Here is a 55134-nt window from a genome sequence, read left to right as displayed (position 1 = left end):
GAGTCGGCGCCGGCGAACATCGGGTCGGTGTCCGGGAAGTGCTTGCCGATGTCGCCCAGGCCGGCGGCACCCAGCAGCGAATCGATGACCGCGTGCAGCAGCACGTCGGCGTCGGAGTGGCCGAGCAGGCCCAGGCGGTGCGGAATGGTGACGCCGCCGACGATCAGCTTGCGCCCCTCGACCAGCGCATGGCAGTCATAGCCGGTACCGATGCGGAACGGCGGGGTCGGGTTGTAGGATGCGAGTGCCATGGTGTTATACGAATTCCGGTTGGGACACGGCCAGGTACATCTCGGCGATGCGGATGTCCTCGGGCAGCGTGACTTTCAGGTTGCGGGGATGTCCTTCGACTAATTTCGGGCTCAATCCGAGCGCTTCAACCGCACTGGCGTCGTCGGTAATCGCGTTCGGATCGGTGGTGGCGGCCAGCGCCTGGCTCAGCAGGCGGTAGCGGAACATCTGCGGCGTCTGCGCCAGCCACAAGCCCTTGCGCGGCACCGTGCCGGCCGCTTCGCCGTCGATGCAGCGCTTCACCGTGTCCACGATCGGCAGCGCCAGCAGGCCGCCGGCCGGGTGGTCGCCGATGGCGCTGACGAGTTTCTCGATCAGGTCGGCGGTCAGGCCCGGCCGGGCGGCGTCGTGCACCAGCACCCAGTCGTCCGGCCCCAGCGTGCTGGCCAGCACCGCCAGGCCGTTGCGCACCGATTCCATGCGGCTGTCGCCGCCGCAGCGCAGGATGGTCACGCCGTGGCTGGGCGCGACGGCGTCGATGTAGGGGTCGTCGGGACTGACCACGACGAAGGTGTGGGCGACCAAATCGCTCGACAAGAAGGCGTCGAGCGTGTGGCGCAGCATCGGCCGGCCGCCGATCTTCATGTATTGCTTGGGACTGGCCGCGCCCATGCGGGCGCCGACGCCGGCGGCGGGGATCAGGGCGAAATAACGTGGTGCTTGGGTCATGTACTTATGGTGCTGGTTGAGGCGATGATCTGGTGCGTCTTGTCGATCCAATAAGAGACTGTACCTCACCTGCGCAAACTTTGCTGAGACGCGCATATTCCTGCGGGCTGTCGATCCCTTCCTGCAGCTTCTCGATCTTCAGCATCTCGTTGTTGATGTAGGGGAGCCAGTTGCCGTTGATCTCTTGCTGCAGCAAGCCGCGCGCCTGGCCGGCACGCGCGTACAGCGGCTTGCCGTCGAAGCGGCGTCCCAGCCGTTCGCGCACCTGCTCTTCCACTTTCGGCAGCGCGTCGGTATACGACTTGAGATGGCGCATCTCATGCGCAAGTATCTCCCGGTACGCGCAGGTGCCGGCGGCGAACTCGCGCCCGACATACACCACGATCGGCGGATACGACAGCGTGACGGTGATGCGCGGCGCCGCGCATTCGATGCCGCTGGCCGGGTCCTGCAGCGTGGGGCCGTCGATCTGCAGGTCGACGCGCGATTCGGCGCGCGTCAGGCCCAGCACCAGGCCGGCCTGCTGCGGCGGGCGTTTCATCTGCGTCAGCGCCACGTACGAGATGCCGTTGTCGATGCGGTAGCCGTTGGCGCGCGAGGCGAAGCGCGCGGCGCTGCCGCTGCTCGCCGCCATCTGTTCGCAGCGTTGCTGGAACGCGGTGGCGGCGTGGGCATGGATGACGGCGCCCGATGTCAGCATGAGAGCGACCAGCGCTTGCTGCCAATACGACGGCGACATTCGTCGTTCCCGCGCAGGCGGGAACCCACGCATCGGTGCCAACGTTGGTCCTAGTTGCATTCTACGGTCGGTTCCCTACCCGGAATCCAGTTACTCGGCATGGGCCCCCGCCTGCGCGGGGGCGACGGTGACTACTTGCCGGTCTATCCTTCTTGATCGACGCACGTCGCACAAACGACGGCACCTCGTACCTCAATCCGGCTTCCACGCGCCGCTCGCGAACTTCTCCAGCCAGAACGTGCCGATCACCGTCTTCACATCGGTGATTTCGCCTCGCTTGACCATCTCCAGCAGCTCCGGCACCGTCGCCGTGAAGGTTTCCAGAAACTCGCCCTGGTCCAGCCTGGCCTCGCCCGCCACCAGCCCGCGCGCCAGAAACAGGTCCAGGTGCTCGTCCGAATAGGCGATCGCATTGTGGATCGTGCAGACGAAATGCCAGTCGGATGCCGTGTAGCCGGTTTCCTCCTCCAGTTCGCGTTTGGCGCTGGCCAGGGATGCCTCGCCGGCATCGATCTTCCCGGCCGGGAATTCGATGAACACGCGGTCGTTCGGATAGCGGTACTGGCGTTCGAGCAGCACGCGGCCGTCGTCCAGCAGCGGCAGGATCACCACGGCCCCAGGATGGCGGATGAACTCGCGCCCGGTCTCCTTGCCGTCCGGCAGGCGTACACGGTCGCGCGAGACTTTCAGGAAGTGGCCGTCGTAGGCCAGTGCGCCGTCGATGCGGGTTTCGCGCAGGTGCGCGTCGGATGGCTGGTCAGGTTGTTGGGCTGGGTACTGGTCGGTCATGAAGGCTCCGGCAAGGATATGTCGATCGATATCCCGCAGCTTACATGAGACCGCGACTGGCAGCGCACACCGGGAAGCACGGACAAAAAAAAGCCGCCGGAAAACGGCGGCGGGACGCGCTGTCGATGAGGAACTGGCTTCAGCGCTTCAGGTAGCGCAGGACGAAGCCCGGAAACGCGAGGACCAGGAACAGGCACCCGGTGATCGCATAAAACTCCCAGGTCTGCGGAAACACGTTGCCGATGCGCGACTCCAGCCACCAGCCCAGCAGGCCGACCACGAAGTACAGGCCGAGCAGTTCCAGCAGGCGCAGTGCGAACGGTTTGGCGCGCACGGCGCCGGGGGACTCGCCCCTGCCCGCGGCGGGCAGGGGGATGAAGCCGAACAGCTTTTCGTTGAGGAACGGCAGGTTGGCGAGCGCGATCGCGACCGCGATCACCAACCAGGTGGCCAGGGACAGGTCCACCAGCCCTTACGCGCCCATGCCCAGCGTCGCCTTCATGGCGCTCAGGCAAGCCGCCAGCAGCGGGCCCGGCAGCACGCCCAGGCCGACCACCAGCACGCCGTTCAGCGACAGCACGGCGCGCATGTCCATCGGGGTCGCGATCGGCGAGGCGTCGGCCACGTCGTCGAACCAGATGGTCTTCACCACGCGCAGGTAGTAGAAGGCGCCGATCAGCGAGAACAGCACGGCCACGATCGCCAGCCACAGCTGGCCGGTGGCGACCACCGCCTGCAGCACCGCCCACTTGGCCATGAAGCCCATCATCGGCGGCACGCCGGCCAGCGAGAACATCAACACCGTCATGACGATCGCGTACCACGGGCTGCGCTTGGCCAGGCCCTTGAAGTCGGCGATTTCCTCGGCCTCGAAACCGGCGCGCGCCAGCATCATGATCAGGCCGAAGCTGCCCAGCGTGGTCAGCACGTAGGTGATGGTGTAGTACATCGCGGCGCTGTAGGCGACCGGGGCGTTGGCGATGCTGCCGCCGACCACGCCGGCCATCATGCCGAGCAGCACGAAGCCGAGCTGGGCGATGGTCGAATAGGCCAGCATGCGCTTCAGGTTGCTCTGGGCGATCGCGGTCAGGTTGCCCACGGCCAGCGACAGCACGGCCAGCGCCAGCAGCATCTGCTGCCAGTCGAAGGCCAGCGGCAGCAAGCCTTCCACCAGGATGCGGATCAGCATGGCGAACGAGGCCAGCTTGGGCGCCGCGCCCAGCAGCAGGGTCACCGCGGTCGGCGCGCCCTGGTAGACGTCCGGCACCCACATGTGGAACGGCACCGCGCCCAGCTTGAAGGCCAGGCCGGCCACCAGGAACACCAGGCCGAACACCAGGATGGTGTGGTTGGCGCTGTTGGAGCCGGCGGCGCGGGCGATGCTGGCGATGTCCAGCGAACCGGTGGCGCCGTACACCATCGAAATGCCGTACAGCATGAAGCCGGAGGCCAGCGAACCCAGGATGAAGTACTTCATCGAGGCTTCGGTCGAGATCGCATGGTCGCGGCGGATCGCCACCAGCGCGTACAGCGACAGCGACATCAGTTCCAGGCCAAGGTAGATCGACAGCATGCTGCTGCCAGAGATCATGATCATCTGGCCCAGCGTGGCGAACAGCGCCAGCACGTAGAACTCGCCGCCCATGTTACCGGACATCATGCCGCGCTCGTCGGCGTACTGGCGCGAATACACCAGGGTCACGGCCACGGCCAGGTAAGTAAACAACTTCAGCAGGTTGGCCATCGGGTCGGACACGTACATGCCGTAGAACGTGTGCACGGTGGCGCCCGACTGGAAGTCGAGGAAGCTGAACACGGCGCAGCCGCCCAGCGTCAGCAGCGACAGGATGTAGGTGAGATTGCGCTTGCCTTCCTTCTGGAACATGTCGATCAGCAAGATCGCCGACGCCGCGACCAGCAGGAAGATTTCGGCATGGACGGGCGCCAGGTTGGTGGCGGCCGTCTCGACTGCGGGGTGATTGATTATCGGATTCATAGTGTCTTATCGGTTCCTTGATGCGCCACGCTCAGTGCGGCAGCTTGCTGACCGACACGTGCTGCAGCAGGTCGGCCACCGACACTTGCAGCGGATCGGTGAACGGCGCCGGATACAGGCCCATGTAGATGGTCAGGATGGCGAGCACGCCCAGCATGAAGAACTCGCGGCCGTTCAGGTCGGTCAGTTCGGCGACGTGCTTGTTACCGATCTTGCCGAACACCACGCGCTTGACCATCCACAGCGAGTACGCAGCACCCAGGATCAGGGCGGTGGCGGACAGCAGGCCGGTCCAGAAGTTGAACTGGACGCTGCCCAGGATCACCATGAACTCGCCCACGAAGCCGGACGTCGCCGGCAGGCCGCAGTTGGCCATCGCGAACAGCACCGAGAACGCGGCGAACTTCGGCATGCGGTTCACCACGCCGCCGTAGTCGGCGATCTGGCGCGAGTGCATGCGGTCGTACAGCACGCCGATGCACAGGAACATGGCGCCCGAGACGAAGCCGTGCGAGATCATCTGCACGATGCCGCCCTGCACGCCGATTTCGTTGAAGATGAAGAAGCCCAGGGTGACGAAGCCCATGTGCGCGATCGACGAATAGGCCACCAGTTTCTTCATGTCCGACTGCACCATCGCCACCAGGCCGATGTAGATCACGGCGATCAGCGACAGCACGATGATCAAGGGAGCCAGGTAGTGCGAGGCGTCCGGCGCGATCGGCAACGAGAACCGCAGGAAGCCGTAGCCGCCCAGCTTCAGCATGATCGCGGCCAGCACCACGGAACCGCCGGTCGGCGCTTCCACGTGGGCGTCCGGCAGCCAGGTGTGCACCGGCCACATCGGCACCTTGACGGCGAAGGCCATCAGGAAGGCGACGAAGATCAGGACCTGTTCCTTCATCGTCAGTTCCAGGCGGTGCCATGCCAGCACGTCGAAGCTGCCGCCCGACTTGTTGTACAGGTAGATGATCGCGACCAGGGTCAGCAGCGAACCCATGAACGTGTACAGGAAGAATTTGAAGGCCGCGTACACGCGGTTCGGGCCGCCGAACACGCCGATGATGATGAACATCGGGATCAGCGTGGCTTCGAAGAAGAAGTAGAACAGCAGGCCGTCGAGCGACACGAACACGCCGATCATCAGGCCCGACAGCAGCAGGAAGGAACCCATGTACTGGGCCACGCGTTCCTGGATCACTTCCCAGGCCGAGATGATCACGATGATCGTGATGAACGCGGTCAGCGGCACGAACCACAACGACAGGCCGTCGATGCCCAGGTAGTACTGGATGTTGAAGCGCTCGATCCAGGATGCCTTTTCCACGAACTGCGGTCCGTGGGCGGCATTGCTGAAATTGGTGAACAGCGGGATGGTCGGCAGGAAGCTGACCACCGCGCCTGCCAGCGCCAGCATGCGGGTGAAACCGGCGCGGCTGTCGCGGCCCATCGCCAGCACGATCACGCCGCACAGGATCGGCAGCCAGACCGACAGGCTCAGGTAGGGAGGGAAATGGGAAATCGTAGACTGCATTTGTTGTTCTCTCTTTTAAGCGCGCCAGAACGGGAAGAAGTACACGAGGGTACCCAGCACGCCCAGGATCATCACGAACGCATAGTGATAGATGTAGCCGGTCTGGAAGGTGCGCGTGATGGTCGAGAACCAGCCGACCAGCTTGGCGCTGCCGTTGACGAGCAGACCGTCGATCAGCGCGCGGTCGCCCACCTGCCACAGGCCCTTGCCCAGCGCACGGGCGCCGCCGGCGAACACGACTTCATTGAACTTGTCCATGTAGTACTTGTTGTCGAGCAGGGTGTGGATCGGACGCAGCTTGGCGTAGAACCAGGCCGGCACGCGCGGATTGATCATGTAGCAGTAGTAGGCGGCGACCACGCCGGCCAGGGCCAGCCAGAACGGTACGCTGGTGAGCGCATGCACGCCCATCGCGGCGGCGCCGTGGAACTCTTCCGCCAGCTCGCGCATCGCTTCGTGGTTCTCGCCGATGTAGATGACGTTCTTGAAGAAGTCGCCGAACAGCATCGGGCCGATCGCGAAGAAACCGATGACGACCGACGGGATCGCCAGCAGGATCAGCGGCAGCGTCACCACCAGCGGCGACTCGTGCGGCTTCTGGCCCGGGGCCAGGCCGTGGTGGCCGTGGTCGTCTTCCTCGGATTCTTCGTGGTGCGCAGCCGAATCGTGCAGCGCGTGCGGATCGTGCACGGCAGTGCCGTGGGTATCGTGCGGCTGGTCGGCGTGATGGGCAACCGCGTGGCCGGCGCCGTGGGCATCGTGCGCATGATCATGGCCGTGGCCGTGGCCTAGACCGAAGCGCTCCTTGCCGTGGAAGACCAGGAAGTACATGCGGAACGAGTAGAACGCCGTGATGAACACGCCGGCGGTCACCGAGAACGCCGCGAAGCCCGAACCCCACAGGTGGGACGCGTGCACCGCCTCGATGATCGAATCCTTCGAATAGAAACCCGAGAAGAACGGCGTACCGATCAGGGCCAGCGAACCGAGCAGCGAAGTGATCCAGGTGATCGGCATGTACTTGCGCAGGCCGCCCATGTTGCGCATGTCCTGGTCGTGGTGCATGCCGATGATGACCGAACCGGCGCCCAGGAACAGCAGTGCCTTGAAGAACGCGTGGGTCATCAGGTGGAACACGGCCACGTTGTAGGCCGAGACGCCCAGCGCCACGGTCATGTAGCCCAGCTGCGACAGGGTCGAGTAGGCGACCACGCGCTTGATGTCGTTCTGGATGATGCCCAGGAAACCCATGAACAGCGCGGTGATCGAGCCGATCACGATGATGAACGACAGCGCGGTGTCCGACAGCTCGAACAGCGGCGACATGCGCGTCACCATGAAGATGCCGGCGGTGACCATGGTCGCCGCGTGGATCAGCGCCGAGATCGGGGTCGGGCCTTCCATCGAGTCCGGCAGCCACACGTGCAGCGGGAACTGCGCCGACTTGCCCATCGCGCCGATGAACAGGCAGATGCAGGCCGCGGTCAGCAGCGGCCAGGTGGTGCCCGGCACGAACATGCTGGAGAGCGCCTGCGCCTTGGCGAAGGTCTCGCCGTAGTTCATGGTGCCGGTGGCGGCCAGCAGCAGGCCGATGCCGAGGATGAAGCCGAAGTCGCCGACGCGGTTGACCAGGAAGGCCTTCATGTTGGCGAAGATCGCGGTCGGACGGGTGTACCAGAAGCCGATCAGCAGGTAGGAGACCAGGCCCACCGCTTCCCAGCCGAAGAACAGCTGCAGGAAGTTGTTGGACATGACCAGCATCAGCATCGAGAACGTGAACAGCGAGATGTACGAGAAGAAGCGGTTGTAGCCGTCGTCCTCGGCCATGTAGCCGATCGTGTAGATGTGCACCATCAGCGAGACCGACGTGACCACGCACATCATCATCGCCGACAGCGAGTCGATCTGGAAGCCGACCGTCATCTTCATGCTGCCAATGGTCATCCAGGTGTAGACGTCGCCGTTGAAGCCGGCGCCGTGCAGCACGTCATTGAGCGTCATCAGCGAGATGATCAGCGCCACCAGCACGCCGAGGATGGTCGCGCTGTGCGACACGGTGCGGCCGACCAGGTTGCCGAAGAACTTGGTGCCGAACAAGCCGGCAATCGCCGAGCCCGCCAGCGGCGCCAAGGGCACCGCCAGCAGGAGGGTTGGGTTGAGTTGCCCCGCCATATTGAACCTTATGTCTTATTTATCAGGAGGTTGACAGACAAACCGCTCAGCCCTTCAGGCTGTCGAGGTCTTCCACGTTGATCGTGTCCAGGTTGCGGAACAGGACCACCAGGATCGCCAGGCCGATCGCCGATTCGGCGGCCGCGACAGTCAGGATGAAGAACACGAAGATCTGCCCCGCCGCGTCTCCCAGATAGTGCGAGAACGCCACAAAGTTCAGGTTCACCGCCAGCAGCATCAGTTCGATGGCCATCAGCAGGATGATGATGTTCTTCCGGTTCAGGAAAATACCGACCACCGAGATCGCGAACAGGATCGCGCCCAGGATCAGGTAGTGAGCGAGCGATACGGTCATGGCGTCTCCTTGGTGTTGGTGCCGGCGGGTGCTGCCGCGGCAGCCGCGGCGGCTACGGCGGCGGCGTCGATCGCCTTCTGGTCCACCGCCGCCATCTTGACGATGCGCAGGCGGTCGTTGCGCTTGACACGGACCGCCAGGCCCGGGTCGATCGCCTTGCTGTCCTTGCGCTTGCGCAGGGTCAGGGCGACGGCGGCGATGATCGCCACCAGCAGGATCGCGGCGGCGATCTCGAAGCCGTAGATGTACTTGGTGTAGATCAGCAGGCCGAGTTGCTTGGTGCCGCCGATGTGGCCGACGGCGGCATCGGCCGGGGCGTCCGGCGTGCCCAGGAAGCCGCGCCACAGCACGGCCGCCATTTCCAGCACGATCAGGGCGCCGATGCCGGAAGCGATCGGCAGGTAGCCCCAGAAGCCTTCGCGCATGCGGTCGACGTTAATGTCGAGCATCATGACGACGAACAGGAACAGCACCATCACGGCGCCGACGTAGACCAGCACCAGCACGATGGCCAGGAACTCGGCCTTGAGCAGCATCCAGATGCCGGCCGCGTTGAAGAACGCCAGCACCAGGAACAGCGCGGCATGTACCGGGTTCTTCGAGGTGATGACGCTCAGTCCGGCCAGCACCATCACGGCCGCGAAGACGTAAAACAGAACAGTTGTGAAATCCATGGCTTGTAAGCAGGAGCCCTCTTGTTATTAACGGTACTTCGCGTCCGCGGCGCGCGCGGCAGCGATGTCGTTTTCGTAGCGATCGCCCACGGCCAGCAGCATTTCCTTGGTGTAGTACAGGTCGCCCCGCTTTTCACCGTGGTATTCGAGCACTTGCGTTTCGACGATCGAGTCGACCGGGCACGATTCTTCGCAAAAGCCGCAAAAGATGCACTTGGTCAGGTCGATGTCGTAGCGCGTGGTGCGGCGGGTGCCGTCGTCGCGCTGGGCCGATTCGATCGTGATGGCCATGGCCGGGCACACCGCTTCGCACAGCTTGCAGGCGATGCAGCGCTCTTCCCCGTTGGGGTAGCGGCGCAGCGCGTGCAGGCCACGGAAACGCGGCGAGATCGGGGTCTTTTCTTCCGGGTACTGGACGGTGATCTTGCGCGAGAACGCATACTTGCCGGTCAGCGCCAGTCCCTTGATCAGTTCGGTCAGCATCAGGCTGCCGACGAAGTCTTTAAAGCGTGTCATTTCGTGTGCGTCCTTACTTCCAGATGTTCCACGGGGTCTGCATGACGCCGGCGACCAGCACCAGCCAGACCAGGGTCAGCGGGATGAAGACTTTCCAGCCCAAACGCATGATCTGGTCGTAGCGGTAGCGCGGGAAGGTGCCGCGCACCCAGATGAACAGCGACACCACCAGGAAGGCTTTCAGGAACAGCCAGAAGAAGCCGCCGAAGGCGCCGCCGATGTCCAGGAAGCCGAACGGCGCCGACCAGCCGCCCAGGAACATGATCGCGGCCAGCGTCGCCACCAGGATCATGTTGGCGTACTCGGCCAGCATGAACATCGCGTACGACATGCCCGAGTACTCGACCATGTGGCCGGCCACGATTTCCGATTCGCCTTCCACCACGTCGAACGGGTGGCGGTTGCACTCGGCCAGGCCGGAAGTGATGTAGATGACGAACAGCGGCAGCAGCGGCAGCCAGTTCCACGACAGGAAGTTCAAGCCGTGGCCGGCGAACATGCCACGCTGTTGCGAAGCGACGATGTCGGAGAAGTTCAGGCTGCCCGAGACCATCAGCACCACGACCATCACGAAGCCCATCGGGATTTCATAGGAAATCATCTGGGCCGAGGCGCGCATCGCGCCCATGAACGAGTACTTCGAGTTCGAGGCCCAGCCGGCGATGATGATGCCGTAGACTTCCATCGAGGTGATCGCCAGCAGCAGCAGCAGGCCGGCGTTGACGTCGGCCAGCGCGACTTCCGGGCCGAACGGGATCACCGACCAGGCGGCCAGCGCCGGCATGATCGTCATGAGCGGGCCGATCACGAACAGGCTCGGGGTGGCTTTCGCCGGCACCACGATTTCCTTGAGCAGCAGTTTCAATGCATCGGAAATCGGCTGCAACAGGCCCAGCGGGCCGACCCGGTTTGGGCCCACGCGGATGTGGATCCAGCCGATCAGCTTGCGCTCCCACAGCACCAGGTAGGCCACCAGGCCCATCAGCGGCAGCAGCACCACCACGATCTTCAGCAGCGTCCACGCCACCGGCCACACGGCCGGTCCCAGCAGGTTGGCGCCGCCGGCATTCAGGTTGTTGATTACGTCAGGCACCGACATTATTGGCCCTCCCCTGCCCCTGCGGGCGCTTTAGTGATGCTGATCGGACCGAACATATCGCCCAGTACCGACGTCAATTGGTGGGCGGCGGCCACGCGCACGACGTGGGCCGGCAGGCGCGTGTCGATGGCGGCGGCCAGGTTGACGCTTCCCGTACCTTGCGAGACCGTGACCACGTCGCCGGCCTTGACGCCGATCCGTTCGGCCAGCTTGGCCGAGATCGTCGCCAGCGGCGCCTGGGCGTCGGCGGTACGCAGCAGCGGTTCCGAACGGCGCGCGATGGCGTCGGCGAAGTAGATCGGCACGTCGGCCAGGCGCTCCAGGCCGTCGCCGCTGCCGTAGGCGGCAGCGCTCGGCGCCAGGCGGGCGGTGTTGTTCAGCTTGTCGCCGTGCTCCATCACGCCCTTGCCCAGCGCCTCGTCGCGGATCGACTCGGAATTCTCGTAGTCGAAGCCTTGCAGGCCCAGCAGGTTACCCAGCACGCGCAGCACTTTCCAGGCCGGACGGGTCTCGCCCAGCGGTTTCACGGTGCCGTTGAAGCTTTGCGCGCGGCCTTCGCAATTGACGAAGGTGCCGGCGGTTTCGGAAAACGGCGAGATCGGCAGCAGCACGTCGGCATAGTCCATGCCGTGCTTGAAGGCCGACATGACGACGACCATTTCCGCGCCCTGCAGCGCCTTGACGGCTTGCTGCGGGTTGGCGGCGTCCAGTTCCGGCTCGGCGTTGAGCAGCACGTAGGCCTTCTTCGGCTCGGCGAACAGCTTGGCGGCGTTCGGCGAGGTGGCGTTCACCAGGTAGCCGCCGACGGTGTTCGCCGCTTCGACGAAGTAGCCGAACTTGGCGCCGGTCTGCTCGGCGATCCACTGCGCCACGGCGTGCAGCTTGGAGGCTTGCGGGTGGTGCGAAACGGCGTTGCCCAGCAGGACCGCGCCCGGCAGGTCCGCGGCGTTATCCACCACCAGGGTGGCGGCGATGCCCTTGGCGGCGTCGCCGGCTTCCACGTTGTCGAATCCTGCCGGTGCGGCGATGCCCTTGGCGGACGCCACGGCCACGGCGATTTCCGACAGCGCGGCCAGCCAGTCGCTCGGGGCGGCGATCAGGCGGTTGGCGGTCGGGATCAGGTTGTCGTCGTGCGAACCGTGCACGATCGACAGCTTGGCGCCGGATTTCACGGCGGCGCGCAGGCGGGTCGCGGCCAGCGGGTGGTCCTTGCGCAGGAACGAGCCGACCACCAGCACGCGCTGCAGGTTCGACAGTTCGGCGATCGGCATGCCCAGCGACGGCACGACGGTGCCATCGAGCGCGAAGTCGCTCTGGCGCAGGCGGAAATCGACGTTTTCGACGCCGAAGCCGCGCATGGCCTTTTGCAGCAGGAACAGTTCTTCCACGGTCGAGTGGGCGGTGCCGACGGCGGCGATGCTGCCGGCGCCGTGCTCGTGGCGGATGTTGCGCAGGCCGTGCGCGACGTATTCGAGGGCGGTCTGCCAATCGATGTCGATCCACTTGCCGTCCTGCTTGATCATCGGGTTGACCAGGCGCGCCGCATTGTCCAGCGCTTCGTACGAGAAGCGGTCCTTGTCCGAGATCCAGCACTCGTTGATGGTCTCGTTTTCCAGCGGCAGCACACGCATGACCTTGCCGCCCTTGACCTGCACGATCAGGTTCGAGCCGAGCGAATCGTGCGGCGACACCGAGCGGCGGCGCTGCAGTTCCCACGGACGCGCCGAGTAGCGGAACGGCTTGCTGGTCAGCGCGCCGACCGGGCACAGATCGATCATGTTGCCCGACACTTCCGAGTCGACCGACTTGCCCACGAAGGTGGTGATTTCCGAGTGCTCGCCGCGGCCGACCATGCCGAATTCCATCACGCCGGCCACTTCCTGGCCGAAGCGCACGCAGCGGGTGCACTGGATGCAGCGGCTCATCTCTTCCATCGAGATCAGCGGGCCGGCCTCTTTCGGGGCCACCACGCGCTTTTCCTCGGCGTAGCGCGAGTTGCTCTTGCCGTAGCCGACGGCCAGGTCCTGCAGCTGGCATTCGCCGCCCTGGTCGCAGATCGGGCAATCCAGCGGGTGATTAATCAGCAGGAATTCCATCACGGATTTCTGCGCCTGCACCGCCTTGTCGCTGTGGCTGCGCACGATCATGCCCGGGGTGACCGGGGTGGCGCAGGCCGGCAGCGGCTTCGGTGCTTTCTCCACTTCCACCAGGCACATGCGGCAGTTGGCCGCGATCGACAATTTCTTGTGATAGCAGAAGTGCGGGATGTAGGTTCCCAGTTTGTTTGCGGCGTCCATCACCATGGAACCTGGCGGGACTTCGACTTTCTTGCCGTCTAATTCGATTTCAACCATTTGATCGTTACCTGACCTGGCTTAGAGGTAAGTCGGCACCAAGCAGTGCTTGTGCTCGATGTGATATTCAAATTCTTCGCGGAAGTTCTTGATCATCGCTTCCACCGGCATCGCCGCCGCATCGCCGAGCGCGCAGATGGTGCGGCCCTTGATGTTGAAAGCGATGTTGTTCAGCAGATCCATGTCTTCCGGGCGACCCTGACCGTTCTCGATACGGTGCACCATGCGGTACATCCAGCCGGTGCCTTCGCGGCACGGCGTGCACTGGCCGCACGATTCCTCGTAGTAGAAGTAGGACAGGCGCAGCAGCGACTTGACCATGCAGCGCGTCTCGTCCATCACGATGACCGCGCCCGAACCCAGCATCGAGCCGGCCTTGGCGATCGAATCGTAGTCGAGGTCGGTCTGCATCATGACCTCGCCGCGCACCACCGGCGCCGACGAACCGCCCGGGATCACGGCCTTGATCTTCTTGCCGCCGCGCATGCCGCCGGCCAGTTCCATCAGGGTCGCGAACGGCGTGCCGAGCGGGACTTCGTAGTTGCCCGGACGCTCGATGTCGCCCGAGATCGAGAAGATCTTGGTGCCGCCGTTGTTCGGCTTGCCCAGCGCCATGTATTCGCTGGCGCCGATGTTCAGGATGAACGGCACCGCCGCGAAGGTCTCGGTGTTGTTGATCGTGGTCGGCTTGCCGTACAGGCCGAACGAGGCCGGGAACGGCGGCTTGAAGCGCGGCTGGCCCTTCTTGCCTTCCAGCGATTCGAGCAGCGCGGTCTCTTCGCCGCAGATATAGGCGCCGTAGCCGTGGTGCGCGTGCAGCTGGAACGAGAAGGTCGACCCCATGATGTTGTCGCCCAGGAAACCGGCGGCGCGCGCCTCTTCCAGCGCCTCTTCGAAGCGCAGGTATTCCTGGAAGATCTCGCCGTGGATGTAGTTGTAGCCCACGGTGATGCCCATCGCGAAGGCGCCGATGGCCATGCCCTCGATCAGCGCGTGCGGGTTGTAGCGGATGATGTCGCGGTCCTTGAACGTGCCCGGCTCGCCTTCGTCGGTGTTGCAGACGAGGTATTTCTGGCCCGGGTACTGGCGCGGCATGAAGCTCCATTTGAGGCCGGTCGGGAAACCGGCGCCGCCGCGGCCGCGCAGGCCGGACGCCTTGAGATCGGCGATGATCTGTTCCGGCGTCAGGCCCTCTTCCAGGATGCGGCGCAGCGCGCTGTAGCCGCCGCGCTTGACGTAGTCGGCCAGGTGCCAGTTGTCGCCGTTCAGGTCCTTCAGGATCAGCGGCTTGATGTGACGGTCGTGCAGGCTCGTCATTTGTTGAGTTCCTCCAGCAGGGCGTCGATCTTCTCGTCGCTCATGAACGAGCACATGCGATGGTTATTCACCAGCATGACGGGCGCATCGCCGCAGGCGCCCATGCACTCGCCTTCCAGCAGCGTGAACCGGCCGTCGGCGGTGGTGTCGCGGTAGTCGATGCCGAGCGCATCCTTGATGCGCTGGCCGGCGCGCTCGCCGCCCGACAGGGCGCACGGCAGGTTGGTGCAGACGGTGATCTTGTTCTTGCCCACCGGCTTGATGTTGTACATGTTGTAGAAGGTGGCCACTTCCTGCACGGCGATGGCGGGCATGCCGATGTAGTCGGCCACTTCCTGCATCGTTTCCGGCGCCAGCCAGCCCTTTTCGACCTGCGCGTGGGCCAGCGCGGCCATCACGGCCGACTGGCGCTGGTCGGCCGGGTACTTGGCCAGTTCGCGGTCGATTTTTTGCAGACACTGCTCTGATAACATAATCTCTCTTGCCTCTTATTCTCGGGCCGATAAATCAGCGGTCGATCGACCCGAACACGATGTCCTGGGTACCGATGATGGTGACCGCGTCGGCGATCATGTGGCCGCGCGCCATCTCGTCCAGGCTCTGCAGGTGCGCATAGTCCGGGGTGCGGATCTTCAGGCGGTACGGCTTGTTGGCGCCGTCGGACACGATGTAGATGCCGAACTCGCCCTTCGGGTGCTCGACCGCGGCGTAGGCCTCGCCCGGCGGGACGTGGAAGCCTTCGGTGAACAGCTTGAAGTGGTGGATCAGCGATTCCATGTTGGTCTTCATGTCCACGCGCGACGGCGGGGCGACCTTGTGGTTGCTGGTCATGACCGGGCCCGGATTCGCGCGCAGCCAGGCGATGCACTGCTTGATGATGCGGTTCGACTGGCGCAGCTCTTCCACGCGCACCAGGTAGCGGTCGTAGGAGTCGCCGTTGGTGCCGACCGGGATGTCGAATTCCATCTTGTCGTACACCGCGTACGGCTGCTTCTTGCGCAGGTCCCAGGCCACGCCCGAGCCGCGCAGCATGGCGCCGGTGAAGCCCATGGCCATCGCCGCTTCCGGCGACACCACGCCGATGCCGACGGTGCGCTGCTTCCAGATGCGGTTGTCGGTCAACAGGGTCTCGTACTCGTCGACGTAGCCGTCGAAGCGCTTGGTGAACGATTCGATGAAGTCCAGCACCGAGCCCTGGCGGGTCTCGTTCAGCTCGTCGATGGTGCGCTGGTTGCGCAGCAGCGAGGGCTTGTGCTGCGGCATCACTTCCGGCAGGTCGCGGTACACGCCGCCCGGGCGGTAGTAGGCCGCGTGCATGCGTGCGCCGGACACCGCCTCGTACACGTCGAACAGGTCTTCGCGGTCGCGGAAGGCGTACAGGAACGGGCCCATGGCGCCGATGTCGAGCGCGTGCGCGCCGAGCCACATCAGGTGGTTCAGGATGCGGGTGATCTCGTCGAACATCACGCGGATGTACTGGGCGCGCACCGGCACCTCGATGCCGAGCAGCTTCTCGATGGCCAGCACGTAGCCGTGCTCGTTGCACATCATCGAGACGTAGTCGAGGCGGTCCATGTACGGCACCGACTGCAGGTAGGTGCGGGTTTCCGCCAGCTTCTCGGTGCCGCGGTGCAGCAGGCCGATGTGCGGGTCGGCACGCTGGATCACTTCGCCGTCCAGTTCCAGCACCAGGCGCAGCACGCCGTGCGCGGCCGGGTGCTGCGGACCGAAGTTCAGGGTGTAGTTCTTAAGCTCAGCCATTATTTCATCCCGTAGGTTTCTTCGCGGATCACGCGCGGGATGTTTTCACGCGGCTCGATCGTCACGGGTTGGTAGATCACGCGCTTCTGTTCGGGGTCGTAGCGCATTTCGACGTAGCCCGAGACCGGGAAGTCCTTGCGGAACGGGTGGCCGATGAAGCCGTAGTCGGTCAGGATCCGGCGCAGGTCGCCGTGGCCTTCGAACAGGATGCCGTACATGTCGAAGGCTTCGCGCTCGTACCAGTTGGCGCCGCGCCAGATGCCGGTGACGGAATCAATGATCGGCATCTCGTCGTCCGGGCAGAACACGCGCACGCGCACGCGCCAGTTGTGCTCGATCGACAGCAGGTGCGAGACCGCCGCGAAGCGCAGGCCGTCCCAGGTGCCTTCGCCGTGGTCGAGATAGTCGACGCCGCACAGGTCGATCAGTTCTTCAAAGCGCAGGCCCGGGTGGTCGCGCAGGGTCGTCATGGAGGCCAGGTAATCGGCCGCCTTGACGACGACCGTTACTTCGCCCAGCGCCACGCTGATGGCGGCGCCCTCGCCCAGGGCATTCCTCAGGGCGAGTTCAAGGGCTTCGATTTTTGTCGTCATGGTGTGTTGGGACCAGCTTGTGTCTTAGCGCGCGATGGTGCTGGTGCGCTTGATCTTGTTTTGCAGTTGGATGATGCCGTACAACAGCGCCTCGGCCGTCGGCGGGCAGCCCGGGACATACACGTCGACCGGGACGATGCGGTCGCAGCCGCGCACGACCGAATACGAGTAGTGGTAGTAGCCGCCGCCGTTGGCGCAGGAACCCATCGAGATGACCCAGCGCGGCTCGGCCATCTGGTCGTACACCTTGCGCAGCGCCGGCGCCATCTTGTTGCACAGGGTGCCGGCGACGATCATCACGTCGGACTGGCGCGGCGATGGACGGAACACGACGCCGAAGCGGTCGAGGTCGTAGCGCGCGGCGCCCGCGTGCATCATCTCGACGGCGCAGCAGGCCAGACCGAACGTCATCGGCCACATCGAGCCGGTGCGGGCCCAATTGATCAGCTTGTCGGCTGTGGTGGTAACAAAACCTTCGTTTAAAACGCCTTCAATAGCCATGGCTTATTCCCAATCAAGGGCACCTTTCTTCCAGATGTACCAGAAACCGACGATGAACTCGGCGATGAAGACCATCATCGTGACGAACGCTTGCCAGCCGAGTTCGCGCATCGAGACGCCCCAGGGGAAGAAGAATGCCGTTTCCAAGTCAAACAAAATAAACAGGATCGCGACCAGGTAGTACCGGACGTCGAACTTCATGCGCGCGTCTTCGAAGGCTTCGAAGCCGCATTCATACGGGGAGAGTTTGGCGGCATCGGGGCGATGCGGACCGACCACGCGGCCGAGCAGCTGCGAGGCGACACCGACGACGGTGCCGATTATCAGGAATAATAGGACGGGGAAATAGTTCTCGAGGTTCACGGTGAAGCCTTAGTTGAACGATCGGTTGAAAAAACACTGCAGGGGCTGCAGTACTACCGTTTCGTACAAACCTGGCTCGGTGCCTTCCACCAGGATCGCACGACTGGAAACCTCGTTTCAGCTGCCACGCGTTGGTGTTTCTACCCCGGGCCGCGCAGGCTTCAAGACCTTCGGAGCGCCGAAAAACCTGCGCGCGGCGATTTTTCGACCCCCCTGACGCGTCTCGTTCGTCTGGGCGTCTCGGGCCAGAATCGCCGCTGCCTGCAACGGTTCTTCAAGGCCTCCGACAGATCCTCGTAAAAAAGCCAGCTTGAGGCAAGGAGCGTAGCTCTGCGCCCTAGCTGGCTTTTCGTATATATCTTGGTGCCGACGGCGAGACTCGAACTCGCACAGCTTGCGCCACTACCCCCTCAAGATAGCGTGTCTACCAATTTCACCACGTCGGCTGGAGACCAGTATTCTACCCTGCCTTAGCACCTTTTTTCAATGCAAAATCTGCGCTAGTTCAAAGGAAGTTACTGTTTTTCTCAACTTTTATTGTCTTGTGTGTACAAGCCGGCAGGTTGAAAAGCCGCCAGTCAAAAACCGTGGCGCACCGTAGCGCGCCGATACTACACCCGATCCGCATGCGGGCGCGCCGCGCTCGATCCGCGCGCCGGCAAACGGGTTGCCGGGCGCCGGCCGGGCACGCTGCGGAGATTACTTGGCGGGGGCTGCCGGCGCCGGCGCAGTAGCGGCCGGTGCAGTGGCGGCCGGCGCCTGCGGCACGTCCTGGGCGGCGGCCGGTGCGGCGGTCGCGCCCGGCACGCTGGCGGCCGGATCGGCAGCCGGGACACCGGTGGCCGGGACGGTGGTCGCCGGCACCTTCGACACCGGCGCCACGGCGCGGTCCATCACGCCGCCGCCGACACCGGCGTGCGGACGGTTGGTGCCGAAATAGGCCAGCGCCAGGGTCGACGCGAAGAACACGCCCGCCGCGACGGCGGTCGACTTGGACAGGAAGTTGGACGAGCCGCTGGCTCCGAACAGGCTGCCGGAGGCGCCGGAACCGAAGGCGGCGCCCATGTCGGCGCCCTTCCCGTGCTGGACGAGCACCAGGCCGATGATGGCCAGCGCGGAGACGACCTGTACCACGACGATCAGATTGAACAACACGTTCATTATTTATTCCATTCCAAGGTTTAACTACGTTGCAAATTCTTCGCGCCCGGCCGGGCCGGGGTACGCGCGTCCGGCGCCGCCGGCGATCGATGCGGCGCCGGGATACCGCTCAAGCCGCCTGCGCCGCCCGCTCGCTGCCGGCCGGCCCGCCGGCAGCGCCGCCGGTCACGCGGTCGGCCGCCGCGATGATGGCCAGGAAGTCCGGCGCCTTCAATGCCGCGCCGCCGATCAGGCCGCCGTCGATGTCCGGCTGGGCCAGCAGGTCGAAGGCGTTGTCCGGCTTCATGCTGCCGCCGTACAGGACCGGCACCACGGCCGCGGCCGCCGGATTGCGCGCCGCCAGGCGCGCGCGCAGCTGCGCGTGCACCTGCTGCGCCATGTCCGGCGTGGCGTTGCGGCCGGTGCCGATCGCCCATACCGGCTCGTAGGCCAGCACCAGGCCCGGCAGCACCTGCGGATCGAGCGCGTCCAGCACCGCGTCGAGCTGGGCGCCGACCACCTGCACGGTCTGCCCGGCCTCGCGCTGCTCCAGGGTCTCGCCGACGCAGACGATCGGCACCATGCGCTGCTCCAGCACCGCCAGCACCTTGTTGGCGACCAGCTCGCTGCTTTCGCCATGGTAGGCGCGCCGCTCGGAATGGCCGACGATCACGTAGCGGCCGCCGAAATCGGCCACCATGCGCGCGCACACTTCGCCGGTATAGGCGCCGCAATCGTGCATCGACACGTCTTGCGCGCCCCAGGCGATCCGGCTGCCGGCCAGGGTTTCCTCGCACTGCTGCAGGTAGGGTGCCGGCACGCACACCGCGCATGCGGCCGCGTGCGCGCCCAGCCCGGCCGCGATGCCGGCCAACAAAGCGGCATTGTCGGCGCGGTTGCCGTTCATTTTCCAGTTGCCGATGACGAGTTTGGGACGCATCGTTACCCCACGGTCAAATAACCCGCTATTTTAGCGGTCGTTGAAAGGACGGTCAAACAAAGGCTGACCGCTGGCGTTGCTGGCTTGTCAAGCGTGCCCACGGTCTCACGCCTCCGCGACCGACAGCATGATCTTGCCCACGTGCGCGCTGCTTTCCATCAGCGCGTGCGCCGCGGCCGCCTGCTCCAGGGGGAACACGCGGTGGATCACCGGCTTGATCTTGCCGGCGGCGAACAGCGGCCACACCTGCGCGCGCAGCTCGGCCGCCACCCTGGCCTTGAACGCCACCGGGCGTGGGCGCAGCGTCGAGCCGGTGAGGGTCAGGCGCCGGCGCAACACCTGGCCCAGGTCGACCTCGGCCTTGGCGCCGCCCAGCAGCGCGATCACCACGATGCGGCCATCGTCGGCCAGGCAGGCGATCTCGCGTGCCACGTAGTCGCCGCCGACCATGTCCAGCACCACGTCGACACCCTTGCCGCCGGTGAGTTCCTTGACCACGGCGGTAAAATCCTCGTCCTTGTAGTTGATGGCGCGCTCGGCGCCCAGCGCCTCGCAGGCCTCGCATTTTTCGCGCGAGCCGGCGGTGGCGAACACGCGGTGGCCGAGCGCCCTGGCCAGCTGGATCGCGGTGACGCCGATGCCGGAGCTGCCGCCCTGCACCAGCAGCGTCTCGTCGTCCTTCAGGCCGGCGCGCTGGAACACGTTGCTCCACACGGTGAAGAAGGTTTCCGGCAGCGAGGCCGCCTCCAGCGGACTCAAACCCTCGGGCACCGGCAGGCATTGCGCCAGCGGCGCGGCGCAGTATTCGGCGTAGCCGCCGCCCTGCACCAGCGCGCACACCAGGTCGCCCCTGGCGAAGCCGCTGTCGCCGAGCTCGCCGTCCACGATCTCGCCGGCCACTTCCAGGCCCGGCAGGTCGGAGGCGCCCGGCGGCACCGGATACTGGCCGAGACGCTGGAACACGTCCGGGCGGTTGACGCCGGCGGCGATCACGCGGATCAGGACTTCGCCGGGTTTCAGGACGGGCAGCGGACGCTCGCAGGCTTGCAGGACGTCGGCCGGGCCGGGATGGGTGATTTCGATGGCGCGCATGGTAATGCCTTTTGTTAAATAAAGAGCAATTGTACGCCAGTGGTGCGCGATCCGTCCGGCGGCCTCCCGCTCGCACGGTAGTGTGCTAAAACAATTGTTTTGCTTGTTTTTGCTGATAGATGCTGGATTGCACGCCCAATACGGCACAGCTTGGCGCAAGATCAAGGATGCGGCGCGCCCGGCCCTTGCCGCCCGGGTCGCGGCCGCTAAGATTGACTCAACGAGGCCATGCACACCGCATCGCGCTTTCCGCGCGGCGCCATGGCCTCGTTTCCAAAGGAGCGAGACATGAAGCTGAGCCTGCCTGCCCTGCTTGACGCCGGGCGCCGCTATGTCAGCGGTCACTTTTTCCCTGCAAGCTTCCCATCCCTCGGCCACCGCGCCGCGCCGGCGCGCCCCGTGCGCCGCGCCGTCGTGCTGGCCGGCCTGGGCCTCGGCCTGGCCACGGTGCTGGCCTTCCCGGCGACGCCCTCGTATGCCCAGGACTGGGGCGGCGAGCGCTGGGTCGGCACCTGGGGCGCGGGGCCGGGCGGTCCGCCGCTGCCGGCCAACACGCAGACCTTCACCGACCAGACCGTGCGCCTGATCGTCCACACCAGCATCGGCGGCACGCGCGTGCGCATCCGCCTGTCGAACGAGATGGGCAGCACGCCGCTGCGCATCGGCAATGCCCACGTCGCATTGCGCGCGACGGGCGCGGACAACGGCGCCGGCATCCAGGAAGGCAGCGACCGACCGCTGACCTTCAGCGGCAACGCGGCGATCACGATCCCGCCCGGCGCGCCGGTGTTGTCCGACCCGGTCGACCTGGCCGTGCCGGCGCTGTCCGACCTGGCGGTCAGCCTGTACCTGCCGGGCACGGTGGGCGCCACCACCATCCACGGCACCGCCAGCCAGACCAACTACGTGTCGCTGCCGGGCGACTTCACCGGCGCCGCCACGCTGCCGACCCAGCGCACCATCCTGTCGTGGCCGTTCCTGACCGAAGTCGATGTCACCGGAGGTAGCAACGGCGGCGGCGCCGCCGTGGTCACGCTGGGCGATTCGATCACCGACGGCACGCGCAGCACGCCGGACACCAACAACCGCTGGCCCGACTGGCTGGAGCGGCGCCTGCAGACCGTGCGCGACCCGGCCGGCGGCCTGAATGCGCGCCTGGGCGTGGTCAACCGCGGCATCAGCGGCAACCGCCTGCTGACCAATCCGCCGGAAGGCTCGCTGGCCGGACGCAACATCCTGGAACGCTTCGACCGCGACGTGCTCGCCACCGCCGGCGTGCGCTACATGACGCTGATGATCGGCATCAACGACATCGGCAACAGCTCGGCGGCCAATCCGCTGGCGACGGCCGACCTGATCGCCGGCTACCGCCAGGTGATCGCGCGCGCCCACGCCAAGGGCATCGCGGTCTACGGCGCCACGCTGACGCCGTTCGAGGGCGCCGGCTACTACTCGGTGGAGAAGGAAGCGATCCGCCAGGCGGTCAACAACTGGATCCGCGCCAGCGACGAGTTCGACGGCGTGATCGACTTCGACCGCGTCACCCGCGACCCGAGCCACCCGGCGCGCTTCCTGCCGTCCTACGACAGCGGCGACCACCTGCATCCGAACGACCTGGGCTACCAGGCGATGGGCAACGCGGTACCGCTGGAACTGTTCCGCACGCTAAGCGCGGCGCTGAAGCCGGCGGCTCAGGCGGGCGCGGCCAAGGCGCCGGTGCGGGAGGTGGTGACGCAGTAAATCGATCGTCGTTCCCGCGAAGGCGGGGACCCATACTGAGTTTCTAAAGTCGATATTCGTGAAGCGTTCGCGTCGCTTCCAATGTACCGATTTTTGTTGCTCAGCATGGGTCCCCGCCTGCGCGGGGACGACGCTTCATAAGCCAGCGATATCGTCCACAACAGCGGTGTCGACAAGTTCCGCGCTGTCTACACCAGCGCCCTGTAACGGAAATCGCTCAGCCGGATCGCACCCTGCCCGGCGCTGTAGATCCCGATCTTGAGGCTCAGGAAGCCGCCGAACACGTTATGGTGGATACCCGACACTTCCATGCGCAGGCCGTGCAGCAGCCAGGTCCGGCCGCCGTCGTACGAGTAGCGGAAGGTGACCACGTTGGCATCGTTGGTCATGCGCACGCGCACGCGCGTGGCGGCGCGCGCGATCTTCATCCACGGCTGTTCCTCGGCGTACTCGAAGGTGCGGATCGTCGTGGGCGTGAAGCCGACGCCGACGAAGGCCTTGTGGTTGTAGAACAGCAGCAGGCCGCCCTCGGCCTCGCCCAGCAGCTCGATCGTCACTTCGGCTTCGTAGGCACGGTCGCCGACGATGCAGGCCAGCGGCGCGCTGTCCGCCGGGGACGTGCCCTTGCCGCGGATTTCCAGGCCGCGTGCATCGCGCCGCACCCGGCCCATCTCGTCCGGCGCCGGATCGTGGAAGCACCATTGCGTGCCGAAGCGGTCCTGGCTGAAGTCGTCGGACAGCGCGCGCCCGGACGGGCCGGCCTTGCCGCCGCGCGGCTTGGGCAGGGGTTTCGATAAGTCACCTCCCTTGGCGCGGAACCAGCCGTCGGCGGTCCATTCGATCGGTTCCAGCAGGGTCTGGCGGCCCAGGGTGCGGTAGCCGTTCTCGTAGGCGTGATACACCATCCACCAGTCGCCGCCCGGCCCTTCGACCAGCGTCGCGTGGCCGCGCGACCACCACGGTTCATCGGCGCTCTGCGTGCGCACCAGCGGGTTGTGCGGGCAATGCTCCCACGGGCCGTGGATCGATTTCGAACGCGCGGCGATCACCATGTGTCCCGTCACCGGCCCGGCGGTGCCGCCCACGGCCGTGACCAGGTAGAACCAGCCGCCATGGCGCAGCAGCTTCGGCCCCTCGGGCGCGAAATTCTCGACCACCCAGTCCTCGGGATAGCGCCACGGCTGGTAGGCCGGCTCCACCGGCCCGGCGGTCGACAGGCCGTCGTCGCTCAGGCGGATGCGGCGGATGCCGTTGACGAACAGGTAGCGCTTGCCGTCCTCGCCCACCACGTGGCCCGGGTCGATGCATCCCGCGATGTGCAGGTCGACCGGATCGCTCCACGGCCCTTCGATGCGGTCGGCCCAGATCGCGTAGATCGACCAGGTATTGCCATCTGGCGCCGCCGGGATGTAGACGAAGTAGCGGCCGTCGTGCTTGCACAGGTCGACCGCCCAGATGGTGCCGAGCGGCTTGTGCAGGGCCGGGCCGACCGGCGCCCAGTTGACCAGGTCGGTCGAGTGCCAGATGACGATGCCGGGATAGGAAAAGAACGACGAAAACGTCATGTAGTAGTCCGCACCGTCCTTGAGGATGGTCGGATCGGGATGGTCGCCCGAGACGATCGGATTCAGGTAGGTGCCGTCGCCGCGGTCGGCCTTGCGCTGGCCTTCGATGCCCCTGCCCCAGGCGGGTGGCCGCGCGCCGCCATGCCGTGCGTCGGCGGCCGGCCGGGCCAGCACCGGTCCTGAAGTCATCGCGGCAGTGCCCGCCAGCAGCGTCTTGAATGTGTTCCTGCGTGCGTCGTCCACCATGCCGTCCCCTGCCCTTCGATTAGCGGAATTGAAATGCGGGCAAGGGTATATGAAATCGGTTTCATGCACAAGCGAGCGATTTCCGGGGCCGATCGCATGGCGGCGCGCCGATCACCGCTTGCCGTCGTTCTTGTGGCTCATCGAACCGGCGCGGCGCGCTTCTTCCGACGTGAATTCGTGGGCATTGCCCGAGGCATGGGCGGCGCGGCCGCCCTGCGCCGCGATCTCGCGCTGGCGCTGCGGGTCCATCGAGGCGAAGCCGCGCCCGCCGCCCACGCTCTGTTTGTTGCCGCTGCCTTGCTTGTTGCTGCTGCCCTGCTTGTTGCCGCTGCTCTGCTTGTTGCCGCCGCCCTGTTTATTCGATGCCATGATCGCCTCCGCTGGTGGATGTCCGCGCTGCCTGGTCGACATGACCGGCCGGGACCAATCCATGGTAGCCACAGCGGCCGGGTTCGCCCAGCGTGCGCACGCCATGCCGGCGTAGGACGCGCGCTCCATGGCGCGTGGGCCTGCACCTGGGCCATGGCGGCGATACCGGATCGCTCAGGCGCTGCTGCCGGTCCTGGACTGCGTCGGCAAGGCGGTGCCCGGTTTCCAGTTGCGCGACAGGGCTTGCGCCTCCTCGATCTGCTCCTGGCTCATCTGGCGCGCGATGACGGCGCGCTGCTCGGTGGCGTTGCGGTGGCCGCTGGCGGCGGCCAGGTTCCACAGCATGTAGGCGATCACCATGTCCTGCGGCATGCCGGCCACGTGGTAGCGGTACATCAGGCCGAGCGCGTACTGCGCGTCCGGGTGCGACTGCTCGGCCGCCTTGCGGAACCACTGCACGGCCAGCAGCTGGTCCTGCGGCACCGCGTTGCCGGTGTAGTACATGGCGCCGACCACGTACTGGGCGTCGGCCTTGCCCTGCTGGGCCGCCTTGTAGTGCCAGGCGAAGGCCTGCCTGTAGTCGCGCCGCACGCCGCGTCCCATGTAGTACATCAGGCCCAGCAGGTGCTGCGCCTCGGCGTTGCCGGCCTGCGCCAGCGGCGTGACTTCCTTCAGGGCCAGCGCATAGTTGCGGGCGTTGTAGGCGCTGGCGCCCTCGGCCAGCCCGGCCAGCGCGCTGCCGTGCAGGCCGAGCGCGAACAGGATTGCAATGGTCAGTTTTTTCATCGTCCGGATTACTTCCAACTCACCTTGCCCAGGCCGTCCAGGGCCACCTTGCGGTTCAGCGGCTTGCCATACACTGTGACCGACCCCAGTCCCGACAGGTTCAGGTTGGCGTTGCGGTGCGCCGTCACGCTGGCGTTGCCCAGGCCGGACAGGTCGACGTCGACCGAATCGGCGCTGAACTGCTGGGCGTCCAGGTTGCCCAGGCCGGCCAGGTCGGCCTTCAGCAGGCGCGTCCGTCCGCTCAGCATCACGAAGCCGGCGCCCTGCAGGCTGAGCGACACGACCTCGCTGTCCAGGCCCTGCAGCTGCATGCTGCCGATGCCGCCCAGGTTGGCGCTCACGGTACGGTAGCTGGCGGACACGCGCATCGACCCGGCGCCGTCCAGGGTCAGCGCCAGGTCGTCGCCGGAAAAGCCGGTGACCTCGGTCGCGCCCAGGCTTTCCGACACCACCTCGCGCAGCGCGGGCAGGATCAGTTCGGCGTGCAGCGAACCCAGGCGCATCCTGCCCTGCATCTCGGAATCGATGCGCAGCGTGTCGCCGCGCTGCTCGGTGGTGGTCCTGGCCACCCAGCGCGGATCGCCGCTCAGGGTCAGGCTCGGGGTGCCGCCCTGGCGGATGCGCAGGTCGACCGCGCCGTCCAGGCGCACGCGCACCACGCGCGCGTCGACCACGCGCACCTGGGTGTCGGGCTCGGGCGCGGCCTGCGCGATTCCCAGCGCCGCCCACAGGCCCAGTTGCGCCATGCCGAGCGTGACCATCTTGTTCATGCATTCTCCCGTTCGTCTTGTTCTTGTCGAATGCCGCCCATGCCGCGGGTGGCCGATACGACAAGAATACGGGGTAACGGAACAGGCGCCCAGCGGATTGCGACGGAATGCAAAAACGGCCACCCAGGCGACGCATGGATGCGACCGGTGTGCGGCAGGCATGGCGCCGGCGCCGCCACCGTCTCGACCTCGACATGCATACATTTCCGTATTTGCATTGCATTACGTTAAGATAAGCGGCACACCCAACCAAGAGGTCATCGATGCGCATGCGCCAATTACCCTTTCTGCTGGCCGGCCTGGCCCTTTCGCTGCCGGCCTGCGCCGCGAGCAGCGACCAGTGGAAACTGCCGGTCCACGTCAAGAAGCTCGACAACGGCCTGACGGTCGTCGTCTCCGAAGACCACAGCTCGCCCACCGTGGGCGTGTCGGTCGTGTACCACGTCGGCATGCGGCTGGAGCCGCGCAACCGCACCGGCTTCGCCCACCTGTTCGAACACCTGATGTTCCAGGGCACGCCGAACGCGCCGAAGGGCGTGTTCGACCGCACCATCACCGGCGGGGGCGGCAACAACAACGGTTCCACCCGGCCCGACTTCACCAACTACATCGAGACCGCGCCGGTGTCCAGCATCGAGCCGATCCTGTGGCTGGAAGCGGACCGTATGAAGACGCTCGACTTCAACCCGGCCACGCTGAAGAACCAGCAGGACGTGGTCAAGGAAGAAATCCGCGTCAACGTCAAGAACCAGCCCTACGGCGCGTTCTCGTGGATCGACATCAGCCAGCTGGCGTTCCAGAAGTGGGAAAACAACCACGACGGCTACGGCAGCTTCGAGGACCTGGAAGGCGCCAGCCTGGACGACGTGCGCGCCTTCCACCGCGACTACTACGGCCCCAACAACGCGGTGCTGGCGATCGCCGGCGACCTCACCCCGGCCCAGGGCTTCGCCCTGGCGCAGAAGTACTTCGGCGCCATCGCGGCGCGCCCAACCCCGAAGCCGAGCGATTTCAGCGAAGGCTTGAACACGCAGGAAAAGCGCATCGAGCAGAGCGACGCGCTGGCCCAGGTGCCGGCGGTCGCCGCCGGCTGGAAGGTACCGGCGCGCGCCAGCCGCGACCAGGCGCCGATGGCGATGCTGGCCGAGCTGCTGGCCGGCGGCGACGCCTCGCTGCTGTACCAGGGCCTGGTCAAGGGCCGCGAGATCGCGCTCAACGTATCGGGCGGCTTCGGCCTCACCGGCCCGTTCGAATACGACGGTCCGACCCTGTTCACGGTAACCGGCCTGTACAAGCCGAACGGCAGCGCCGACGCCATGCTGGCGGCGATGGACGAAGAGATCGGCAAGATCGCGAAAAACGGCGTCGACGCCGCCACCCTGAAGCGCGTCAAGACGCGCATGCTGGCCAGCTGGAACAACCGCCTGGAAAACTTCCTGAGCCGCGCCGACACCCTGGCCAAGCTGCAGACGCTGTGGGGCGATGCCGACGTGGTCAACAAGGTGCCGGGCTGGATCGACGGCGTCACTTCCGGCGACATCCAGCGTGTGGCCGCGATTTACCTGGTGCCGGCCAACCGCACCGTGATCGACCGCAGGCCGGCTGCCAGGACGCCAGCCTCGCCGGCCGCGCCGACGCCGGCCAACGCCGCGGCGACCGCGCCCGCCCCTGCCGGCAAACCGGCCACGCCCGCTGCCGGCACCCCGCCGGCCGGCACCAAACAATGAGGAGCGCCTCGATGAACAAACTGATGCTGACACTGGCCGTTGCCGGCGCCTTGGCAAGCGCCGGCGCGCACGGGGCGCCGCCAGCCGATGCTGCGGCAGCCGCCAAGGCCCCGGCCGGCATGCCCGCCTACGGCAAGGACAAGCCGCTGCCGGCGCCGCACATCGGCAGGAAGACCCTGGCCAACGGCCTGCAGGTGTGGGTGGTGCCGCGCGCCGGCGTGCCGCGCGTGGACATGGTGCTGGCCGTGCGCGGCGCCGGCTTCGGCGCCGACGATGCCGCGCATCCGGGCTTCGCCGAGCTGCTGGCCGGCCTGCTCAACGAAGGCACGGCCAGGCGCGATTCGCGCGCCATCGCCGAAGCCGCCCAGGGCATGGGCGGCGCGGTGGCGGCCGGCGCCGGCGCCGACGGCATCTCGGTCTCGGCCAACGCCCTGGCTTCGCAGGCCGGCGCCATGATGGGGCTGCTGGCGGAGGTCGCGCGCACGCCGTCGTTCCCGGCCGGCGAAGTCGCGCTGGCCAAGGCCAACGCGCTGCAGTCGCTGCGCGTGGCCGAGACCCAGCCGCGCTTTCGCGCCGAGCGCGCGCTGAGCCGTACGGTGTACGGCGAACACCCGTACGGTCATACCCAGCCGACCGCGGAATCGATCGGCGCCACCGACGAGGCGCTGCTGCGCAGCGAGCACGCCAGGCGCTTCCGCCCCGAGCGCGCGCTGCTGGTGATTGCCGGCCGCATCAAGGAAGCCGATGCGATGAAGCTGGCGCAGCAGGCGTTCGGCGACTGGAAGGGCAGCGGCGAGGCCGCGCCGGAAGTCCCGCCGCTGGCAGGCGGCGTCAAGCCGGTGCGCCTGCTGCTGGAACGCGCCGGCAGCGTGCAGTCGACGGTGCGCCTGGGCGGGCCCGGCATCGCCGCCACCGCCCAGGACCAGGTGCCGCTGCGCCTGGCCGGCACGATCCTGGGCGGCGGCTTTTCCAGCCGCGTGAACATCAAGCTGCGCGAGGAAAAGGGCTATACCTACGGCGCCTCGGCCGGTGCGCGCCTGCTGCGCGAAGGCGGCAGCATCGTCGGCGGCGCCGACGTGCGCAACGACGTCACCGGCGCCGCGCTCACCGAAACCTTCAACGAATACAAGCGCATCGGCAGCGAACTGGTGGCGCCCGACGAGATGCGCATGCACAAGCGCTACGTGGCCGGCAACTACCTGCTGAGCAACCAGATGCAGCGCGCCGTGGCCGGCACGCTGGCGAACAACTGGCTGGTCGGCCTGCCGCCGGAATTCCTGGCGCAGTACGTGCCGCTGATCGAGAAGGTCACGCCGGAGCAGGTGCGCGAGGTGGCGAAGAAGTATTTCGCGCCGGAGAACCAGGCGATCGTGGTGGTGGGGGACAGAAAGGCGGTGGGGGAACAGCTGAAGGCGTTCGGTGAATTTACCGTCACCGACAAATGACGTCACTCCGCGAAATCACGTCGTCCCCGCCCTGGCCGGGCGCCTTGGCGGGGACCCATAGTGAGTAACTAAACCCGATTTATTGAAAAGACAGCATATGCTTCCAAGCTGTCGACTCTAGGACCTCAGTATGGGTCCCCGCCTGCGCGGGGACGACGCGGGAGCGGCTTACTTCTTGGCCGACTGCTTCGACCCGCCGTGCGCCGATTCCTTGGTTTCCCCATGCTCGGCGCGCTGCTTGTTGACGATGCGCGCGGCGACTTCTTCCTCGCGGCCGGGGTAGCGGTGTTCCTTCTTGAATTCGGTCTCGAGCTTCTTGTACTCGGCTTCGCGTTTCGGACTGGCGCCCTTGGGCATGATGGCCTCCGTTCGGTGTGGGTGACGCAGCCAGCTTAGACCGCCATGGCCGCGCCAACGGTGCGGTGACGCACCCTACCCCTGCAAGGCCTTTTCCAGGTCGGCCAGCTCGGCCGGCTTGACCAGGTGCGCATCGAACCCCGCCTCGTGCGCCTTGCGCCGGTCTTCGGGCGAGCCGTAGCCGGTGTGCGCCACCAGCCGGATCGACTTCAGTTCCGGATGCTGCTTCAGGCGGCGCGCCAGCTCGTAGCCGTCCACGCCCGGCAGGCCGATGTCCAGCACGATCACGTCCGGATGCCGCTCCAGCGCCAGCGGCACCAAGTTGCCGCCGTCGGTGGTGGTGGTGGGGTCGTAGCCCATCTCGGCCAGCAGGAAGGCCATCATATCCATGGCGTCGACGTTGTCGTCCACCAGCAGCACGCGGCGCCCGCCGCTGGCCGGGGCCGGCAAGGCGGCGCCGGCCTCTTCCTGCGCCTGCGGCTGGGCGGTGCGCAGCACCGGCAGCTCCACCGTGAAGGTGCTGCCCAGGCCGATGCCGGGGCTGGCCGCCGACAGGTGGCCGCCGTGCATCTCCAGCAGGCGCGACACCAGCGACAGGCCGATCCCGAGTCCCTCCTGGGCGCGGTCTGGCGGCAGCGCGGCCTGGGTGAACATGCCGAAGATGCGCGACAGATTGTCCTCGGCGATGCCGATGCCGTTGTCCTGCACGGCGATGCGCACCACGGTGCCATCCACCTCGACCCCGACGCGGATCTTGCCGCCGGTCGGCGTGAACTTGGCGGCGTTGTGCAGCAGGTTGCCCATCGATTGCGCCAGGCGCACCGGATCGCCGTCGACCCATACCTGCTCGGCCGGCGCATCGACTTCCAGCTGGTGGCCGCGCGCCGCGATCAGGGGACCGGCGGTCTCGATCGCCTGGGCGATCACGGCGCCCAGCTCGACCTCTTCCCTGCGCAGCACGATCTTGCCTTCCGAGATGCGCGCCACGTCCAGCAGGTCGTCGACCAGGTGCGCCAGGTGGTCGACCTGGCGCGTGATCACCTCGCGCGCCTTGGCCTGCCGTTCCTGGGCGCCGGCGCCGGTGGCGCCCAGCAGCGCCGCCGCGTTGCGGATCGGCGAGAGCGGATTGCGCAGCTCGTGCGCCAGCGTCGCCAGGAACTCGTTCTTGTTGTTGTCGGCGGCGCGCAGCAAGCCTTCCATCTCGCGCCGGCGCGTGATGTCGCTGGTGACGCGCGCCACCCGGTATACCTCGCCGCGGCGGTCGCGCACCGGGAACAGGCGGTCGCGCACCCAGCGTACGGCGCCGTCCCTCAGCACGATGCGGTACTCGGCGTCGTAGTGCGGCACCTCCTGCACCGCGCTCCACAGCGAGGCCACGTAGTCGCGGTCGCCGGCATGCACCGCTTCCATCCAGCTGGCCGGGTCGCGCGCCAGGCTGTCGGCGTCGCGGCCCCAGATCGCGGCGTAGGCCGGACTGACGTATTCGAGCTTGCGCGCCGGCAGCGAGAACATCCAGAACACGTCCTCGATGTTGTCGGTCAGCTGGCGGAAGCGCTCCTCGCTCTCGCGCAGCGCGCCCTGGGTATGGCGCATGCGCAGCAGCGCATTCACGTTGGCCACCAGTTCGTCGGCCTCGATCGGCGCCGCGAGATAATTGTCGGCGCCGCCGTCCAGGCCGCGGATGCGGTCGGCGCGCCCGGTCAGCGCGGCCGAGGTCTGCAGCACCAGCACGGCGGCGCTGTCCGGGTCGGCCTTGATGCGGCGGCAGACTTCCAGGCCGTTAATGTCGGGCAGCTTCACGTCCAGCAGCACCAGCGCGATGTCGCCGCGGCGCGTGAGCGCCAGCGCATCGGTGCCGTTGCTGGCCTCGACCACCTGGAATCCGGCGCTCTGCAGGATGCGGGTCTTGGCGTAGCGGGCGCCGTCGTTGTCGTCGACGTTCAGGATCAGGGAGGGATTGTTCATAAGGGTTATTGGTTGCCGTCCTGGCGATGCCGATCCTGCGCCGGGAAGCGGCGCGGCAGGATCAGGCTGAAGGTGGATCCCTGGCCGACCCGGCTGGCCACGTCGACGCGCCCTCCGAGCAGCGCCGCCAGCTTGCGGCACAGCGGCAGGCCGAGGCCGGTGCCCTTGCTGCGCCGCTGCAGCGGATGTTCGATCTGGCTGAACTCTTCGAAGATCAGCTGCAGGTTGTCCGGGCTGATGCCGATGCCGCTGTCGGCCACCGTCAGGCGAATCTCCCCGGCGGCGTCCCAGGCGGCGCCGACACGCACGCTGCCCTGCTCGGTGAATTTCAGGGCGTTCGAGATAAAGTTGCGCAGCACCTGCGAGATCTTGCCTTCGTCCGATTCGAACACCGGCACCTCGCCGTCGATCTCGAACACCAGTTCCACCCGGGCGTCGTCCACCAGCGGGCGCAGCATGCCCTTCAAGGCGCGGAACAGGTTATCGACCGCCACCGGCGCCGGATGCAGGTCGACCTTGCCGGCCTCGATCTTGGCCAGGTCGAGCAGGTCATTGACCAGTTCCGACAGGTCGAACGCGGCGCTGGCGATGAATTTCACTTGGCGCTCCTGCTCCTCAGTCAGGTCGCCGTCCATGCGGTCCAGCAGCAGCTGGGCCAGCGCGCGGATCGACGACAACGGCGTGCGCAGCTCGTGGCTGGTGTTCGACAGGAAGCGCGACTTCATCTCGTCGGCCTTGCGCAGGCGCTCGGCCTTGTCCTCGATCTCGGCGTACAGCGCGACGATGCCGCGGTTGGTGTCTTCCAGCTCGCGCGTCAGCGCCAGCAGGTCTTCCTGGCGCTCGCGCAGCTCGGCCAGGGTCGACACCAGTTCGCGGTTCTGCAAATGCACCTCGAGATAGGTATTCGCCACCGCGCTGTCCCTGGCCAGCTGGGCGCCCAGTTCGGCCAGCCGCTCCGGCCCGACATGGTCGCGCCCCGGCAGGGTACGGACCATGGTGATCGTCGGCGTTTCCTCGTCCAGCGCGCATTCGTCCATCAGGCGGCAGGCGGTCGCCACCACCGCCTCGGGCAGGCGGCCGAAGGCGCCGGCGCCGGCGCTGACCACCATTTCCAGGCGCTGCAAACGGCCGCTGTCGCGCAGCTGGAACACGGCGCGCCCGCCGAAGCGCATCTGGCAGGCGGCGCGCGCCGCTTCCGACACCGCGGTGGCGATGCGCACCTGGTCCTGCTGCGAAAAGCCGAGCAGGCTGGAGACCTGGCGCGCGCGCTGGCGCACCAGCACCACGTCCTGGTCGTTGCCGAGGGCGATGTTCAGGATGCGCTGGACATTCATGCGCACCTCTCGCGGCGGCGCGCCACCAGCACCATGGCATCGTCGCGTCCGCGCATGAAATCGCGCATCAGGATGCCGGCCACGATCGCCGGCGCGCGTGCGTACAGGCCCGGATAGGCGCGCAGGTCCCACTGGGTCTGCACGCCGTCCGAATGCAGGATCACCAGCGCCCCGCTCGGGCAGTCGACGGTGAAGGTGTGGACCTTGCGCATGTTGTGGCCGACGATGCCGTTGTGCGACACCAGCGCGCGGCGCGCGGCGCCGTCGTCGACGATGCCGGACACGTTGCCGATGCCGGCGAAGCGCACGTCGTCGCCCTCGTACTCGATGCGCGCCACCGACAGCGCCGCGCCGCGGGTGCCGCGCAGCGCCTCGTGGGCGCGCTGCAGCACTTCTTCCGGAAAGGCGGACGGATGCACTTCGAGCGCCCGGATGGCGGCCACCGCAGCCTCGGACGCTTTCTCGCCATGACCGAGGCCGTCCACGCCGAGCAGCGTGGCGCCGTCCGGGTTGCAGGACGCGGCCCAGCCGTCGCCGCAGGCATCCTCGCCGGCCAGCGGCACGAACAGGGCGCCGACTTCGACGCCGCACGGTTCCGGCGGCGCCGGCGTGCTCCACACGCGCATGAAGAATGCGGCGCCCTTGCCCGGCATCGACCACACGTCGAATTCGTTGGCCTGCCGGTGCAGCGCGCCCAGGCCGGTGCCGGCGGTGCCGGCGGTCGAGACGCCGTCGCGCAGGCTGGTTTCCAGGTCGGCGATGCCGGGACCGTTGTCGACCGCCAGCACGTCCACGCCCGGCGTCGAGATGCCCGACTGGGCGCGCATGATGTACAGCATGCCTTCGCCGGCATGCTTGACGATGTTGGTGGCGGCTTCGGTGATCACGATCGCCAGGCGTCCCGCCTGCACCTCGTTGAAGCCGAGCGCATCGGCCAGCTTCTGGCCGGCGCGGCGCGCGGCGGCGACGTCGCTGGCGTGGTTGATGGCGAACGGGATATGCGGTTGCAGCGAACTGATCAGCGTTTCCATTTGACGATGGACACGGCCGTGCCCTCTCCCGTGCGTGATTCAATGTCGAACTCGTCGACCAGGCGCTTGGCCCCGCCCAGTCCCAGGCCCAGGCCGCCGCCGGTGGTGAAGCCGTCGCGCAGCGCCTGGTCGATATCGGCAATGCCAGGGCCGTCGTCGACGAAGACCAGGCACACGCCCTGGCGCAGGCTGTCGGCCAGCGCGTCCAGGTGGGCTTCGCCGCCGCCGCCGTACTTGATGGTGTTGCGCGCCAGTTCGCTGGCCGCCGTCACCAGCTTGGTCTGCTCGACCAGGGACAGCGCGATCGCCACGGCGCGCTCGCGCACATGGCGGCGCAGCGCGACCACGTCCTCGTCCGAGCGCAGCGGCAGGGTCATGCGCGCAGTGCGCAGCCGCCCGTGACGCTCCAGCACGTCGGACGCGAAGGCGACCCGGTTTTGTTGCGCGGCGTTCATCAAACGATGTTCTTTCCTAGCAGGGCCATGCCCTTTTCGACATTCAGCGCGGTCTTGACGCCGTCCAGCGTCAGGCCCAGCTCGACCAGCGTGATCGCCACCGCCGGCTGCATGCCGACCACCACGGTGCGCGCGTCGAGCACGCGCGCCATGGCCGCGGTGTTGCTGATCATGCGGCCGATGAAGGAATCGACCAGGTCCAGCGCCGAGATGTCGATCAGCACGCCCCTGGCGCGGTCGCTCACGATGCGTTCGGTCAGGTCGTCCTGCAGCTGCAGCGCCAGCCGGTCGTGCATGTCGACCTGGATCGTCACCAGCAGCAGGTCGCCCATGCGCAGGATCGGGATGCGTTCCATGCTCAGTCCTTCGCGCCGCCGGCGACCACGCGCGCGCCGGCGCGCTGCAGCGCCACCTGGAACGCATCCGCCAGCGTCGCCTTGGTGACCACGTCTTCCAGGTTCACGCCCAGGTGCACGATGGTCTGCGCGATCTGCGGGCGGATGCCGCTGATGATGCAGTCGGCGCCCATCAGGCGCGCCGCGGCGATGGTCTTCATCAGGTGCTGCGCCACCAGCGTGTCCACGGTGGGCACGCCGGTGATGTCGATGATGGCGATGGCGGCGCCGGTATCGACGATCTTCTGCAGGATGTTTTCCATGACCACCTGGGTGCGCGCCGAATCGAGGGTGCCGATCAGCGGCAGTGCCAGGATGCCGTCCCACAGTTTCACCACCGGCGTCGACAGCTCCAGCAATTCCTGCTGCTGGCGCACGATGATCTGGTCGCGCGTGCGCTGGAAGGCTTCGATGGTGAACAGGCCCAGCTTGTCGAGCAGGGTGTTGACGGTCCAGGACGTGTCCGCCAGGCCGGCGGCATCCGCGCCGAATGCGCTGCGCAGGTGCGCGAACAGCGGCTGCTTGAGCGAGAACACGAAGGTCGCGGTTTCGCTCGGGGTCGAGCCGCCCTTGGCGCGCACGGCCGAGATCTCGGCCAGCAAATCGCGCACCTCGTCCCAGGCGCGGTGCTCGATGTTCTGCAGCTCGCCCGCGCGGGCAGCGGCGGCGAACGCGGCCAGGAATTGGCGGCAGTGATTACGCAATTGCTCTTTGGATACGACGCTCGAGCGCATCGTCAACGCCTCCAATTGCGCCACCCACTCCGCGCCGATCTCGGCCTCGTGGTCCTGGATGATCTGGCTGATGCGGGTCGCGTAATCCTGAGGGGTCATCTATGTTTCCTTTGTGATCGATCTGGTTTTTTGCTCGTATTTGTCAATACATGTTGAGCAAGTTGCAAATGAGAGACTATACCACTCCTTACATAGACTCCATGGGCCGTTCATAAGTGCGCTCAGGAATTATTTTCCCGTGTTGCCGCGGGTGCACGTCATTTGTTGCGCGACATGGGTCGAATGCATCTCATCCTGCCAAACAGGCAGCCTGTCTCATTCCTGTGCGGCCCGTGCCCGCAGCGGTGCAGGATCGGTTTCATGATCGACGACACCGGAAGGGACGACCGAATGCACAACCGACTTGCCTGCCTGTTGGCAACTACCCTGCTGCACGTCGCCGGCGCCCACGCGCATGCGCCCGACGGCGCCGCACGCTTCGACCCTGCCGCATTGAAGGGTCCGGCAAAGGGCGTGCCGAACGAGGTGCTGGTGCTGGGCACCGCCCACCTGAAGTACCTGCCGCCGGCGTTCCAGCCGGCCGCCCTGCGCCTGCTGCACGAGCGCCTGCTGGCCTGGCGGCCGCGCATCGTCGCCATCGAGAACCTGTCCGGCCCGCAGTGCGACCTGATGCGCCGCTACCCGGCGCGCTACCGCGAATCGATCGACGCGTATTGCGGCTGGGATCCGGCGCCGGCGCGCGCCGCCACCGGCCTGGACGTGCCGGCCGCCACCGCCGAGATCGAGCGCACGCTGGCCGCCTGGCCTGCCGCCCCGACACCGGCGCAGCGGCGCCGCCTGGCCGCCGTGTTCCTGGCCGGGGGCGAACCGGTGTCGGGGCTGGTGCAGTGGCTGCGCCTGGCGCCGGCCGAACGCCATGCCGGCGACGGCCTCGACGCCACGCTGGTGGCGGCGCTGGAACAACGGCGCGGCGGTCGCGGCGCGCGCGGCGAGGACAGCCTGCTCGCGGCGCCGCTGGCCGCCGCCCTCGGCCTCGAACGCGTGCTGAGCATGGACGACCACGGCGGACGCGCCCGACGCCGACCCGAAGGCGGCCGGCGCCGCCATCGCCAGGGCCTGGGACAATCCGGCCACGGCCAGGCGCAAGCAGATGGACGAGCGCCTGGACGCGCGGGTCGGCGACGCCGAGGGCGTGCTGGCGCTGTACCGCGCCCTCAACGACCCGGCCCAGGCGCGCCTGGTCTACGACAGCGACTTCGGCGCGGCGCTGGAGGAACCCTCGCCGCAGCAGTTCGGCCGCGGCTACCTGGGCTACTGGGAAACGCGCAACCTGCGCATGGCGGCCAATATCCGCGAGGCGATCGGTTTCCAGCCGGGCAGCCGCACGCTGGTGATCGTCGGCGCCAGCCACAAGTGGTACCTGGAAGCGTATTTGAACCAGATGCACGACGTGCGCATCGTGCCGTCCGCGCGCGTGCTGGACGAATAAAAAACCGCCGGGCTCGCGCACCGGCGGTTTTCATCCGGCAGGCCGCGGAGGCGGCCCGTCCCGGTATTACTGCGCCGCTTCGGCCGGATCGGCCGCCTTCATCGACAGCTTCAGGCGACCGCGCTCGTCGGTCTCCAGCACCTTCACGCGTACCTGCTGGCCTTCCTTGAGGTAGTCGGACACGGCGTTCACGCGCTCGTTGGCGATCTGCGAGATGTGCAGCAAGCCGTCCTTGCCCGGCATCACCTGCACGATGGCGCCGAAGTCCAGCAGCTTCAGCACGGTGCCGTCGTAGGTCTTGCCCACTTCGACCGAGGCCGTCAGCTCTTCGATGCGGCGCTTGGCTTCCTGGCCGGCGGCGGCGTCGACCGAGGCGATGGTCACGATGCCTTCGTCGGTGATGTCGATCTGGGTGCCGGTCTCTTCGGTCAGCGCGCGGATCACGGCGCCGCCCTTGCCGATCACGTCACGGATCTTTTCCGGGTTGATCTTGATGGTGATCAGGCGCGGGGCGAAGTCCGACAGTTCGGTCTTCACGGTCGGCATCGCCTTCTGCATCTCGGCCAGGATGTGCTGGCGGCCGTCCTTGGCCTGCGCCAGCGCGACCTGCATGATTTCCTTGGTGATGCCCTGGATCTTGATGTCCATCTGCAGCGCGGTGATGCCCTGCGCGGTGCCGGCCACCTTGAAGTCCATGTCGCCCAGGTGGTCTTCATCGCCCAGGATGTCGGTCAGGACGGCGAACTTGCCGCCTTCCTTGATCAGGCCCATGGCGATGCCGGCCACGTGCGCCTTCATCGGCACGCCGGCGTCCATCAGCGCCAGGCAGCCGCCGCAGACGGAGGCCATCGACGAGGAACCGTTCGATTCGGTGATTTCCGACACCAGGCGCACCGAGTAGCTGAACTCGTCCTGCGCCGGCAGCGCGGCGACCAGCGCGCGCTTGGCCAGGCGGCCATGGCCGATCTCGCGGCGCTTCGGGGTGCCGACGCGGCCGGTTTCGCCGGTGGCGAACGGCGGCATGTTGTAGTGCATCATGAAGTCGTCGGTGTACTCGCCCATCAGCGCGTCGATCTTCTGGCTGTCGCGGCCGGTGCCCAGGGTGGCGATCACCAGCGCCTGCGTTTCGCCGCGGGTGAACAGCGCGGAACCGTGGGTGCGCGGCAGCACGCTGGTGCGGATCGAGATCGGACGCACGGTGCGGGTGTCGCGGCCGTCGATGCGCGGCTCGCCGTCCAGGATCTGGGAACGCACGACCTTGGCTTCCATGTCGAACAGGATGTTGCCGACTTCGGCGCCATCCGCCTGCACGCCCTGCTCGGCCAGCGCAGCCTGCACTTCGCCGGACAGCGACTTCAGCTTTTGCTGGCGCGCCGATTTTTCGCGGGTCTGGTAGGCGTCGCGGATTTTCGCGTCGGCCAGTTGCGCGACCTGCGCGATCAGGGTCTCGTTCTTCGGCGCCGGCGCCCATTCGACTTCCGGCTTGCCGCCCTCTTCCACCAGGGCATGGATGGCGTCGATCACGGCCTTCATCTGCTCGTGGCCGTAGACGACCGCGCCCAGCATGATTTCTTCCGACAGTTGCTGCGCTTCGGATTCGACCATCAGCACGGCGTGCTCGGTGCCGGCCACGACCAGGTCCATCTGCGAGGTCTTGAGCTGGGTGGTGGTCGGGTTCAGGATGTACTGGCCGTTGGCGTAGCCGACGCGGGCGGCGCCGATCGGGCCGCTGAACGGGATGCCGGACACGCACAGGGCGGCCGAGGCGCCGATCATCGACGGGATGTCCGGATCGATTTCAGGATTCACCGACAGCACGTGGATGATGACCTGCACTTCGTTCAGGTAGCCTTCCGGGAACAGCGGGCGGATCGGACGGTCGATCAGGCGCGAGGTCAGCGTTTCCTTTTCCGACGGACGGCCTTCGCGCTTGAAGAAGCCGCCCGGGATCTTGCCGGCGGCGTAGGCCTTCTCGATGTAGTCGACGGTCAGCGGGAAGAAGTCCTGGCCCGGCTTGGCGTCCTTCTTGGCGACCACGGTGGCCAGCACGACGGTATCTTCCACCGACACCAGCACGGCGCCGCTGGCCTGGCGCGCGATTTCGCCGGTTTCCAGGGTGACGGTATGGTCGCCGTATTGGAAGGTCTTGGTAACTTTGTTAAACATGGGATTTCCCTTTCTATTTGCCGACAGATTTTCAGGCGCTGTCGTTCACCTCACCACGGGCCGCTGTGGCGGCCTTGCTTCCTCGCCATCGGGAAGCACAAAAACAAAAAATGCCCGCGGCAGTCAGACTGACGCAGGCATTTTTCCATCAAGCGTTCGGCGCGATGCCCAATGCTCGATACAAGCGATTACTTACGCAGGCCCAGCTTGGCGATCAGGTCGCGGTAGCGGTTCAGGTCCTTGCGCTTCAGGTAAGCCAGCAGGCTCTTGCGACGGTTGACCATCATGATCAGGCCGCGGCGCGAGTGGTGGTCCTTCTTGTGTTCCTTGAAGTGGCCGTTCAGGTCGTTGATGCGTGCGGTCAGCAGCGCGACTTGCACTTCCGGCGAGCCGGTGTCTTTTTCGCCGCGGGCGTTGTCCGCGATGATGGCGGCTTTGTCGAGGGTTTCTACGGTCATGATCTTGCCTTTCACATGCGGTGCATGAGTCGAAACCCAGCGCACCGTGATTGTTCGAATGCCTGCCCGACATGGGCAGACCCGCGAGTATAGGGCAAATCCGGCCGCACGGCTAGGCTTTGCAAGCTTCACACTGCTGGCGGCAGGGGATTAGCGGGGTTCTTGCGGGTTTCCGGTATGCTTGTCTCATCAGAAATACAACAGGCGGCCGGCAAAAACAATCTTGTGCTTTGCCTAAATGTGCTCCAGCCAACAGAACCAGCATGGAAATCTGCGCAATATGAGGATCTGTATTGCATGAACCGGTTGCGGTCCAGGCCGCGCCCGATAGTTGCCGAGGAGCTTCGATGTACCAGCCGCAGGATATGTCATGACACCGCCCGTGCTAGCCAGCACGCCGGACGGCATCGACGCCGAACTCGGCGCCAATGCCCAGCGCAGCGTGCCGGTGCGCACCAGCGGCCCCTGGTGGCGCCGCATCCTGGCCTTCATCGGACCGGGCTACCTGGTCGCGGTCGGCTACATGGACCCGGGCAACTGGGCCACCGACCTGGCCGGCGGCGCCAGCTACGGCTATGCCCTGCTGTGGATCGTCGGCCTGTCCAGCATCATGGCGATGCTGCTGCAGGTGCTGTCGGCGCGCCTGGGCATCGTGGCCCAGGCCGACCTGGCCCAGCTGACCCGGCAACATTCCTCGCGCCGCTCGGCCATGGCGCAATGGCTGCTGTGCGAACTGGCGATCTGCGCCTGCGACCTGGCCGAGGTGATCGGCACGGCGATCGCCCTGAACATGTTGTTCCACATTCCACTGAGCATCGGCGTGCTGCTCACCGTGCTCGACGTGCTGCTGATTTTGTGGCTGCAGAAGTTCGGCTTCAAGTACCTGGAAGCGTTCATCATGAGCCTGCTGGCGATCGTGTTCCTGTGTTTCGGCATTAACCTGGTGCTGGCCCGGCCCGAATGGGCGGCGGTGGCGGCCGGCTTCATTCCGAGCGCCCGCACCGTCACCGACCCCGGCATGCTGTACCTGGCGATCGGCATCATCGGCGCCACCGTCATGCCGCACAACCTGTACCTGCACTCGTCGGTGGTGCAGACGCGGCGCTTCGACATCAGCGACGAAGGCAAGGCCGGCGCCATCCGCTTCGCCACCGCCGACATCGTGGTGGCGCTGTGCTTCGCCTTCCTGGTGAACGCCGCCATCCTGGTCACGTCCGGCGCCGTGTTCCACGGCAGCGGCAACCAGCAGGTGGCGGAACTGCAGGATGCCTACCGCCTGCTCGGGCCGCTCACCGGCGCGGCAGTGGCCAGCACGCTGTTCGCGGTGGCCCTGCTGGCCGCCGGCCAGAGCTCGTCCGTCACCGCCACCCTGGCCGGCCAGATCGTGATGGAAGGGTTTATCCAGGTCAAGTTGCCGCCGTGGGCGCGGCGCCTGATCACGCGCTCGATCGCCATCGTGCCGGCGTTCTTCGTCACCGCTGCCTATGGCGAGCAGGGTATCGGCCAGTTGCTGCTGTTCAGCCAGGTGGTGCTCAGCCTGCAGTTGCCATTCGCCATGCTGCCGCTGATCCGCTATACCAGCAGCCGCGACATCATGGGCCGCTTCGCCAGCCCGCGCACCGTCGCGGTGGTGGCCTGGGCCATGATGGCGACCATCGTCAGCCTGAACGTGATCCTGATCTGGAAGGCGTGGATCGACTGAGCCGGGATCGACCGGGGCCGGATCGCCCCGGCACGGTTGACCGCGAAGGCCGCCGTGATGGAAGATGCGTCCGGAATCCTTCCTTCGACGAGACCATGATGCGCCCTACCCACCACATCGCCATGCTGTGCGCCGCCCTGCTGCTGGGCGGCTGCGGCGCCCCCTTCCTGCGCCAGGTGCCCGCCGTGGGCGAGCCGCTGCCCGCGGTCGAGGCCAAGCTGGGCCGGTCGGATGCCGTGTATCCGGCGCCGGACGGCGGCCGCATCCTCGAATACCGCGGCCAGCCGATGGGCCAGTTCCAGTACATGGCGCGCGTCGACGCCGACGGGCGCTTCGTCTCCTACGAACAGGTGCTGACCAGCGAGAAGTTCGCCACCGTCAGGATCGGCAAGACCGACAAGGACGAGATCGTGCGCACCTTCGGCCGTCCGGCGGAATTTTCGCGGGTGGCTTTCCACGACTACGAGGTCTGGTCGTACCGCTACAAGGAGGCGGGCGTGTGGAACTCGATGATGCACGTGCACTTCGACCAGAAGGGCGTGGTGCAGCAGATGATCAACGGGCCGGATCCACGGTATGACGACCGGTTCCGGTTGCGCTGAACCGAGACCCGAAAACCGTCGTTCCAGGCATTGCCTGAAACGACTCCCCGCGCAGGCGCACTGCTGTCCAAGATAGTATTGATGGCCTAAAAACCGTCGTCCCCGCGAAGGCGGGGACCCATACTGAGTGTCAAAAGTTGGTATTTTTGAAGCATTCTGATTACTTCTGGCTACCAAATTTCTTGCTCAGTATGGATCCCCGCCTTCGCGGGGACGACGAGTTATTGGCTAGGAATGATTTTTACGTTATTGCTAGCAACAAAACCTGCTTAAGGCAGAGATAACGATTATCTTGGACAGTAGTGCGCGCAGGCGGGGACCCATACATCGTGACAGAATTCGGTATGCTGGAAACGCCACAGCGACGCAAGCTACCGCGATTTTGGGAGCTCGGCATGGATCCCCGCCTGCGCGGGGACGACGCGGTGTCGCTTACTTTCCGGGTGCAGCACCGGCTGCTGGCACCCTCCCCCCATCGCTGCGCACGAACGCTTCCACCGCATCCAGCGTCGGCGCCAGCCGGTGCAGCGGCGACGACAGCGACGCCACCAGCGTCACGTGGTTGACGCCGCCGTAGTACAGCTCGCGCACCGGCACGCCGGCCGTGCGCAGGCGCGCCGCCAGGCCGCCGGTGTTGCGCACCGGGTTGACGGTATCGTCCTTCTTCGGCGCGATCAGGAGCGCCGGCGGCACGCCCGCGCCCACGTGGTTGGCCGGCTGGGTGTCGGCCTTGGTGTACGGGTAATCGAACACCGGGCGCGTGGTGCGGTTCTCGATCGGCAGGAAATCGTAGGGACCGGCCAGGCCGATCCAGCCGCGCAGCGAATCCGGGCGGATACCCTGCTTGCCGAGCCAGCGCCCGTCCAGCGCCAGCATGGCGGCGTTGTAGGCGCCGGCGCTGTGGCCCATCACGAACACGTTACGGGGGTCGCCGCCGTACTTGCCGATCTCGCGTTCGGTCCAGGCCACGGCCTGGGCGCCGTCGTCGAGGAAGTCCGGATAACGCACCTGCGGGTACAGCCGGTAGTCGGGCACCACCACCACGAAGCCGCGCGCCGCCAGGGCCCGGCCGACGAAGGCGTAGTCGCGGCGCGCGCCGCTGACCCAGTTGCCGCCGTAGAAGAACACGATCACCGGCGCCGCCGCCGCGCCGGCAGCGGGACGGTACACGTCGAGCAGGTGGCGCTCGCCGGGCGCGTAGCGGATGCCGTCGCTGGCGCTGGACTGGCCGCTTGGCGACACCGCATTCAGCGCGGACAAGGGAGAACACGCGGCCAGCACGCCGCCCAGCAGCATGGCGGCGCCGAGGCCGGCGGCAAATCGTGTCAATTTTTTCATATAAAGTGCAAGTGGAAAACAATGTCCGAGTATAGCGGGCGCCGGCCTTCCAGCCACGCACGCGAGTCCAGTCGAGCGCCACGGCCTGTCCGGCCGCGTCCGGGAATGCATCGATTGCGGGGCCAACCGGCACGCAAGAATGTGTGACAAAGCATGGCGCGCCGCCCGCTATACTGGGCAACCATGCCGAGCGTCGACCCGTATCTGCCCCCCCAGCGCCGTCCGACGGCGCTTGTCCTCACCGTGCTCATGCACATGGCGCTGGCGATCGCCTGGCAGGCGGCGCGCCATGCGCCGCCCGTCGACACCGAGCGGGCGCAAGCGGTGACGCAATGGATTTCGCTGCCGGCCCCGGCGCGCATGCCGGCAGCGGCAGACGAACCCGTGGCGGCGCCTGCGCCGCCCGCCACCGCCACCGCCATGCGGCGCCAGGCAACGCCCGCGTTGCGTCCGCCGCGGCCACAACAGGCGCCCTCCCCGGCGGCGGCTGCGGGCGCGCCGAATGCGATCACGCTTCCGGCGCCGGCCGCGCCGGCCACCGCCGCATCCACCGCCCAAGATGACCGGCCGGGCAGCGCGCAAGCGGCTGCCGGCAGCGCCGCTTCGGCCCCCGCCGGCGCCGGCGCGGCAGCGCGCATCCTCGAACGCGCGCGGCGCGACGCAGGCGCCATCGACCGCACGCTGCGCAAGGAAAACTATCCGTACATCGTGGCGCCGCCGGACAGTCCGCAGATCCGCATGCGCAAGGGGATGGAAGGCGCGGCGGACATGGCGGCGCCCGGACTGTTCGAGGCGCCCAGGGTGGCGGAACTGGTCAACAACACCGGCAATGGCGACCGGCGCAGCAAGGTCGTCACCGGCAACGGCACCTATTGCATTACCGAGCGCGCGCCCACCACCCGCATCGACATGATCGAGAAGCACGGCAAGCAGACGTTGACCAGCTGCCCGGCGCACGAGACGCCCGCGGCAGCGCAGCAATGGCGCACCGCGCGCGATTGAAGCCGGCCTCGGGACGGATGCCGACGCATGGGATGGATCGCGGCGCAGGCGGCCGGTGCGCTGCGGCCAGTGCCGCCCGAGCCGGCGCCGGGTTCAGCGCCGCTCGCTCGGATCGTTCGATTCTTGCGCGGTCTGCACGATGCTGACCGGCTTGCCCTTGGCCAGGCGCCAGAAATACACCGCATAGCCGGACAGGCCGTACAGCACGAACAGCGGCCACAGCACCTTGGGCGGGTCGATCGCCAGCAGCGCCAGCGCCAGCGCGATCAGGAACACCACGATGAACGGCACCGACTTGCGGAAATTGACGTCCTTAAAACTGTAGAACGGCACGTTGGTGACCATGGTCAGGCCGGCGAACAGCGCGATGCCCCACGAGATCCAGTCGACGCGGCGCGCGCTGACGTTGATGTCCGGGTCGGTCATCATCATCACGAAGCCGACCACCAGCGCCGCCGCGGCCGGGCTGGGCAAGCCCTGGAAGAAGCGTTTATCGACGACTTCGATGTTGGTGTTGAAGCGCGCCAGGCGCAGCGCGGCGCCGGCGCAGTAGACGAAGGCGGCGATCCAGCCCAGCTTGCCCAGGCCACGCAGCGACCATTCGTAGATCACCAGCGCCGGCGCGGCGCCGAACGACACCATGTCGGACAGGCTGTCGTACTGGGCGCCGAATTCGGATTGGGTATTGGTCAGGCGCGCCACGCGGCCGTCCAGGCTGTCCAGCACCATGGCGATGAAGACCGCCCAGCAGGCGTGGTCGAAGCGCTGGTTCATGGCCATCACGATGGCGTAGAAGCCGCCGAACAGCGCGGCGGTGGTGAAGGCATTGGGCAGCAGGTAGATGCCGCGGCGCGGGCGCGCGGCCGCGGCCTCGGTCTTGCGGCCCCGGGTGAAGCGGGCGAAGCCCGGGCCTTTGACGGCGCCGGTTTTTCTGCGTCGGGGAAGAGGTGCCATGGTTTGATCGTCGGTAGCAGCGCACCTGGGCGCGGAAGCCTCCATTATAGTGGTGCCACCGCCCAGTTAGCGAACCGCTACTTAACGAATCGACATGATTACCTGAATTTCACCTTGCCCACCATGCGCATTTCCAGGCGCGTCTCGCCCGGCTCGAAGCTGGGTTCGGGCATCTCGCTGGAGGCGTCGGCGCTCTTGGCGCGCATCATTGCCATCGGCGGCGGCGGCGGCATCTGATTACCATAGTTGCCGCTGCCCTCGAAGTCGACGGTGTCGATGACCGCGTCGCCCAGGTTGCGGCCCATGGCGCGCGCGATCGACGCCACGCGCTCGTTCAGGTTGCGGTAGGTGGCGGCGATGCGCTCGTCGTCCAGCCGGCGCGTGAGTTCCTGGCTCAGGTGGTAGTCGATGCCGGCGATGCCCAGCACCTTCTGCGCCGCGCCGACGGTCTGCGGCAGTTTATCGAGGCTGCGCGTGGTGACTTCCAGGTTCTGGCCGACGCGCCAGCCGATCGGGATGCGGCGCGCTTCCGGCTTGACCAGCGGGCGCGGGCTGTCCGGCACTTCCGGGTACACCGGGTAGGTGTAGTAGTTGACGGTCTTCAGCTTGGCCTGCGGATCGGCGCGGCGCACCAGCTCGGTACCCTGCTTCATCTTCTGGTTGACGCGCGCGGTGGCGGCGGCGCGGTCCTTGTCCTGCTCCTCGACCGAGAAGGTGACGGTGGCTTCGTCGTTGGCGTGTACGACTTCGCCATAGGCCGGCACCACGACCAGCGTGCCGCCGGTGGCGACGCTGCCGCCCTGGGCGGTGGCGACCGTGGGGGCAGTCTGGGCCTGGGCGCCGGCAAAGGCGGCGGCAAGGACGGTGGCGAGGACGATCTTTGGTACGCGCATGCTTGTTCTCCTGATGAATCGGCGGTGGTTACCGCGGCAGGAGAACGATACCGTATTTACCGGCAGCGACGAGTTTCTGTAATGAAAAATTGCAAACGGTTGCAAATGGATGCAATTGGGTGTGAGGGAACGCGCGTGACCGACAGAAACCGAAACCCAAAAACCGTCGTCCCCGCGAAGGCGGGGATCCATGCTGAAACACCGAAGTCGAATAGGCGGCGTTACGGCGCCGCTTCTCGATTTCTGATGCTTCATATGGGTCCCCGCCTGCGCGGGGACGACGGGGTGCTGTCGACGTCTGCAGGAAAAGCTGTCGACCTGCTACTCGAACAATCAGTTCTTCGACTGATCCACCAGCTTGTTCTTGGCAATCCACGGCATCATCGCGCGCAGCTTGCTGCCGACTTCCTCGATCTGGTGTTCGGCCGTCAGGCGGCGGCGCGAGATCAGGGTCGGGGCGCCGGCCTTGTTCTCGAGGATGAAGCTCTTCGCGTACTCGCCGGTCTGGATGTCCTTCAGGCACTGGCGCATCGCGTTCTTGGTGTCTTCGGTGACCACGCGCGGGCCGGTCACGTACTCGCCGTATTCGGCGTTGTTCGAGATCGAGTAGTTCATGTTGGCGATGCCGCCTTCGTAGATCAGGTCGACGATCAGCTTCAGTTCGTGCAGGCACTCGAAATAGGCCATTTCCGGCGCGTAGCCCGCTTCCACCAGCGTCTCGAAGCCGGCCTTGATCAGCTCGACGGTACCGCCGCACAGCACGGCCTGCTCGCCGAACAGGTCGGTCTCGGTCTCTTCGCGGAAGTTGGTCTCGATGATGCCGGCCTTGCCGCCGCCGTTGGCCATCGAATACGACAGCGCGATGTCGCGCGCCGTGCCCGACTTGTCCTGGTAGACGGCGATCAGGTGCGGCACGCCGCCGCCCTGGCGGTAGGTGCCGCGCACGGTGTGGCCCGGCGCCTTCGGCGCGACCATGATCACGTCGAGGTCGGCGCGCGGCACGACCTGGCCGTAGTGGACGTTGAAGCCGTGGGCGAAGGCCAGCACCGCGCCCTGCTTGATGTTCGGCTCGACGTTTTCCTTGTACACCTGGGCGATATTCTCGTCCGGCAGCAGGATCATGACGACGTCGGCGGCCTTGACCGCTTCGTCGACCTCGGCGACCTTGATGCCGGCCTGCTCGACCTTGCCCCAGGAAGCGCCGCCGCGGCGCAGGCCGACGGTGACGTTGACGCCGGATTCGGTCAGGTTCTGGGCGTGCGCATGGCCTTGCGAGCCGTAGCCGAGGATGGCGACGTTCTTGCCTTTGATGAGGGAGAGGTCGCAGTCTTTATCGTAGAAAACTTTCATGTTTGATCCTGTTTTTTATGTGTCGTTGCCGTTGTCGCGATGCGGGCGTTACGCGTGGACGGCGCACGCATCGCGGTCAATTTGATTGTCGGGCGGAGCCGCCTCGTCGGCCACGTCCACCCTGCGGTGATCCGGTTCCGGCCCGGATACGGGTGCTTATACCTTGAGGATGCGTTCGCCGCGGCCGATGCCGCTGCCGCCGGTGCGCACGGTCTCGAGGATCGAGGCGCGGTCGATGGCGTCGATGAACGCGTCCAGTTTCGACTTGGCGCCGGTCAGCTCGATCGTGTAGGTCTTCTCGGTCACGTCGATGATGCGGCCGCGGAAGATGTCGGCGGTACGCTTCATTTCCTCGCGCTCCTTGCCGACCGCCCTTACCTTGATCAGCATGAGCTCGCGCTCGATGTGCTGGCCCTCGGTCAGGTCGACCACCTTGACCACCTCGATAAGGCGGTTCAGGTGCTTGGTGATCTGCTCGATGATATCGTCCGAGCCGACCGTGACGATGGTCATGCGCGACAGGGTGGCATCCTCGGTCGGCGCCACGGTCAGCGTTTCGATGTTGTAGCCGCGCGCCGAGAACAGGCCGACCACGCGCGACAGCGCGCCGGCTTCGTTTTCCAGCAGGACGGAGATGATGTGGCGCATTACAGGTCCTCCGATCCGAGCAGCATCTCCGACAAGCCTTTACCGGTCTTGACCATCGGCCAGACGTTCTCGCTGCGGTCGGTGATGAAGTTCATGAACACCAGGCGGTCCTTCATGGCGAAGGCGTCGCGCAGGGCGTTCTCGACATCGCCCGGCTTGTCGATGCGCATGCCGACGTGCCCGTAGGCCTCGGCCAGCTTCTCGAAGTCCGGCAGCGAATCCATGTACGACTCGGAATAGCGCGAGTTGTAGTCGAGTTCCTGCCACTGGCGCACCATGCCCAGGAAGCGGTTGTTCAGGAGGACGATCTTCGGCGTCAGGTTGTACTGCTTGCAGGTGGCCAGTTCCTGGATGTTCATCTGGATCGAGCCCTCGCCGGTGACGCAGGCGACGGTGGCGTCCGGGTTGGCCATCTGCACGCCCATCGCGTACGGCAAGCCCACGCCCATGGTGCCGAGGCCGCCCGAGTTGATCCAGCGGCGCGGCTGGTTGAACGGGTAGTACTGGGCCGCCCACATCTGGTGCTGGCCGACGTCGGAGGTGATGAAGGCGTCGCCTGCGGTGACCTGCCACAGCTTCTCGACCACCGATTGCGGCTTGATGACCTCATCGGACGGCTGGTACTTCAGGCATTCGCGCCCGCGCCATTCGCCGATCTGCTTCCACCACTGCTCCAGGCCGGCCTTGTTGGGTTTCGCTTCGGCCGCTTCCAGCTGCGACAGCAGCTCGACCAGCACGTCCTTGACGTTGCCGACGATCGGGATGTCGACCTTGACCCGCTTCGAGATCGACGACGGGTCGATGTCGATATGGATGATCTTGCGCGGGTTGGTGGCGAAGTGGCGCGGGTTGCCGATCACGCGGTCGTCGAAGCGCGCGCCGATGGCGATCAGGACGTCGCAGTGCTGCATCGCCATGTTCGCCTCATAGGTGCCGTGCATGCCGGGCATGCCGAGGAAATGGCCGCTCGACGAACGGTAGGCGCCCAGGCCCATCAGCGTGTTGGTGATCGGGAAGCCGAGCTTGTCGACCAGGCGGTTCAGCTCGGCCGATGCGTTGGCCAGGATGACGCCGCCGCCGCCGTAGATCATCGGGCGCTCGGCCTGCAGCAGCAATTGCACCGCCTTGCGGATCTGGCCGGCGTGGCCCTTGTCGACCGGGCGGTAGGAGCGCATCTCGATTTCCTTCGGATACGCGTACAGCGCCTTTTGCATGCTGACATCCTTGGGGATGTCGACCAGCACCGGGCCGGGACGGCCGGTACGGGCGATATAAAAGGCTTTCTTGATAGTCTCGGCCAGCTCGCGCACGTCCTTGACCAGGAAGTTGTGCTTGACCACCGGACGGGTGATGCCGACCGTGTCGCATTCCTGGAAGGCGTCCTGGCCGATCGCGTGGGTCGGCACCTGGCCGGAAATCACGACCATCGGGATCGAATCCATGTACGCGGTGGACAGGCCGGTGACGGCATTGGTGACGCCCGGGCCGGAAGTGACCAGGGCCACGCCGACCTTGTTCGAGCTGCGCGAATACGCGTCGGCCGCGTGGATCGCAGCCTGCTCGTGACGGACCAGGATGTGCTGGAACTTGTCCTGCTTGAAGATGGCGTCGTAGATGTAGAGGACCGCGCCGCCCGGATAGCCGAAGACGTGCTCTACGCCCTCTTCCGCCAGACAACGGACTGCGATCTCGGCGCCCGTGATGGGCACTGTTGCGTCAAAACTCATGAACTATTTCCTTTCAAGACCCATAGGGAGATTGATCGGATGCTCGTTCCTGGCGAGATACGTGTCACGCAACAGCGCTCATGCTTCCCTTCTTTCTGCGGTCACGTCGGTCTTACAGGATTCCGTAGGATCCTTGCGGAACGGCGCTGGGCGCAAACTCGTTTGGCGTGAGTTTCTGTGTGCGGAATGCGTGTCTCTCGCGCTGGTGGCGCGGGTCGGAGCAAACTGCCTACAAATGAAAGCGCGTCATGCGCGGAAAGGGCCTTGTGTGCCAATCCGGCGTGACCATAAGCTTCGGGGTTGCAAAGCGTCAGGTACCTTACTGCGTTGCACCATAACGGTCAAGTCAAAAATGATATTCCCGGTTTCGGTGCGTGCGCAGCGACTCCGCGCCGGCTCAGGGGGTGCCGTTGCGGCAGTGTTCGGCGAAGCCGGGCCGCGCAGCATGCGTGCTCCATGATGATGGACGTTTCGCTATCTTATTCGGGTTTCGGATGCGGCCGTCCGCAATATTTGCTAGCATGCGGAAGTTTTCCGATAAGCCACAGGCAACGTACCGGTGGCCTCCCACATTCATCGCATGGCCACTGATAAAGAACTCAACGATTTCCTCGAGAGTGTCGAGCGGCGCGCCTTCAAGCAGGCGGCGTACGCGGTCCGCAAGGACGAGGCAGCGCTCGACATCGTTCAGGACGCCATGATCAAGCTGGCGGAAAAATACGGCGACAAGCCGGCGGCGGAATTGCCGATGCTGTTCCAGCGCATCCTGCAGACCACGATCCTGGATTACTTCCGGCGCGAGAAGGTGCGCAACACCTGGGTCACCCTGTTCGGAGGGCTGGGCCGGCGGGATGACGACGACGAGGACTTTGATATACTGAATTCGTACGAGGCCGAAGAAGGTTCGGCCGCGGCGGAGTCGAGCGCGGACCAGGTGGAACGGGCGCAAACCCTGCGCCTGATCGAAGACGAGGTACAAAAGCTCCCGGCACGTCAACGCGAAGCCTTCCTCATGCGTTACTGGCAGGACATGGACGTGGCCGAAACGGCCCAAGCGATGGGATGCTCCGAGGGCAGCGTGAAAACGCATTGCTCTCGCGCTACGCATGCCCTGGCAGCAGCCCTCGAGGCCAAGGGAATAAAATTATGAATACCGACGACATCAACCTGGCGTACAAGATCCGTCACGCCCTCAACGAACGGCTCGACGAACTGCCGGCTTCCACCACGGACCGCCTGGCCGCCGCGCGCGCGCAGGCGCTGGCGCGCAAAAAGGCCGACGCCCCGCAGGCGGCGACGGCCCTGCGCCAGCCGCAGGGAAAGCGTGCGCGCTTCGAGCTGGCGTCGCTGTTCTCGATGCAGTGGCTGGCGCGCGCCGCCGTGGTGGCGCCGCTGGTGGCGATGGTGGGCGGCCTGGTCGGCGTCTACCAGGCCCAGCACGAGGAGCGCGTGGCCGAACTGGCCGAACTGGATGCCGCCGTGCTGTCCGACGAACTGCCGCTGACCGCCTACACCGATCACGGTTTCAACGCCTATCTCCTGCAACAACAGCAGCAACAGCCGCAGCGAGCCCAGTAAAGGATGACGGCAAACAAGCGTAAAGTCGCCGGCCTTGCCGTTGCCGCCGCCGTGCTCGTTGCCGGCACGGCTGCGCTGGTGATCGGACGGCAAGGCGCCATCGGTCCGTCCGCGGGCGACGCAGCCGGCGACGGTGCGGCAGTGCGCCAGGTGCAGGCGGGCCTGGGCGCCGCATCGGTGCGCAAGATCGGCGACAAGCCGTACTGGCGTGCCCTCACCCCGGCCCAGCAAGTGGCGCTGCAGCCGCTGCAGGGCGAGTGGGACGGCATGGACGGCGTGCGCAAGCAGAAGTGGCTGCAGCTGGCCAGCCGTTTCGGCGCCATGCGTCCGGAAGAGCGGGAGCGCGTGCACGAACGCATGCGCGAATGGGTCAAGTTGACGCCCGAGCAGCGCGAACTGGCGCGCGAGACGTATACCCGCACCCGCAAGATCGCCCCCGAGCAGAAGAACGCCACCTGGCAGAGTTACCAGCAGTTGTCGAACGAACAGAAGGAAAAGCTGGCGGCTTCCGCGGCCGGGCGCGCCGTCCCGGCGGTGCCGTCCCAGGCCAACGCCAAGGTCGTGCCGCTGGGCCAGGGCGCGAGCGCCTGCCCCGCAGGAACCGTCAGGAACGCCGTCTCGGCCACGCCGCCGTGCGTGGCGGCGCCCGCCGCGCCCGCCGTGCCGGCATCGAACCCGGCCGCGCCGCCGGCCGGCGCTCCCGCCACGCCGGCGCCGCCGGCCCAGCAGGAAAAACCGGTGCCGGCCAACTGGGGCATCACACCCAACAACGCCTGAAGGATTGCCGACCACGCCATGAGCGAACCCACCGCGCCGCCCCTGCCCTGTCCCAGCATCCGGCGCCGCCTGGTCGCCATGGTGTACGAAAGTTTCCTGCTGGCGGCGGTCGAGATGCTGGCGGTGGCGCTGTGGCTGGCGCTCACGCGCAACCACCACGAGCCGGTCTACCAGTACGGCCTGAAGGTGTTCCTGTTCCTGGTCACCGGCGCCTATTTCGTGCACGCCTGGAGCGGCAGCGGCCATACGCTGGCGATGAAGACCTGGCGCATGCGCCTGCTGACCGACGGCGGCGCGCGCGTGCCGCTGCGCACGGCGGTGCTGCGCTACCTGCTGGCCTGGGGCTGGTTCCTGCCGGCGCTGGCCGTGTGTGCGCTGTTCGGCGTGACCGGCAAGGCCCAGGTCGGCATCGTGGTCGGCGTCGGCATCGTGGCCTGGGGCGCAACCGCGCTGCTCGATCCGCAGCGGCGCTTCCTGCACGACCGGCTGGCGGGCACGCGGCTGGTCAGCCTGGTCGGCCGGCCGGCGGTACAGGCGGTGGCTTCCTGAACGCCCGCTGGCGCCCTCGGAAGGATGGCGCTTTCCACGATCGTTGCGCCTGCTCGCTCGACTTTTTCCGATTTAATACTATCGGTTAGTTGCATATTTCAGGCAAGCGCGCCGCTTCGCGTCACGATTCGTCCAGGCCGGTATCGCCCTGGGCTTGTTGCCCGTACGGTTCCTGCGCCGCCCGCGCTGTCCGGATGCGCGCACCGAACGATTGTCCATCCAGCGCCTCGATCGCTTCCGCCAGCACCTGCGACAGAGGATACGGCAGTTGCGAATCCAGGCTGGCCACCGCACCCGCGGTCACCTGACAGCATGTGCGCAGGCGCGGCAGCATGGCGCTTCCTGCCTCGCTCAGTTAGAAAGCACTTCAGAAGCGTTCGAACTCTTGCAGGTAGCGCCAGCGCCCTGCCGCCAGGCTGCCGACGGCAATGCGGCCGACGCGCAGGCGGCGGATCGCCTTGACCTCCAGCCCGGCGGCGCGGCAAGCCGCGCCGACACGCGAAGGCGCGATACCCTTGCCGGCGATGCGCAGGCGCGCCTCGCTCTGGCGGCTGACCTTGACCGCGGCGTTACCGCCGGCAAAGGCGGCGCCGACCGCCTGCAGCGCCTCGTCGCCGACCGCGGCCGCAGTCTCGACCACGTATTCGTGCTCGATGCGCGCGCCATCGTCGACCAGCTTGCGCAGCATGCGCCAGTCCTGGCTCAGCACCACCAGGCCGCTGGCCTCGGTATCCAGCGGCGTCGCCAGTGTCAGCCTGGCCAGGTGGCGCTGCAGGAAGCGCTGGTCGCCCGGCCCGCCCTGCGCCGGCGCCAGGGTGGCGGCGCTCAGGTGCGCCGCCGGATCGGCCGCCAGCGCGCTGCAGGCGACGCCGGCCGGCTTGTGCAACAGGATCGTCACCGGCAGCGGCTCCTCCGCCGTGGCGCCCGGCAGCAACGCCACCGCCTGCGCCGGCGTCACGCGCGTGGCTGGATCCTCCACCACGGCGCCGTCGACGCCGACCCAGCCGCCGGCGATGTAGCGCTCGGCCTCGGCGCGCGAGCATGGCACCTGCGCCGCCACGCGCTTGGCCAGGCGGATGCCCTCGCCGCCCGCCGCCTCGTCAAGCCGCGCGTCCACGCCCACGCCCTGATTGCCCTCTCGCGTCGCGCTCATCAGGCGCGCCAATCGCGGAAAAAGGCACCGAAGGCGTCGACCACCGTGCGCACGTCCTCGGCCGACACGTCCAGGTGCGTCACCAGGCGCGTGTTGGCGCCGATGCTGGCGCGGATACCGCGTGCGGCCAGGTGCGCGCGCAGCGGCGCCACGGCGGCGTCCGGCACCTGCACGTAGAAGATGTTGGTCTGCGGCGCGGTCACCGTCAGGCCCTCGATGCGGCCCAGGCCGGCGGCCAGGTCGGCCGCGTTGCGGTGGTCGTCGGCCAGGCGCTCGACGTTGTGCTCGAGCGCGTGGTGCGCCGCCGCCGCGATCACGCCGGCCTGGCGCATGCCGCCGCCCAGCATCTTGCGCCAGCGCTTGCCCTGCTCGATGAAGTCCTTCGGTCCCAGCAGCACCGAACCGACCGGCGCGCCCAGGCCCTTGGACAGGCACACCGAGACGGTGTCGAAACCGGCCACCGCGGCGCGCAGGCTCTGGCCGTTCTTGACGGCGGCGTTGCACACGCGCGCACCGTCGAGGTGGGTCGCCAGGCCGCGCGCGTGGGCGAAGCTTGTCGCGGCCTCGAGGTAGTCCAGCGGCAGCACGCGGCCGCCGATGGTGTTTTCCAGCGCCAGCAGGCGCGTGCGCGCGAAGTGCATGTCGTCCGGTTTGATGTAGGCGCCGATGTCGGCCACGGCGATGCTGCCGTCGGCCCCGTTGGCGATCGGCTGCGGCTGGATGCTGCCCAGCACCGCTGCACCGCCGCCTTCGTACTTGTAGGTATGCGCTTCCTGGCCGACCAGGTATTCGTCGCCGCGGCCGCAGTGGGTCATCAGCGCGATCAGGTTGGTCTGGGTACCGCTGGGGGCGAACATGCCGGCCTCGTAGCCGAACAGCTCGGCCGCGAACGCCTGCAGGCGGTTGACGGTGGGGTCGTCGCCGTAGACGTCGT

General features: G+C 66.6%; 55 protein-coding genes, 1 tRNA gene and 1 pseudogene (2 of these 57 running past the window's edge). 11 read left to right on the top strand and 46 right to left on the bottom strand.

The features are described from left to right. The 23 genes from ispF to HH212_RS15945 form a co-directional block, all read right to left on the bottom strand. Window positions 1-251, bottom strand: partial view of a 2-C-methyl-D-erythritol 2,4-cyclodiphosphate synthase gene (gene ispF / locus HH212_RS16055; RefSeq protein ID WP_170203387.1) — the 5' portion only. Its footprint begins 262 nt before the window's first position; the window shows 251 of its 513 coding nt (coding positions 1-251); its start codon is at window positions 249-251; its stop codon lies beyond the left edge, outside the window. Between the two features lie 4 nt (window positions 252-255). Then, window positions 256-960, bottom strand: a complete 705-nt coding sequence (gene ispD, locus HH212_RS16050; RefSeq protein ID WP_170203386.1) for a 2-C-methyl-D-erythritol 4-phosphate cytidylyltransferase — start codon at window positions 958-960, stop codon at window positions 256-258. A gap of 4 nt (window positions 961-964) precedes the next feature. After that, complete coding sequence (locus HH212_RS16045; protein WP_229217309.1) at window positions 965-1699, bottom strand: hypothetical protein; 735 nt, start codon at window positions 1697-1699, stop codon at window positions 965-967. Between the two features lie 192 nt (window positions 1700-1891). Then, a complete protein-coding gene (locus HH212_RS16040) occupies window positions 1892-2488 on the bottom strand; it encodes an NUDIX domain-containing protein (RefSeq protein ID WP_170203385.1) in 597 nt (198 codons plus the stop codon). Window positions 2489-2627: 139 nt separating this feature from the next. Continuing rightward, window positions 2628-2954 carry a DUF2818 family protein gene (locus HH212_RS16035; protein WP_170203384.1) on the bottom strand — a complete coding sequence of 109 codons (327 nt, stop codon included), beginning with the start codon at window positions 2952-2954 and terminating at the stop codon, window positions 2628-2630. A 6-nt stretch (window positions 2955-2960) separates the two neighbouring features. Then, the gene (gene nuoN, locus HH212_RS16030) at window positions 2961-4484 is read right to left on the bottom strand and encodes an NADH-quinone oxidoreductase subunit NuoN (RefSeq protein WP_170203383.1); all 1524 of its coding nucleotides are present in this window, start codon (window positions 4482-4484) and stop codon (window positions 2961-2963) included. A 31-nt stretch (window positions 4485-4515) separates the two neighbouring features. After that, complete coding sequence (locus HH212_RS16025; RefSeq protein WP_170203382.1) at window positions 4516-6018, bottom strand: NADH-quinone oxidoreductase subunit M; 1503 nt, start codon at window positions 6016-6018, stop codon at window positions 4516-4518. A gap of 15 nt (window positions 6019-6033) precedes the next feature. Beyond that, a complete protein-coding gene (gene nuoL, locus HH212_RS16020; RefSeq protein ID WP_170203381.1) occupies window positions 6034-8190 on the bottom strand; it encodes an NADH-quinone oxidoreductase subunit L in 2157 nt (718 codons plus the stop codon). Between the two features lie 46 nt (window positions 8191-8236). Further along, window positions 8237-8545 (bottom strand): NADH-quinone oxidoreductase subunit NuoK, encoded by a 309-nt coding sequence (gene nuoK / locus HH212_RS16015; protein WP_170203380.1) that lies wholly within the window; start codon window positions 8543-8545, stop codon window positions 8237-8239. Further along, window positions 8542-9219 (bottom strand): NADH-quinone oxidoreductase subunit J, encoded by a 678-nt coding sequence (locus tag HH212_RS16010; protein ID WP_170203379.1) that lies wholly within the window; start codon window positions 9217-9219, stop codon window positions 8542-8544. The genes nuoK and HH212_RS16010 overlap by 4 nt, the downstream gene beginning before the upstream one ends. 27 nt (window positions 9220-9246) lie before the next feature. After that, window positions 9247-9735, bottom strand: coding sequence for an NADH-quinone oxidoreductase subunit NuoI (gene nuoI, locus HH212_RS16005; protein ID WP_170203378.1), 489 nt, complete (start codon window positions 9733-9735; stop codon window positions 9247-9249). A gap of 13 nt (window positions 9736-9748) precedes the next feature. Continuing rightward, the gene (gene nuoH / locus HH212_RS16000) at window positions 9749-10834 is read right to left on the bottom strand and encodes an NADH-quinone oxidoreductase subunit NuoH (protein WP_170203377.1); all 1086 of its coding nucleotides are present in this window, start codon (window positions 10832-10834) and stop codon (window positions 9749-9751) included. Further along, window positions 10834-13188: an NADH-quinone oxidoreductase subunit NuoG gene (gene nuoG, locus HH212_RS15995; RefSeq protein WP_170203376.1), complete on the bottom strand. Its 2355-nt coding sequence runs from the start codon at window positions 13186-13188 to the stop codon at window positions 10834-10836. Before nuoG ends, nuoH begins: the two co-directional genes overlap by 1 nt. Window positions 13189-13209: 21 nt before the next feature. Then, entirely contained in the window at window positions 13210-14505 is a 1296-nt protein-coding gene (gene nuoF, locus HH212_RS15990; protein WP_170203375.1) for an NADH-quinone oxidoreductase subunit NuoF, read from the bottom strand. Further along, window positions 14502-14978 (bottom strand): NADH-quinone oxidoreductase subunit NuoE, encoded by a 477-nt coding sequence (nuoE, locus tag HH212_RS15985; RefSeq protein WP_170203374.1) that lies wholly within the window; start codon window positions 14976-14978, stop codon window positions 14502-14504. The genes nuoF and nuoE overlap by 4 nt, the downstream gene beginning before the upstream one ends. Before the next feature lie 34 nt (window positions 14979-15012). Further along, the gene (locus HH212_RS15980; RefSeq protein WP_170203373.1) at window positions 15013-16266 is read right to left on the bottom strand and encodes an NADH-quinone oxidoreductase subunit D; all 1254 of its coding nucleotides are present in this window, start codon (window positions 16264-16266) and stop codon (window positions 15013-15015) included. Beyond that, entirely contained in the window at window positions 16266-16859 is a 594-nt protein-coding gene (locus HH212_RS15975) for an NADH-quinone oxidoreductase subunit C (RefSeq protein ID WP_170203372.1), read from the bottom strand. Before HH212_RS15975 ends, HH212_RS15980 begins: the two co-directional genes overlap by 1 nt. Window positions 16860-16883: 24 nt before the next feature. After that, entirely contained in the window at window positions 16884-17360 is a 477-nt protein-coding gene (locus HH212_RS15970; RefSeq protein WP_170203371.1) for a NuoB/complex I 20 kDa subunit family protein, read from the bottom strand. Window positions 17361-17363: 3 nt separating this feature from the next. Continuing rightward, on the bottom strand, window positions 17364-17723 hold the full coding sequence (locus tag HH212_RS15965) for an NADH-quinone oxidoreductase subunit A (protein WP_170203370.1): 360 nt from the start codon (window positions 17721-17723) through the stop codon (window positions 17364-17366). A 361-nt stretch (window positions 17724-18084) separates the two neighbouring features. Further along, a tRNA-Leu gene (locus HH212_RS15960) sits at window positions 18085-18169 on the bottom strand. 253 nt (window positions 18170-18422) lie between these two features. Continuing rightward, window positions 18423-18884: a preprotein translocase subunit SecG gene (gene secG / locus HH212_RS15955; protein ID WP_170203369.1), complete on the bottom strand. Its 462-nt coding sequence runs from the start codon at window positions 18882-18884 to the stop codon at window positions 18423-18425. Between the two features lie 109 nt (window positions 18885-18993). Next, window positions 18994-19803 (bottom strand): triose-phosphate isomerase, encoded by an 810-nt coding sequence (gene tpiA / locus HH212_RS15950; RefSeq protein ID WP_170203368.1) that lies wholly within the window; start codon window positions 19801-19803, stop codon window positions 18994-18996. A gap of 105 nt (window positions 19804-19908) precedes the next feature. Next, window positions 19909-20895 carry an NAD(P)H-quinone oxidoreductase gene (locus HH212_RS15945; protein WP_170203367.1) on the bottom strand — a complete coding sequence of 329 codons (987 nt, stop codon included), beginning with the start codon at window positions 20893-20895 and terminating at the stop codon, window positions 19909-19911. Between the two features lie 288 nt (window positions 20896-21183). Here HH212_RS15945 and HH212_RS15940 point away from each other — a divergent pair, with 288 nt between their 5' ends. Then, window positions 21184-22635: an SGNH/GDSL hydrolase family protein gene (locus tag HH212_RS15940; protein WP_170203366.1), complete on the top strand. Its 1452-nt coding sequence runs from the start codon at window positions 21184-21186 to the stop codon at window positions 22633-22635. 188 nt (window positions 22636-22823) lie between these two features. On the opposite strand, the gene HH212_RS15935 is transcribed toward HH212_RS15940, so the two are convergent. The 4 genes and pseudogenes from HH212_RS15935 to HH212_RS15920 form a co-directional block, all read right to left on the bottom strand. Continuing rightward, on the bottom strand, window positions 22824-24446 hold the full coding sequence (locus HH212_RS15935; RefSeq protein WP_170203365.1) for a family 43 glycosylhydrolase: 1623 nt from the start codon (window positions 24444-24446) through the stop codon (window positions 22824-22826). A gap of 120 nt (window positions 24447-24566) precedes the next feature. Beyond that, window positions 24567-24815 (bottom strand): annotated as a pseudogene (locus HH212_RS15930) (KGG domain-containing protein); the annotation flags it as partial. A gap of 174 nt (window positions 24816-24989) precedes the next feature. Continuing rightward, window positions 24990-25601 (bottom strand): tetratricopeptide repeat protein, encoded by a 612-nt coding sequence (locus HH212_RS15925; RefSeq protein WP_170203363.1) that lies wholly within the window; start codon window positions 25599-25601, stop codon window positions 24990-24992. Between the two features lie 8 nt (window positions 25602-25609). Then, on the bottom strand, window positions 25610-26371 hold the full coding sequence (locus HH212_RS15920) for a GIN domain-containing protein (protein ID WP_170203362.1): 762 nt from the start codon (window positions 26369-26371) through the stop codon (window positions 25610-25612). 269 nt (window positions 26372-26640) lie between these two features. On the opposite strand from HH212_RS15920, the gene HH212_RS15915 reads away from it, so the two are divergent. After that, the gene (locus HH212_RS15915; protein WP_229217308.1) at window positions 26641-28098 is read left to right on the top strand and encodes a M16 family metallopeptidase; all 1458 of its coding nucleotides are present in this window, start codon (window positions 26641-26643) and stop codon (window positions 28096-28098) included. Between the two features lie 11 nt (window positions 28099-28109). After that, on the top strand, window positions 28110-29543 hold the full coding sequence (locus HH212_RS15910; RefSeq protein WP_170203360.1) for a M16 family metallopeptidase: 1434 nt from the start codon (window positions 28110-28112) through the stop codon (window positions 29541-29543). A 168-nt stretch (window positions 29544-29711) separates the two neighbouring features. On the opposite strand, the gene HH212_RS15905 is transcribed toward HH212_RS15910, so the two are convergent. The 8 genes from HH212_RS15905 to HH212_RS27400 form a co-directional block, all read right to left on the bottom strand. Continuing rightward, window positions 29712-29900, bottom strand: a complete 189-nt coding sequence (locus HH212_RS15905; RefSeq protein WP_170203359.1) for a hypothetical protein — start codon at window positions 29898-29900, stop codon at window positions 29712-29714. Between the two features lie 75 nt (window positions 29901-29975). Further along, window positions 29976-31865: an ATP-binding response regulator gene (locus HH212_RS15900; RefSeq protein WP_170203358.1), complete on the bottom strand. Its 1890-nt coding sequence runs from the start codon at window positions 31863-31865 to the stop codon at window positions 29976-29978. Window positions 31866-31870: 5 nt separating this feature from the next. Then, window positions 31871-33199, bottom strand: coding sequence for an ATP-binding protein (locus tag HH212_RS15895; protein WP_170203357.1), 1329 nt, complete (start codon window positions 33197-33199; stop codon window positions 31871-31873). Then, window positions 33196-34230: an ATP-binding protein gene (locus tag HH212_RS15890; protein ID WP_170203356.1), complete on the bottom strand. Its 1035-nt coding sequence runs from the start codon at window positions 34228-34230 to the stop codon at window positions 33196-33198. Before HH212_RS15890 ends, HH212_RS15895 begins: the two co-directional genes overlap by 4 nt. Next, entirely contained in the window at window positions 34218-34685 is a 468-nt protein-coding gene (locus tag HH212_RS15885; RefSeq protein ID WP_170203355.1) for an anti-sigma regulatory factor, read from the bottom strand. Before HH212_RS15885 ends, HH212_RS15890 begins: the two co-directional genes overlap by 13 nt. After that, a complete protein-coding gene (locus tag HH212_RS15880) occupies window positions 34685-35041 on the bottom strand; it encodes an STAS domain-containing protein (RefSeq protein ID WP_170203354.1) in 357 nt (118 codons plus the stop codon). Before HH212_RS15880 ends, HH212_RS15885 begins: the two co-directional genes overlap by 1 nt. A gap of 2 nt (window positions 35042-35043) precedes the next feature. Then, window positions 35044-35913, bottom strand: coding sequence for an STAS domain-containing protein (locus HH212_RS15875; RefSeq protein ID WP_170203353.1), 870 nt, complete (start codon window positions 35911-35913; stop codon window positions 35044-35046). A gap of 216 nt (window positions 35914-36129) precedes the next feature. Continuing rightward, on the bottom strand, window positions 36130-36939 hold the full coding sequence (locus HH212_RS27400) for a hypothetical protein (protein ID WP_229217307.1): 810 nt from the start codon (window positions 36937-36939) through the stop codon (window positions 36130-36132). Window positions 36940-36964: 25 nt separating this feature from the next. Here HH212_RS27400 and HH212_RS27395 point away from each other — a divergent pair, with 25 nt between their 5' ends. After that, window positions 36965-37303, top strand: a complete 339-nt coding sequence (locus tag HH212_RS27395; protein ID WP_229217306.1) for a DUF5694 domain-containing protein — start codon at window positions 36965-36967, stop codon at window positions 37301-37303. Window positions 37304-37369: 66 nt separating this feature from the next. On the opposite strand, the gene pnp is transcribed toward HH212_RS27395, so the two are convergent. Together pnp and rpsO are read right to left on the bottom strand one after the other, a co-directional pair. Beyond that, window positions 37370-39469, bottom strand: coding sequence for a polyribonucleotide nucleotidyltransferase (gene pnp, locus HH212_RS15865; RefSeq protein WP_170203352.1), 2100 nt, complete (start codon window positions 39467-39469; stop codon window positions 37370-37372). A gap of 188 nt (window positions 39470-39657) precedes the next feature. Continuing rightward, window positions 39658-39927, bottom strand: coding sequence for a 30S ribosomal protein S15 (gene rpsO, locus HH212_RS15860; RefSeq protein WP_170203351.1), 270 nt, complete (start codon window positions 39925-39927; stop codon window positions 39658-39660). A 370-nt stretch (window positions 39928-40297) separates the two neighbouring features. Between rpsO and HH212_RS15855 the strand changes: the two genes are divergently transcribed. Both HH212_RS15855 and HH212_RS15850 read left to right on the top strand, forming a co-directional pair. Next, a complete protein-coding gene (locus tag HH212_RS15855) occupies window positions 40298-41629 on the top strand; it encodes an Nramp family divalent metal transporter (RefSeq protein WP_170203350.1) in 1332 nt (443 codons plus the stop codon). A gap of 95 nt (window positions 41630-41724) precedes the next feature. Further along, window positions 41725-42231, top strand: coding sequence for a hypothetical protein (locus tag HH212_RS15850; RefSeq protein ID WP_229217305.1), 507 nt, complete (start codon window positions 41725-41727; stop codon window positions 42229-42231). A 432-nt stretch (window positions 42232-42663) separates the two neighbouring features. Here the strand turns inward: HH212_RS15850 and HH212_RS15845 are convergent, their stop codons facing one another. Further along, the gene (locus HH212_RS15845) at window positions 42664-43569 is read right to left on the bottom strand and encodes an alpha/beta hydrolase (protein WP_170203349.1); all 906 of its coding nucleotides are present in this window, start codon (window positions 43567-43569) and stop codon (window positions 42664-42666) included. 183 nt (window positions 43570-43752) lie between these two features. Here HH212_RS15845 and HH212_RS15840 point away from each other — a divergent pair, with 183 nt between their 5' ends. Further along, entirely contained in the window at window positions 43753-44571 is an 819-nt protein-coding gene (locus tag HH212_RS15840; RefSeq protein WP_170203348.1) for a hypothetical protein, read from the top strand. A 93-nt stretch (window positions 44572-44664) separates the two neighbouring features. Here the strand turns inward: HH212_RS15840 and pssA are convergent, their stop codons facing one another. The 5 genes from pssA to HH212_RS15815 form a co-directional block, all read right to left on the bottom strand. After that, window positions 44665-45525 carry a CDP-diacylglycerol--serine O-phosphatidyltransferase gene (gene pssA, locus HH212_RS15835; RefSeq protein ID WP_170203347.1) on the bottom strand — a complete coding sequence of 287 codons (861 nt, stop codon included), beginning with the start codon at window positions 45523-45525 and terminating at the stop codon, window positions 44665-44667. A 98-nt stretch (window positions 45526-45623) separates the two neighbouring features. After that, window positions 45624-46418 (bottom strand): SIMPL domain-containing protein, encoded by a 795-nt coding sequence (locus tag HH212_RS15830; protein WP_170203346.1) that lies wholly within the window; start codon window positions 46416-46418, stop codon window positions 45624-45626. Between the two features lie 333 nt (window positions 46419-46751). Continuing rightward, window positions 46752-47768, bottom strand: coding sequence for a ketol-acid reductoisomerase (ilvC, locus tag HH212_RS15825; protein ID WP_170203345.1), 1017 nt, complete (start codon window positions 47766-47768; stop codon window positions 46752-46754). Between the two features lie 156 nt (window positions 47769-47924). Continuing rightward, on the bottom strand, window positions 47925-48416 hold the full coding sequence (gene ilvN / locus HH212_RS15820) for an acetolactate synthase small subunit (RefSeq protein ID WP_170203344.1): 492 nt from the start codon (window positions 48414-48416) through the stop codon (window positions 47925-47927). Continuing rightward, window positions 48416-50143 (bottom strand): acetolactate synthase 3 catalytic subunit, encoded by a 1728-nt coding sequence (locus HH212_RS15815; RefSeq protein WP_170203343.1) that lies wholly within the window; start codon window positions 50141-50143, stop codon window positions 48416-48418. The genes ilvN and HH212_RS15815 overlap by 1 nt, the downstream gene beginning before the upstream one ends. Before the next feature lie 580 nt (window positions 50144-50723). Here HH212_RS15815 and HH212_RS15810 point away from each other — a divergent pair. From HH212_RS15810 to HH212_RS15795, 4 genes are read left to right on the top strand one after another with little or no spacing between them, the layout of a single operon-like run. Then, window positions 50724-51293, top strand: coding sequence for an RNA polymerase sigma factor (locus HH212_RS15810; protein ID WP_170203342.1), 570 nt, complete (start codon window positions 50724-50726; stop codon window positions 51291-51293). After that, entirely contained in the window at window positions 51290-51721 is a 432-nt protein-coding gene (locus HH212_RS15805; RefSeq protein WP_170203341.1) for a DUF3619 family protein, read from the top strand. Before HH212_RS15810 ends, HH212_RS15805 begins: the two co-directional genes overlap by 4 nt. A 3-nt stretch (window positions 51722-51724) precedes the next feature. After that, window positions 51725-52498, top strand: coding sequence for a DUF3106 domain-containing protein (locus tag HH212_RS15800; protein ID WP_211172350.1), 774 nt, complete (start codon window positions 51725-51727; stop codon window positions 52496-52498). A gap of 18 nt (window positions 52499-52516) precedes the next feature. Next, window positions 52517-53047 carry an RDD family protein gene (locus HH212_RS15795; protein WP_170203340.1) on the top strand — a complete coding sequence of 177 codons (531 nt, stop codon included), beginning with the start codon at window positions 52517-52519 and terminating at the stop codon, window positions 53045-53047. 121 nt (window positions 53048-53168) lie between these two features. Here HH212_RS15795 and HH212_RS15790 read toward each other — a convergent pair whose 3' ends face one another. The 3 genes in view from HH212_RS15790 to ltaE are tightly spaced (at most 33 nt apart) and all read right to left on the bottom strand, a layout consistent with a single transcriptional unit that may run on beyond the window. Continuing rightward, window positions 53169-53381 (bottom strand): hypothetical protein, encoded by a 213-nt coding sequence (locus HH212_RS15790; protein WP_170203339.1) that lies wholly within the window; start codon window positions 53379-53381, stop codon window positions 53169-53171. 33 nt (window positions 53382-53414) lie between these two features. Beyond that, window positions 53415-54200, bottom strand: coding sequence for an RNA pseudouridine synthase (locus HH212_RS15785; protein WP_170203338.1), 786 nt, complete (start codon window positions 54198-54200; stop codon window positions 53415-53417). Next, window positions 54200-55134, bottom strand: the 3' portion of a protein-coding gene (ltaE, locus tag HH212_RS15780) for a low-specificity L-threonine aldolase (RefSeq protein ID WP_170203337.1). 100 nt of this gene lie beyond the right edge of the window; only the last 935 of its 1035 coding nucleotides appear in the window; the start codon falls outside the window, past its right edge; its stop codon occupies window positions 54200-54202. Before ltaE ends, HH212_RS15785 begins: the two co-directional genes overlap by 1 nt.

The organism is Massilia forsythiae (assembly GCF_012849555.1).
GTDB classification, from domain to species: domain Bacteria; phylum Pseudomonadota; class Gammaproteobacteria; order Burkholderiales; family Burkholderiaceae_D; genus Telluria; species Telluria forsythiae.
The sequence above is the reverse complement of the archived record's forward strand: the minus strand, read 5'-3'. Positions and strand labels throughout refer to the sequence as shown.

Excerpts from the sequence above, each read along its gene's own strand:
- ispD (WP_170203386.1), bottom strand. The coding sequence starts at position 960 with ATGACCCAAGCACCACGTTATTTCGCCCTGATCCCCGCCGCCGGCGTC.
- HH212_RS16045 (WP_229217309.1), bottom strand. The coding sequence starts at position 1,699 with ATGTCGCCGTCGTATTGGCAGCAAGCGCTGGTCGCTCTCATGCTGACA.
- HH212_RS16040 (WP_170203385.1), bottom strand. The coding sequence starts at position 2,488 with ATGACCGACCAGTACCCAGCCCAACAACCTGACCAGCCATCCGACGCG.
- nuoN (WP_170203383.1), bottom strand. The coding sequence starts at position 4,484 with ATGAATCCGATAATCAATCACCCCGCAGTCGAGACGGCCGCCACCAAC.
- HH212_RS16025 (WP_170203382.1), bottom strand. The coding sequence starts at position 6,018 with ATGCAGTCTACGATTTCCCATTTCCCTCCCTACCTGAGCCTGTCGGTC.
- nuoL (WP_170203381.1), bottom strand. The coding sequence starts at position 8,190 with ATGGCGGGGCAACTCAACCCAACCCTCCTGCTGGCGGTGCCCTTGGCG.
- nuoK (WP_170203380.1), bottom strand. The coding sequence starts at position 8,545 with ATGACCGTATCGCTCGCTCACTACCTGATCCTGGGCGCGATCCTGTTC.
- HH212_RS16010 (WP_170203379.1), bottom strand. The coding sequence starts at position 9,219 with ATGGATTTCACAACTGTTCTGTTTTACGTCTTCGCGGCCGTGATGGTG.
- nuoI (WP_170203378.1), bottom strand. The coding sequence starts at position 9,735 with ATGACACGCTTTAAAGACTTCGTCGGCAGCCTGATGCTGACCGAACTG.
- nuoH (WP_170203377.1), bottom strand. The coding sequence starts at position 10,834 with ATGTCGGTGCCTGACGTAATCAACAACCTGAATGCCGGCGGCGCCAAC.
- nuoG (WP_170203376.1), bottom strand. The coding sequence starts at position 13,188 with ATGGTTGAAATCGAATTAGACGGCAAGAAAGTCGAAGTCCCGCCAGGT.
- nuoF (WP_170203375.1), bottom strand. The coding sequence starts at position 14,505 with ATGACGAGCCTGCACGACCGTCACATCAAGCCGCTGATCCTGAAGGAC.
- nuoE (WP_170203374.1), bottom strand. The coding sequence starts at position 14,978 with ATGTTATCAGAGCAGTGTCTGCAAAAAATCGACCGCGAACTGGCCAAG.
- HH212_RS15980 (WP_170203373.1), bottom strand. The coding sequence starts at position 16,266 with ATGGCTGAGCTTAAGAACTACACCCTGAACTTCGGTCCGCAGCACCCG.
- HH212_RS15975 (WP_170203372.1), bottom strand. The coding sequence starts at position 16,859 with ATGACGACAAAAATCGAAGCCCTTGAACTCGCCCTGAGGAATGCCCTG.
- HH212_RS15970 (WP_170203371.1), bottom strand. The coding sequence starts at position 17,360 with ATGGCTATTGAAGGCGTTTTAAACGAAGGTTTTGTTACCACCACAGCC.
- secG (WP_170203369.1), bottom strand. The coding sequence starts at position 18,884 with ATGAACGTGTTGTTCAATCTGATCGTCGTGGTACAGGTCGTCTCCGCG.
- tpiA (WP_170203368.1), bottom strand. The coding sequence starts at position 19,803 with ATGCGTCCCAAACTCGTCATCGGCAACTGGAAAATGAACGGCAACCGC.
- HH212_RS15945 (WP_170203367.1), bottom strand. The coding sequence starts at position 20,895 with ATGCGCGCCATCGAAATCACCCATCCCGGCCCGGCCGACGTCCTGCAA.
- HH212_RS15940 (WP_170203366.1), top strand. The coding sequence starts at position 21,184 with ATGAAGCTGAGCCTGCCTGCCCTGCTTGACGCCGGGCGCCGCTATGTC.
- HH212_RS15935 (WP_170203365.1), bottom strand. The coding sequence starts at position 24,446 with ATGGTGGACGACGCACGCAGGAACACATTCAAGACGCTGCTGGCGGGC.
- HH212_RS15925 (WP_170203363.1), bottom strand. The coding sequence starts at position 25,601 with ATGAAAAAACTGACCATTGCAATCCTGTTCGCGCTCGGCCTGCACGGC.
- HH212_RS15920 (WP_170203362.1), bottom strand. The coding sequence starts at position 26,371 with ATGAACAAGATGGTCACGCTCGGCATGGCGCAACTGGGCCTGTGGGCG.
- HH212_RS15915 (WP_229217308.1), top strand. The coding sequence starts at position 26,641 with ATGCGCCAATTACCCTTTCTGCTGGCCGGCCTGGCCCTTTCGCTGCCG.
- HH212_RS15910 (WP_170203360.1), top strand. The coding sequence starts at position 28,110 with ATGAACAAACTGATGCTGACACTGGCCGTTGCCGGCGCCTTGGCAAGC.
- HH212_RS15905 (WP_170203359.1), bottom strand. The coding sequence starts at position 29,900 with ATGCCCAAGGGCGCCAGTCCGAAACGCGAAGCCGAGTACAAGAAGCTC.
- HH212_RS15900 (WP_170203358.1), bottom strand. The coding sequence starts at position 31,865 with ATGAACAATCCCTCCCTGATCCTGAACGTCGACGACAACGACGGCGCC.
- HH212_RS15895 (WP_170203357.1), bottom strand. The coding sequence starts at position 33,199 with ATGAATGTCCAGCGCATCCTGAACATCGCCCTCGGCAACGACCAGGAC.
- HH212_RS15890 (WP_170203356.1), bottom strand. The coding sequence starts at position 34,230 with ATGGAAACGCTGATCAGTTCGCTGCAACCGCATATCCCGTTCGCCATC.
- HH212_RS15885 (WP_170203355.1), bottom strand. The coding sequence starts at position 34,685 with ATGAACGCCGCGCAACAAAACCGGGTCGCCTTCGCGTCCGACGTGCTG.
- HH212_RS15880 (WP_170203354.1), bottom strand. The coding sequence starts at position 35,041 with ATGGAACGCATCCCGATCCTGCGCATGGGCGACCTGCTGCTGGTGACG.
- HH212_RS15875 (WP_170203353.1), bottom strand. The coding sequence starts at position 35,913 with ATGACCCCTCAGGATTACGCGACCCGCATCAGCCAGATCATCCAGGAC.
- HH212_RS27395 (WP_229217306.1), top strand. The coding sequence starts at position 36,965 with ATGGACGAGCGCCTGGACGCGCGGGTCGGCGACGCCGAGGGCGTGCTG.
- pnp (WP_170203352.1), bottom strand. The coding sequence starts at position 39,469 with ATGTTTAACAAAGTTACCAAGACCTTCCAATACGGCGACCATACCGTC.
- rpsO (WP_170203351.1), bottom strand. The coding sequence starts at position 39,927 with ATGACCGTAGAAACCCTCGACAAAGCCGCCATCATCGCGGACAACGCC.
- HH212_RS15855 (WP_170203350.1), top strand. The coding sequence starts at position 40,298 with ATGACACCGCCCGTGCTAGCCAGCACGCCGGACGGCATCGACGCCGAA.
- HH212_RS15850 (WP_229217305.1), top strand. The coding sequence starts at position 41,725 with ATGATGCGCCCTACCCACCACATCGCCATGCTGTGCGCCGCCCTGCTG.
- HH212_RS15845 (WP_170203349.1), bottom strand. The coding sequence starts at position 43,569 with ATGAAAAAATTGACACGATTTGCCGCCGGCCTCGGCGCCGCCATGCTG.
- HH212_RS15840 (WP_170203348.1), top strand. The coding sequence starts at position 43,753 with ATGCCGAGCGTCGACCCGTATCTGCCCCCCCAGCGCCGTCCGACGGCG.
- pssA (WP_170203347.1), bottom strand. The coding sequence starts at position 45,525 with ATGGCACCTCTTCCCCGACGCAGAAAAACCGGCGCCGTCAAAGGCCCG.
- HH212_RS15830 (WP_170203346.1), bottom strand. The coding sequence starts at position 46,418 with ATGCGCGTACCAAAGATCGTCCTCGCCACCGTCCTTGCCGCCGCCTTT.
- ilvC (WP_170203345.1), bottom strand. The coding sequence starts at position 47,768 with ATGAAAGTTTTCTACGATAAAGACTGCGACCTCTCCCTCATCAAAGGC.
- ilvN (WP_170203344.1), bottom strand. The coding sequence starts at position 48,416 with ATGCGCCACATCATCTCCGTCCTGCTGGAAAACGAAGCCGGCGCGCTG.
- HH212_RS15815 (WP_170203343.1), bottom strand. The coding sequence starts at position 50,143 with ATGAGTTTTGACGCAACAGTGCCCATCACGGGCGCCGAGATCGCAGTC.
- HH212_RS15810 (WP_170203342.1), top strand. The coding sequence starts at position 50,724 with ATGGCCACTGATAAAGAACTCAACGATTTCCTCGAGAGTGTCGAGCGG.
- HH212_RS15805 (WP_170203341.1), top strand. The coding sequence starts at position 51,290 with ATGAATACCGACGACATCAACCTGGCGTACAAGATCCGTCACGCCCTC.
- HH212_RS15800 (WP_211172350.1), top strand. The coding sequence starts at position 51,725 with ATGACGGCAAACAAGCGTAAAGTCGCCGGCCTTGCCGTTGCCGCCGCC.
- HH212_RS15795 (WP_170203340.1), top strand. The coding sequence starts at position 52,517 with ATGAGCGAACCCACCGCGCCGCCCCTGCCCTGTCCCAGCATCCGGCGC.
- HH212_RS15790 (WP_170203339.1), bottom strand. The coding sequence starts at position 53,381 with ATGCTGCCGCGCCTGCGCACATGCTGTCAGGTGACCGCGGGTGCGGTG.
- HH212_RS15785 (WP_170203338.1), bottom strand. The coding sequence starts at position 54,200 with ATGAGCGCGACGCGAGAGGGCAATCAGGGCGTGGGCGTGGACGCGCGG.